Origin of the sequence: Paraburkholderia sp. GAS82 (genome assembly GCF_050436285.1) — a bacterium.
In the GTDB taxonomy this organism is placed as follows: Bacteria; Pseudomonadota; Gammaproteobacteria; order Burkholderiales; family Burkholderiaceae; genus Paraburkholderia; species Paraburkholderia phenazinium_B.
In genome coordinates this window covers 57,672-113,652 of the sequence record NZ_JBNDLX010000008.1, presented here as the reverse complement: position 1 = coordinate 113,652, position 55,981 = coordinate 57,672, and the positions used below count along the sequence as shown (strand labels likewise).

At 61.9% G+C, this 55,981-nt stretch carries 54 protein-coding genes, 4 tRNA genes and 2 pseudogenes (2 of these 60 only partly in view); 26 read left to right on the top strand and 34 right to left on the bottom strand.

The features are described from left to right. The 6 genes from map to P3T17_RS24525 form a co-directional block, all read left to right on the top strand. On the top strand, positions 1-781 hold the 3' portion of the coding sequence (map, locus tag P3T17_RS24550) for a type I methionyl aminopeptidase (RefSeq protein ID WP_429409199.1). The gene continues 5 nt to the left of window position 1, outside the view; the window shows 781 of its 786 coding nt (coding positions 6-786); its start codon lies off the left edge, out of view; it ends in the stop codon at positions 779-781. A 133-nt stretch (positions 782-914) separates the two neighbouring features. Next, on the top strand, positions 915-1,448 hold the full coding sequence (locus P3T17_RS24545) for a GNAT family N-acetyltransferase (protein ID WP_074263649.1): 534 nt from the start codon (positions 915-917) through the stop codon (positions 1,446-1,448). A gap of 157 nt (positions 1,449-1,605) precedes the next feature. Beyond that, positions 1,606-2,493, top strand: coding sequence for a septum site-determining protein MinC (minC, locus tag P3T17_RS24540; RefSeq protein WP_429409198.1), 888 nt, complete (start codon positions 1,606-1,608; stop codon positions 2,491-2,493). Between the two features lie 93 nt (positions 2,494-2,586). After that, the gene (gene minD, locus P3T17_RS24535) at positions 2,587-3,402 is read left to right on the top strand and encodes a septum site-determining protein MinD (RefSeq protein WP_074263651.1); all 816 of its coding nucleotides are present in this window, start codon (positions 2,587-2,589) and stop codon (positions 3,400-3,402) included. Between the two features lie 14 nt (positions 3,403-3,416). After that, positions 3,417-3,671 carry a cell division topological specificity factor MinE gene (gene minE / locus P3T17_RS24530; RefSeq protein ID WP_074263652.1) on the top strand — a complete coding sequence of 85 codons (255 nt, stop codon included), beginning with the start codon at positions 3,417-3,419 and terminating at the stop codon, positions 3,669-3,671. 397 nt (positions 3,672-4,068) lie between these two features. Then, entirely contained in the window at positions 4,069-4,377 is a 309-nt protein-coding gene (locus P3T17_RS24525) for a YXWGXW repeat-containing protein (RefSeq protein ID WP_074263653.1), read from the top strand. 81 nt (positions 4,378-4,458) lie between these two features. On the opposite strand, the gene P3T17_RS24520 is transcribed toward P3T17_RS24525, so the two are convergent. After that, entirely contained in the window at positions 4,459-5,856 is a 1,398-nt protein-coding gene (locus P3T17_RS24520; RefSeq protein WP_429409197.1) for a chloride channel protein, read from the bottom strand. Positions 5,857-6,083: 227 nt separating this feature from the next. On the opposite strand from P3T17_RS24520, the gene waaC reads away from it, so the two are divergent. Next, a complete protein-coding gene (gene waaC / locus P3T17_RS24515; RefSeq protein ID WP_429409196.1) occupies positions 6,084-7,091 on the top strand; it encodes a lipopolysaccharide heptosyltransferase I in 1,008 nt (335 codons plus the stop codon). A gap of 580 nt (positions 7,092-7,671) precedes the next feature. Then, positions 7,672-7,803 carry a hypothetical protein gene (locus P3T17_RS24510; protein WP_302050849.1) on the top strand — a complete coding sequence of 44 codons (132 nt, stop codon included), beginning with the start codon at positions 7,672-7,674 and terminating at the stop codon, positions 7,801-7,803. 148 nt (positions 7,804-7,951) lie between these two features. On the opposite strand, the gene P3T17_RS24505 is transcribed toward P3T17_RS24510, so the two are convergent. The 3 genes from P3T17_RS24505 to P3T17_RS24495 form a co-directional block, all read right to left on the bottom strand. Then, positions 7,952-8,131 (bottom strand): hypothetical protein, encoded by a 180-nt coding sequence (locus P3T17_RS24505; RefSeq protein WP_074263656.1) that lies wholly within the window; start codon positions 8,129-8,131, stop codon positions 7,952-7,954. 118 nt (positions 8,132-8,249) lie between these two features. Beyond that, entirely contained in the window at positions 8,250-9,557 is a 1,308-nt protein-coding gene (locus P3T17_RS24500) for an MFS transporter (protein WP_074263657.1), read from the bottom strand. Between the two features lie 265 nt (positions 9,558-9,822). After that, positions 9,823-10,347 carry an energy transducer TonB family protein gene (locus P3T17_RS24495; protein ID WP_429409195.1) on the bottom strand — a complete coding sequence of 175 codons (525 nt, stop codon included), beginning with the start codon at positions 10,345-10,347 and terminating at the stop codon, positions 9,823-9,825. 227 nt (positions 10,348-10,574) lie between these two features. Here P3T17_RS24495 and P3T17_RS24490 point away from each other — a divergent pair, with 227 nt between their 5' ends. The 3 genes from P3T17_RS24490 (at position 10,575) to P3T17_RS24480 (ending at position 11,885) form a co-directional block, all read left to right on the top strand. Continuing rightward, the gene (locus P3T17_RS24490) at positions 10,575-10,784 is read left to right on the top strand and encodes a hypothetical protein (RefSeq protein WP_074263659.1); all 210 of its coding nucleotides are present in this window, start codon (positions 10,575-10,577) and stop codon (positions 10,782-10,784) included. Between the two features lie 190 nt (positions 10,785-10,974). Continuing rightward, positions 10,975-11,319 carry a hypothetical protein gene (locus tag P3T17_RS24485; RefSeq protein WP_143787470.1) on the top strand — a complete coding sequence of 115 codons (345 nt, stop codon included), beginning with the start codon at positions 10,975-10,977 and terminating at the stop codon, positions 11,317-11,319. Between the two features lie 38 nt (positions 11,320-11,357). Then, entirely contained in the window at positions 11,358-11,885 is a 528-nt protein-coding gene (locus P3T17_RS24480; protein WP_074263660.1) for a YMGG-like glycine zipper-containing protein, read from the top strand. A 98-nt stretch (positions 11,886-11,983) separates the two neighbouring features. Here the strand turns inward: P3T17_RS24480 and P3T17_RS24475 are convergent. The 3 genes and pseudogenes from P3T17_RS24475 to P3T17_RS24465 form a co-directional block, all read right to left on the bottom strand. Then, a pseudogene (locus P3T17_RS24475) lies at positions 11,984-12,892 on the bottom strand (efflux RND transporter permease subunit); the annotation flags it as partial. Between the two features lie 306 nt (positions 12,893-13,198). After that, positions 13,199-15,571, bottom strand: a pseudogene (locus P3T17_RS24470) (efflux RND transporter permease subunit); the annotation flags it as partial. 326 nt (positions 15,572-15,897) lie between these two features. After that, on the bottom strand, positions 15,898-16,098 hold the full coding sequence (locus tag P3T17_RS24465; RefSeq protein WP_074263662.1) for a hypothetical protein: 201 nt from the start codon (positions 16,096-16,098) through the stop codon (positions 15,898-15,900). A 319-nt stretch (positions 16,099-16,417) separates the two neighbouring features. Between P3T17_RS24465 and P3T17_RS24460 the strand changes: the two genes are divergently transcribed. Both P3T17_RS24460 and P3T17_RS24455 read left to right on the top strand, forming a co-directional pair. Continuing rightward, entirely contained in the window at positions 16,418-16,648 is a 231-nt protein-coding gene (locus tag P3T17_RS24460) for a hypothetical protein (RefSeq protein WP_074265952.1), read from the top strand. A gap of 308 nt (positions 16,649-16,956) precedes the next feature. Beyond that, positions 16,957-17,361 (top strand): RidA family protein, encoded by a 405-nt coding sequence (locus tag P3T17_RS24455; protein ID WP_074263663.1) that lies wholly within the window; start codon positions 16,957-16,959, stop codon positions 17,359-17,361. A gap of 48 nt (positions 17,362-17,409) precedes the next feature. Here the strand turns inward: P3T17_RS24455 and P3T17_RS24450 are convergent, their stop codons facing one another. Next, positions 17,410-17,844, bottom strand: coding sequence for a nuclear transport factor 2 family protein (locus P3T17_RS24450; RefSeq protein ID WP_429409194.1), 435 nt, complete (start codon positions 17,842-17,844; stop codon positions 17,410-17,412). Positions 17,845-18,025: 181 nt separating this feature from the next. Continuing rightward, complete coding sequence (locus tag P3T17_RS24445) at positions 18,026-18,475, bottom strand: hypothetical protein (protein WP_429409193.1); 450 nt, start codon at positions 18,473-18,475, stop codon at positions 18,026-18,028. A gap of 243 nt (positions 18,476-18,718) precedes the next feature. On the opposite strand from P3T17_RS24445, the gene P3T17_RS24440 reads away from it, so the two are divergent. After that, positions 18,719-19,039 carry a DUF4148 domain-containing protein gene (locus P3T17_RS24440; RefSeq protein WP_074263666.1) on the top strand — a complete coding sequence of 107 codons (321 nt, stop codon included), beginning with the start codon at positions 18,719-18,721 and terminating at the stop codon, positions 19,037-19,039. 204 nt (positions 19,040-19,243) lie between these two features. Here the strand turns inward: P3T17_RS24440 and P3T17_RS24435 are convergent. The 4 genes from P3T17_RS24435 to rph form a co-directional block, all read right to left on the bottom strand. Continuing rightward, positions 19,244-19,333, bottom strand: a tRNA-Ser gene (locus tag P3T17_RS24435). Between the two features lie 66 nt (positions 19,334-19,399). Further along, positions 19,400-20,617 (bottom strand): radical SAM family heme chaperone HemW, encoded by a 1,218-nt coding sequence (hemW, locus tag P3T17_RS24430; protein ID WP_429409368.1) that lies wholly within the window; start codon positions 20,615-20,617, stop codon positions 19,400-19,402. A 5-nt stretch (positions 20,618-20,622) separates the two neighbouring features. Continuing rightward, the gene (gene rdgB, locus P3T17_RS24425; RefSeq protein ID WP_429409192.1) at positions 20,623-21,234 is read right to left on the bottom strand and encodes an RdgB/HAM1 family non-canonical purine NTP pyrophosphatase; all 612 of its coding nucleotides are present in this window, start codon (positions 21,232-21,234) and stop codon (positions 20,623-20,625) included. 52 nt (positions 21,235-21,286) lie between these two features. After that, entirely contained in the window at positions 21,287-22,039 is a 753-nt protein-coding gene (rph, locus tag P3T17_RS24420; RefSeq protein WP_074263669.1) for a ribonuclease PH, read from the bottom strand. 234 nt (positions 22,040-22,273) lie between these two features. Here rph and P3T17_RS24415 point away from each other — a divergent pair, with 234 nt between their 5' ends. From P3T17_RS24415 to P3T17_RS24395, 5 genes are all read left to right on the top strand, one after another. Continuing rightward, positions 22,274-23,197 carry a YicC/YloC family endoribonuclease gene (locus P3T17_RS24415; protein ID WP_429409367.1) on the top strand — a complete coding sequence of 308 codons (924 nt, stop codon included), beginning with the start codon at positions 22,274-22,276 and terminating at the stop codon, positions 23,195-23,197. Positions 23,198-23,227: 30 nt separating this feature from the next. Then, the gene (gmk, locus tag P3T17_RS24410; protein WP_074263670.1) at positions 23,228-23,908 is read left to right on the top strand and encodes a guanylate kinase; all 681 of its coding nucleotides are present in this window, start codon (positions 23,228-23,230) and stop codon (positions 23,906-23,908) included. A gap of 60 nt (positions 23,909-23,968) precedes the next feature. Beyond that, positions 23,969-24,172: a DNA-directed RNA polymerase subunit omega gene (rpoZ, locus tag P3T17_RS24405; protein ID WP_031359151.1), complete on the top strand. Its 204-nt coding sequence runs from the start codon at positions 23,969-23,971 to the stop codon at positions 24,170-24,172. A gap of 86 nt (positions 24,173-24,258) precedes the next feature. Next, the gene (locus P3T17_RS24400) at positions 24,259-26,631 is read left to right on the top strand and encodes a RelA/SpoT family protein (RefSeq protein WP_074263671.1); all 2,373 of its coding nucleotides are present in this window, start codon (positions 24,259-24,261) and stop codon (positions 26,629-26,631) included. Between the two features lie 85 nt (positions 26,632-26,716). Next, positions 26,717-27,205: a phage protein NinX family protein gene (locus tag P3T17_RS24395; protein ID WP_429409191.1), complete on the top strand. Its 489-nt coding sequence runs from the start codon at positions 26,717-26,719 to the stop codon at positions 27,203-27,205. A gap of 186 nt (positions 27,206-27,391) precedes the next feature. Here the strand turns inward: P3T17_RS24395 and P3T17_RS24390 are convergent. After that, a tRNA-Arg gene (locus tag P3T17_RS24390) sits at positions 27,392-27,468 on the bottom strand. Positions 27,469-27,540: 72 nt separating this feature from the next. After that, a tRNA-Arg gene (locus P3T17_RS24385) sits at positions 27,541-27,617 on the bottom strand. Between the two features lie 119 nt (positions 27,618-27,736). Here P3T17_RS24385 and greB point away from each other — a divergent pair. After that, positions 27,737-28,306: a transcription elongation factor GreB gene (greB, locus tag P3T17_RS24380; RefSeq protein ID WP_429409190.1), complete on the top strand. Its 570-nt coding sequence runs from the start codon at positions 27,737-27,739 to the stop codon at positions 28,304-28,306. Positions 28,307-28,407: 101 nt separating this feature from the next. Here the strand turns inward: greB and P3T17_RS24375 are convergent, their stop codons facing one another. Further along, complete coding sequence (locus P3T17_RS24375; protein ID WP_429286938.1) at positions 28,408-29,553, bottom strand: porin; 1,146 nt, start codon at positions 29,551-29,553, stop codon at positions 28,408-28,410. Between the two features lie 169 nt (positions 29,554-29,722). On the opposite strand from P3T17_RS24375, the gene P3T17_RS24370 reads away from it, so the two are divergent. Then, complete coding sequence (locus P3T17_RS24370; RefSeq protein WP_429409189.1) at positions 29,723-29,923, top strand: hypothetical protein; 201 nt, start codon at positions 29,723-29,725, stop codon at positions 29,921-29,923. Positions 29,924-30,081: 158 nt separating this feature from the next. On the opposite strand, the gene P3T17_RS24365 is transcribed toward P3T17_RS24370, so the two are convergent. Continuing rightward, positions 30,082-30,324, bottom strand: a complete 243-nt coding sequence (locus tag P3T17_RS24365) for a hypothetical protein (protein WP_429409188.1) — start codon at positions 30,322-30,324, stop codon at positions 30,082-30,084. 410 nt (positions 30,325-30,734) lie between these two features. On the opposite strand from P3T17_RS24365, the gene P3T17_RS24360 reads away from it, so the two are divergent. Together P3T17_RS24360 and P3T17_RS24355 are read left to right on the top strand one after the other, a co-directional pair. Next, positions 30,735-30,938 (top strand): cold-shock protein, encoded by a 204-nt coding sequence (locus tag P3T17_RS24360; RefSeq protein ID WP_074263676.1) that lies wholly within the window; start codon positions 30,735-30,737, stop codon positions 30,936-30,938. 433 nt (positions 30,939-31,371) lie between these two features. Further along, the gene (locus P3T17_RS24355; RefSeq protein ID WP_429286939.1) at positions 31,372-32,523 is read left to right on the top strand and encodes an exonuclease domain-containing protein; all 1,152 of its coding nucleotides are present in this window, start codon (positions 31,372-31,374) and stop codon (positions 32,521-32,523) included. Here the strand turns inward: P3T17_RS24355 and P3T17_RS24350 are convergent. Next, a complete protein-coding gene (locus P3T17_RS24350) occupies positions 32,520-33,116 on the bottom strand; it encodes a chorismate mutase (RefSeq protein WP_074263678.1) in 597 nt (198 codons plus the stop codon). The two genes, P3T17_RS24355 and P3T17_RS24350, sit on opposite strands and share 4 nt — an antisense overlap. Before the next feature lie 229 nt (positions 33,117-33,345). After that, positions 33,346-33,495, bottom strand: coding sequence for a hypothetical protein (locus P3T17_RS24345; protein ID WP_166660758.1), 150 nt, complete (start codon positions 33,493-33,495; stop codon positions 33,346-33,348). A gap of 1,139 nt (positions 33,496-34,634) precedes the next feature. On the opposite strand from P3T17_RS24345, the gene P3T17_RS24340 reads away from it, so the two are divergent. Further along, the gene (locus tag P3T17_RS24340) at positions 34,635-34,949 is read left to right on the top strand and encodes a DUF4148 domain-containing protein (RefSeq protein ID WP_074263679.1); all 315 of its coding nucleotides are present in this window, start codon (positions 34,635-34,637) and stop codon (positions 34,947-34,949) included. Positions 34,950-35,215: 266 nt separating this feature from the next. On the opposite strand, the gene P3T17_RS24335 is transcribed toward P3T17_RS24340, so the two are convergent. Next, a complete protein-coding gene (locus P3T17_RS24335) occupies positions 35,216-36,172 on the bottom strand; it encodes a hypothetical protein (protein ID WP_429409187.1) in 957 nt (318 codons plus the stop codon). 210 nt (positions 36,173-36,382) lie between these two features. Here P3T17_RS24335 and P3T17_RS24330 point away from each other — a divergent pair, with 210 nt between their 5' ends. Then, complete coding sequence (locus P3T17_RS24330; RefSeq protein WP_429286942.1) at positions 36,383-37,537, top strand: acyltransferase family protein; 1,155 nt, start codon at positions 36,383-36,385, stop codon at positions 37,535-37,537. A 186-nt stretch (positions 37,538-37,723) separates the two neighbouring features. Here P3T17_RS24330 and P3T17_RS24325 read toward each other — a convergent pair. The 5 genes from P3T17_RS24325 to pepN all read right to left on the bottom strand — a co-directional run bounded on the left by P3T17_RS24325 (position 37,724) and on the right by pepN (position 42,692). After that, positions 37,724-37,799 (bottom strand) — tRNA-Thr (locus P3T17_RS24325). Between the two features lie 55 nt (positions 37,800-37,854). Further along, entirely contained in the window at positions 37,855-38,871 is a 1,017-nt protein-coding gene (locus P3T17_RS24320) for a class 1 fructose-bisphosphatase (RefSeq protein ID WP_074263682.1), read from the bottom strand. A 175-nt stretch (positions 38,872-39,046) separates the two neighbouring features. Then, entirely contained in the window at positions 39,047-39,502 is a 456-nt protein-coding gene (locus tag P3T17_RS24315) for a HigA family addiction module antitoxin (protein ID WP_429409186.1), read from the bottom strand. 17 nt (positions 39,503-39,519) lie between these two features. Further along, positions 39,520-39,801: a type II toxin-antitoxin system RelE/ParE family toxin gene (locus tag P3T17_RS24310; protein WP_429286944.1), complete on the bottom strand. Its 282-nt coding sequence runs from the start codon at positions 39,799-39,801 to the stop codon at positions 39,520-39,522. Between the two features lie 191 nt (positions 39,802-39,992). After that, entirely contained in the window at positions 39,993-42,692 is a 2,700-nt protein-coding gene (gene pepN, locus P3T17_RS24305) for an aminopeptidase N (protein WP_429409185.1), read from the bottom strand. Positions 42,693-42,875: 183 nt separating this feature from the next. On the opposite strand from pepN, the gene P3T17_RS24300 reads away from it, so the two are divergent. Beyond that, positions 42,876-43,565: a DUF4136 domain-containing protein gene (locus tag P3T17_RS24300; protein WP_429286946.1), complete on the top strand. Its 690-nt coding sequence runs from the start codon at positions 42,876-42,878 to the stop codon at positions 43,563-43,565. A gap of 234 nt (positions 43,566-43,799) precedes the next feature. On the opposite strand, the gene guaD is transcribed toward P3T17_RS24300, so the two are convergent. From guaD to P3T17_RS24255, 9 genes are all read right to left on the bottom strand, one after another. Continuing rightward, entirely contained in the window at positions 43,800-45,155 is a 1,356-nt protein-coding gene (gene guaD, locus P3T17_RS24295; protein ID WP_429409184.1) for a guanine deaminase, read from the bottom strand. A 141-nt stretch (positions 45,156-45,296) separates the two neighbouring features. Further along, on the bottom strand, positions 45,297-46,343 hold the full coding sequence (locus P3T17_RS24290) for an adenosine deaminase (RefSeq protein WP_429409183.1): 1,047 nt from the start codon (positions 46,341-46,343) through the stop codon (positions 45,297-45,299). 85 nt (positions 46,344-46,428) lie between these two features. Continuing rightward, on the bottom strand, positions 46,429-47,436 hold the full coding sequence (xdhC, locus tag P3T17_RS24285; protein WP_429409182.1) for a xanthine dehydrogenase accessory protein XdhC: 1,008 nt from the start codon (positions 47,434-47,436) through the stop codon (positions 46,429-46,431). 90 nt (positions 47,437-47,526) lie between these two features. Further along, a complete protein-coding gene (gene xdhB, locus P3T17_RS24280; RefSeq protein WP_429409181.1) occupies positions 47,527-50,013 on the bottom strand; it encodes a xanthine dehydrogenase molybdopterin binding subunit in 2,487 nt (828 codons plus the stop codon). Continuing rightward, on the bottom strand, positions 50,013-51,557 hold the full coding sequence (gene xdhA / locus P3T17_RS24275; RefSeq protein WP_429409180.1) for a xanthine dehydrogenase small subunit: 1,545 nt from the start codon (positions 51,555-51,557) through the stop codon (positions 50,013-50,015). The genes xdhB and xdhA overlap by 1 nt, the downstream gene beginning before the upstream one ends. 416 nt (positions 51,558-51,973) lie before the next feature. Then, a complete protein-coding gene (locus P3T17_RS24270; RefSeq protein WP_074263690.1) occupies positions 51,974-52,483 on the bottom strand; it encodes a disulfide bond formation protein B in 510 nt (169 codons plus the stop codon). An 83-nt stretch (positions 52,484-52,566) separates the two neighbouring features. Continuing rightward, on the bottom strand, positions 52,567-53,946 hold the full coding sequence (locus P3T17_RS24265) for an amidase (RefSeq protein ID WP_429409179.1): 1,380 nt from the start codon (positions 53,944-53,946) through the stop codon (positions 52,567-52,569). Between the two features lie 43 nt (positions 53,947-53,989). Next, positions 53,990-54,667 (bottom strand): GntR family transcriptional regulator, encoded by a 678-nt coding sequence (locus P3T17_RS24260; RefSeq protein WP_429409178.1) that lies wholly within the window; start codon positions 54,665-54,667, stop codon positions 53,990-53,992. Between the two features lie 67 nt (positions 54,668-54,734). Further along, on the bottom strand, positions 54,735-55,981 hold the 3' portion of the coding sequence (locus P3T17_RS24255) for an MFS transporter (protein WP_429409177.1). It continues 115 nt past the right edge of the window; the window shows 1,247 of its 1,362 coding nt (coding positions 116-1,362); the start codon falls outside the window, past its right edge; it ends in the stop codon at positions 54,735-54,737.

The following is a 55,981-nucleotide window of genomic DNA, read 5'->3' as shown; positions in this document are numbered from 1 at the left end:
CATTACCTACAAGACTCCCGAGGACATCGCCGCGCTGCGAATAGCGGGACGCCTCGCGGCCGACGTCCTCGCGATGATCGGCGAACACGTGCAGGCCGGTATCTCGACGGACGAACTTGACGCGCTGTGTAACGACTACATCGTCAATACCCAGAAAGCGGTTCCGGCGAATGTCGGCTACCTGGGATTTCCAAAGACGGTCTGCACCTCCGTGAACCAGGTGGTTTGCCACGGCATCCCTAACCGGACCGAAGTCCTCAAGGACGGCGATATCATCAATATCGACGTGGCCGTGATCAAGGATGGCTATTTCGGCGACACCAGCCGCATGTATTGCGTCGGCAAGCCGAGCACAGTGGCGCGGCAACTGATCGACACCACCTATGAGGCGATGATCGCTGGCATGCGTCAGGTAAAGCCGGGCGCGACGCTCGGCGATGTGGGCCATGCGATCCAGAAGACCGCACAGCGCGACGGTTTTTCGATCGTGCGCGACTACTGTGGGCATGGCATCGGCAAGGTGTATCACGAAGATCCACAGGTGCTGCACTACGGCCAGCCGGGGCAGGGTATCCGTCTGAGGCCGGGCATGGTGTTCACGATCGAGCCGATGATCAACGCGGGACGCGCGGGCACCACGGTCCTGCGCGACGGCTGGACGGTGGTTACCAAAGACCGTTCGTTGTCTGCGCAATGGGAGCACATGGTCGCCGTCACGGAAGACGGTTTCGAGCTGTTGACGCCCTGGCCGGACGGCACGGGCAGCTATCAGGCGCCGTGAAGATCCCCCGAGAGAGAAGAGATAAGCGGTTGTCGTCAAGGGCGCTCGCCCACAGATCCGGAAAATAAGGATTTGACTCCCGCGCCGGTTCGGTTAAAGCTACGCCTTAGTGTTTCAAGGGGTTTTCGTCTGCATGAGTCCGTCATTGACCGTTCGCCGCATCGCCGCTGAGCAGGGCGCAGTATTCCGCGAACTCCGTACTGCGTCGCTGCGGGAGGCACCCTATGCCTTCGGCGAGACGCTCGAGGATGCCCTGTCGGTCGACGCCGCAAGCTTCGATGCTACCGCTGCCAGCCACGCGGTCTCGACGGTGGCTACGTCGTTCATTCTCTATACCGAGGGCCATCCCGCCGGGCTGATCGAAGCGCATTTCGAAGACAGCGCCGCGCGCCGTGCCTTTGTAGGCGAGCTGTGGGTGGCGCCTGCGGTGCGTCATCTCCGCGGCGGCGAGCTGCTCGTCAATACCGCCAGCGAGTGGCTGGCCGCTGAAGGCGCCGAGGAAATCTACGCATGGGTGGCCGACGCCAATCGCACGGCGATGCGCTTTTACGAGCGCCTCGGCTTCGGCCCGACCGGCGAGCATGCCCGCACGGCACGCTGGCCCGACCAGTCGGAAAGCCTGCTGGTGCGCCACGTACAGCGCGCCTCGCAAGCCTCCTCCCAGTGATCCGCCGAGCGGTCCCGCCGGGCGCCGCTCCCTTCCTGCCTACGCTGCTGTTGCGTCCGCCGTCGCCGGTTGGGCAGCGGCATTTATCCCTCTCGCCGAAAATACTGGCTCCACGCGTGGACGCCTGTAAAATACGCAAAATTTTTTGTCGAACGCTATGTCGCCCAAGAAATCGCCATTTTTCGAACTCCGCAGTGGCACTGTCGACACGCTCCTGTTCGTGGTCAAGACGACCGACCTCGACGCCATGCGTGCCGAACTGACCCGGCGCTTCGAAGCGACCCCCGAATTCTTCGCTAACGACGTCGTCGCAATCGACGTGCGCCGCCTTGCCGACGACGAGCGCGTGCCGCTCGCCGAGATCTCGCAACTGCTCGACAGCGTGCGGATGCGCCCGGTGGGCGTGGTAGCGAATCCGCAGCAGGGCTGGGCTGCCGAGTCCGCGTTGCCGCTGCTCGAAGCGCGCGACCGGCGCGGAGCAGCGGGCGCCAGGCCGGGAGCCGAAGAGGGCGCGCAGGGTGCTGAGAGCGGCGCAGCGCCGGAGGGTGGCGAGCGCGGCAACAGTGGCAACAGTGGCGAGAGCACCGCTCCGGTGCAGGGGGAATTGCCGATCGACGCGCCGGCAGCCTCCGTCGAAGTTGTGGCGGCCGGCCCTACCGCGGGCACCCAGGCGGCAGCGCCAGCCGACCCCGCGAAGCTGGTCACCTCGTCGACAACCACGGTGGTCGACAAGCCGCTGCGCTCCGGCCAGCGCATCTACGCGAAGGGCGATCTGGTGGTGCTGGGCCTCGTGAGCTACGGGGCGGAAGTGATCGCCGAAGGCAATATCCATATTTACGCGCCGTTGCGCGGCCGGGCCTTGGCCGGTGTGCAGGGCAACCACGACGCGCGCATTTTCTGCACGTGTCTGGAGCCGGAACTGATCTCGATCGCCGGTATCTACCGTACGACCGAGAACCCGCTGCCGGCCGACGTGCTCGGCAAGCCGGTGCAGATTTGGCTCGATGAAGAAAAGCTGATGATTGAACCGCTGCGTCTCACCTGATCACCGGTTGCGCGCGCCGCGCCCGGCGCGTGCCTGGGATCTGGCTGCCGCCGGACTTATTTGAACGAAATTGACGAACTCAGGGTAAGGGTAATGGCAAAAATCATTGTGGTGACATCGGGCAAGGGTGGCGTGGGCAAGACGACCACGAGCGCGAGTTTTGCATCGGCCCTGGCGTTACGGGGCCACAAAACCGCCGTGATCGACTTCGACGTCGGCCTGCGTAACCTCGACCTCATCATGGGCTGCGAACGTCGTGTGGTGTACGACCTGATCAACGTGATCCAGGGCGAAGCCAACCTGAATCAGGCGCTCATCAAGGACAAGAAATGCGAGAACCTGTTCATCCTGCCGGCCTCGCAGACGCGTGACAAAGACGCGCTGACCATGGAAGGTGTGGAAAAGGTCATCAACGATCTGATCGCGATGGACTTCGAATATATCGTCTGCGATTCGCCGGCCGGTATCGAATCGGGTGCTCTGCTGGCAATGCACTTCGCCGACGAAGCGCTGATCGTGACGAACCCGGAAGTCTCCTCCGTGCGCGACTCGGACCGGATTCTCGGTATCCTGTCGTCGAAGACCAAGCGCGCGATCGAAAGCAAGGAGCCGATCAAGGAACATCTGCTGATCACGCGCTACAACCCGAAGCGTGTGAGCGAAGGCGAAATGCTCTCGCTCACCGATATTCAGGAGATCTTGCGCATCGATCTGATCGGCGTGATTCCGGAATCGGAAGCGGTGCTGCATGCGTCGAACCAGGGGCTGCCGGCCGTGCACCTCGACGGCACCGATGTCGCTGAAGCCTACAAGGATGTTGTGTCGCGTTTCCTCGGCGAGCAGAAATCGCTTCGCTTTACCGATTACCAGAAGCCAGGCCTCCTGCAGCGCCTCTTCGGCACCAAGTAAGGGGAGCGCACGTAATGTCGATTCTTTCGTTTTTGCTGGGCGAGAAGAAGAAGTCCGCGTCAATAGCGAAGGAACGCCTGCAGTTGATCATCGCGCATGAGCGCGCCGGCGGCCATGCGCCTGCCGATTATCTGCCAGCGTTGCAACGCGAACTCGTCGCCGTGATTTCCAAGTACGTGAAGATTTCCGATGAGGATATTCGCGTCAGCCTCGAGCGCCAGGACGACCTCGAAGTACTCGAGGTCAAGATCGAGATTCCGCAGGCCTGATTGCCGCAAGGGCGGTCTGTATGATGTTTTATGCGCTCCCTGTCCGGCATCGTGACGGGCAGGGGGTGTAACGCGGGTCTTGCCACCGTGTTGCGTGATGTCGTACGCTTTCGTGCAGCGGTTCCGCTGCCGGTTTTCGTGTCTCCGTGTGCTCCCCTCGAATGCTCAATGCCGCCCGCTGCGATTCTGTTGCCGCGAGGCGTCGCTACGCGTCCGCACTGGTAGTGCTGGGTGCCTCTTGACACGGCCCTGTCGCGGTTCTTTATCACACTGGCGCCGCCGGAAATATTCGGTTGCACTTGAGGGACAGGCGTTACGTCCGGCATGTCAGCCAAAACGCGGTCTCGCGCATTAAACGGACACCACCACCACCGGTGCTTTTAAGAAAGAGGGGAATATGAACAGGAATCTTCGTTTGCTGGTCGCTCAGATTGTGCTGGTTGCGGCGGGCGCAGCGGCTGTCGGTTCGGCATCCGCACAGGTCGTTGTGGTGGCGCCGTCGGCTCCGCCGCCCGTGCGTTATGAAGCCGTGCCTGCGCCGCGCCATGGCTTTGTATGGGATCAGGGTCACTGGCGTTGGGACCACGGTCGCTACGTGTGGGTGCCGGGCCACTGGCAGCCCGAGCGTGTCGGCTATCACTGGGTGCCTGGCCACTGGGTCGCCCATGGTCCGAACTACCGCTGGGTTGAAGGCCACTGGGGCTAAGCTTTTGGCAGCAGCGCGTTGCGGTTGCGACGCGCCGGCGCTGTCCGGCACAGCGTGAGCGCCGCTTGAGCCAGGCTCGACCTAGCGCGGCGGCGCGTCGGCCTCATCAGCCGTGTTTGCCTCGGGCTCCTCATCCACGAGAGCCTCGGGCACTTCCGGTACCGGCACAGGCGCGGGTTGCGGCAAAGGCGCCATATAGCGCTGCGATAACGCTTCATACAGCGGCGGCGCAAAGAGACGCGATACGCGGCTCGCGATCAGCGCCGTCGCCATCAGCGAGATCACGAGGGCGTGGCCGTTGATCATTTCCATCACGATCACGAACGACGTAATCGGCGCCTGGGTGACGGCGGCCAGGTAGCCCACCATGGCGAGCGCGATCAGCATCTGCAGTTGCATGCTGCCGAACACCATATGCAGCAGATTGCCGAAGCCTGCACCGATCGACAGCGACGGCGCGAAGATGCCGCCCGGAATGCCTGGCAGATACGAGCCGACCATCGAGATGAGCTTCAGAAACGGATAGAACACCGACAGATGCTCGCTGCCGTCGAGCAGACCACGCGCCTCCGCGTAGCCGCTGCCGAAGGTCAAGCCGCCCGAGATCAAACCGACAACAGCGATCACCAGCCCACACAGCGCGGCGAAGAGAACCGGCCGCTCGCTATGGAGCTTGCGCAGCGGCGCGGGAATCCAGCGCGCCGTGTTGAGCAGCAGCCAGCAGAAGAAGCCGCCGGCGATACCGGTGACGACAGCCGTGAGCACCACAGCCACGGCGAGCAGATCCGGGAAATGCGTACCAATCTGGATCGTGCCGAAATAGGTGTAGTTGCCGTTCAGCCCAAGGGCGATCACACCGGCGATGATGATGGCCGTAATCAGCACACCGCTTGCGCGCGCCTCGAAGCTGCGGGTGAGTTCCTCGATGGCGAACACGATCCCTGCCAGCGGCGTGTTAAATGCTGCGGACAAGCCCGCCGCTGCGCCGGCCAGCACGAGCTGCCGCTCGATCAGCGCGTTTGAGCGCGGGTAGAAGCGGCGCAGGTTGAACATCAGCGCGGCGCCCACCTGGACTGTCGGTCCTTCGCGACCAATCGTAAAGCCACCGAGGATAGCGAGGAACGACACGGCGATCTTGCCGAACAGGATCCGGAACGACAGCAGCCGCGAGCCATATTCAGAGGGTTTGGCGTGCAGCGTGGCAATGACTTGCGGAATGCCGCTGCCCTCCGCGCCGCGAAAGAATGTGCGCGTGAGCCATACGCACAAGGCTGAAATCGCGGGAGTCACAATCAGCGGCAGCCACACATGCCGGTGTTGCATGGCGCTGAACTGGTCGAAGCCGAAGTTGATGAGGCGGGCGTAGAACACCGCGATCAGACCGACGGCGATGGCGCCGAGCCAGAACACACCGTATTGGCGCCACAGGCGGCGCGTGCGCCGGATGACGTTGGAGGGAAGAGGTGGGAATGCCCGCATTAGATGAGCGCTCAGGCAAAGCGTGAATTATACCGATCGATCACCTCGCGCGACCGTGAAAGGATATTGAAATAAATGCGACGGATAGTGCCCGAGAGCGCTGCTGCGTGCCATTTCGAGATGTACCTTTGGCTGGCCGCGCTCCGCACAGCGCGCCGCCGGGCGTATGTGACGAAAACGCGGTCGGCTATAATAAGCGCCGCGATCGATACTGTGACGGGCTACTAATGAAGCGAATTCTTATCGTCAAGGTGACTTCCCTGGGCGATATTGTCGAAGCCCTTCCGGTTATTGCCGACATCAAGCGAGCATTTCCGGGGGTGCAGGTGGACTGGGCGGCGGACGAAGCGTTTGCCGAAGTGGTCCACTGGAGCCAGCGTGTGGACCGCGTCCTGTGCGCACCGCTGCGCCGCTTCAAGAAGGCGCGCCGCTGGTCGGACCTCAAGGCTATCGGCGCCTCCATCGGCGAGCTTCGCGCCTACCGCTACGATTGCATCATTGATATCCAGGGCGTCTACAAGACCGCCATCATCGCCTTTCTCGCGCGTTCGTCGCGCCGTGTCGGCTACCGCAACAAGGACCTCGGCGAGGTGGGCGCATCGTTCGCCTATACGGCACGGTTCGGCCCTCGTCCGCCCGTCAGCGCCTGGGAAGGCATGCGTATCAGCGCGGGTGAGGCCCTCGGCTACCAGCCCGAAGGCGAGCCTGTCTTCGATCTGAAATTACCCGAAACCGGTACCACACCGTTCGAGGCAGGTGACGCACCTGTCGCAGCGCTGTTCCATGCCACCTCCAAAGACGACAAGAAATGGCCGGTCGAGCATTGGGGCGAGGTAGGACGCGAACTGACGCGGCGCGGGTTTCGCATCGTGCTGCCGTGGGGTTCGCCGCGCGAGCGTGAGGAAGCCGAAGCAATTGCCAAAGAAGTGCCGGGCGCGACCGTGTTGCCGCAGATGAGCGTCACCGAGATCGCCCGGATGATCGATGCGTGTTCTCTTGTGGTCGGTACGGATACCGGCTTTGTCCACGTCGCTCACGCGCTGCAAAAGCGCACGGTGATGATCTTTGTCGCGACCTCGCGCGACCATTTCGGTATCGAAGCGCCGCATCGCTCGATCTCGATCGGCGATGGCCTGTCGGTGCCGCCCGTCAGCGAAGCGATCCAGGCGATCGACTACGTGCATGGCGAACCGCATCCCACTGGCGCGCAAGCGCATTCCGCCACCGCTGTCTGATCGTCCGTAGGCAGCAGCCTTGCCGCCGCTCCAATGCGCGTGCCACAGCAGGCACTCTTTCCTCGCCCCAAGAAAAAAGGCGTGACGCTCAGTCCGCCCAATCGTATGGACGCTGCCACGGCACGCCTCTAAAAGCGCCCGCGTCGGGGAACGACGGGCGGAGAGGATCCTACATGAACACAACAGAACTACACCCTTAAAGACTGCGCGCGGTGCGTCGAGTTCAATCACCTTTGCGCGATGTGGCCGCGCGTTGCAGACGCAAGCCGATGCAACTGCCACTCGGCTGGCACCCATTTCACGCATTACACGGCTGTTAAAAGTGTCGCATTTGGTAGTTCGCCGACGCGCAGCTTACGCGTTCCATTCATCCACCGAGTTCACACAGAGTGCCTGAATGCAGGCCACACCTCAATGGGTCCTGCTCCGCGCCCTGTATTGAAGCCGCTGCGGGTCGCGAAACCTGTAACGCAACCCTCATCATCGCTTACAAAATGCAACGCCCGCGCACGTGCGCTTCGTGTCCAATCAATCTCATTCGAGGCGAACTCGAATACCACCGAAACGAAGGGAGAACGACGTGAAACGCTTGACGCTGACTTTGATTGCCGGTGCGCTGCTGGCAGCTGCACTGGGAGGCTGTGTGATCGCACCGGCGCCGGGTTATTACGGCGGCGGCTACTACCACCACGACCACGGGTACTACAACTGATAAGCAGGGAAGTCGCGCATACGTTGTGTGCCGCGACATGGGAGGCGAGGGCTGTAAAGCCGGCAGCGGGCAGAACCGTCGCATGGCCGGAACGCACCGGGCATGCGACGGTCGCCTGCATGGCGTTTAGCCAGATCCTCGTTGAGGATCAGCTAAGCATCATCTCGAATGCGACCACCGCGACGATGGCCGCCGCATTGGCAGCGAGTGCTTCCAGCACAATGGCTTTCCAGCTCGAAGGGCGGAAGCGGATGGCCAGCAGCAGCGAGCACAGAAGTGCCAGCGCGATGATCATCACGACGTCTGAGTTCTGGAGATACAGCCTCATGGTTGCCTCCTGGCTCACTGGGGATCTGGCTCGAGTATAAGCACGTCAAAAAGACGTGCAAGAGGGAAACCCACCAGGTGAGACCAGGGGCTGAAGCGGCCCGACGTTAAGAGCGCGCTTACATCAGTTGGGCATCGCGTGTTTCGCGCATACACAGCACACCGAACAGACTGACTGCGGCGGCAATCGATACGTAAGCACCGACCCACGTCAGACCGCCATGCGCCGCGAGCACCTGAGCGATGTACGGCGCCACCGATGCGCCGAGAATCCCGCCCAGGTTATACGACACGCCTGCACCGGTATAGCGCACGTTGGTCGGAAACAGTTCCGGCAGCAGCGCGCCCATCGGCGCGAAAGTCACGCCCATCAGGAACAGCTCGATCACGAGAAACAGCAGCACGAGCGGCATCGAGCCGCTACCGAGCAGCGGCGCCATCGTGAAGCCGGAGAGGATGGCTGCGATGATGCCGACGATCAGCACCGGTTTGCGCCCGTAGCGATCGCTGGCCCATGCGGACAGCGGCGTGGCGAGCGCCATGAACAGCACGGCGACGCACAGCAGGCCGAGGAAGCTCTGACGCGGAATATGCAGTACAGATACACCGTACGACAGCGAAAACGTCGTCGCGTTGTAGAACAGCGTATAGCAGACCACCATCGCCAGGGCACCCAGCAGCGTTGGCCGCCAGTAGCTCGAGCACAGTGTTGCGATCGGCACGCGCACGCGTTCCTGACGCTCGATGGCGGCGCGAAACGCCGGCGTCTCGGTAATCTTCAGGCGTACGTACAGGCCGAGCGCAACCAGCACGGCGCTGACGATGAACGGCACGCGCCAGCCCCAGCTACGGAACTGCTCGTCCGAGAGCGATAGCGCGAGGCCGAAGAACAGGCCATTGGATGCCAGAAAACCGATCGACGGTCCGAGCTGCGGAAACATGCCGAACCAGCCGCGTTTGCCGGCGGGGGCGTTTTCGGTGGCAAGCAGCGCTGCGCCGCCCCATTCGCCACCCAGGCCGATCCCCTGGCCGAAGCGCAGGACACACAGAAGGATCGGCGCGAGGCTGCCGATCGAGTCGTAACCGGGTACGAAACCGATCAGCGTGGTCGAGAGGCCCATCACCAGCAACGAAGCGACGAGGGTCGATTTGCGGCCGATACGGTCGCCAAAGTGACCGAACAGAAACGAGCCGATCGGCCGCGCGACGAACGCGATGCCGAACGTAACGAACGCCGACAGCGCCTGCGCAGTCGCTGAGCCATGCGGGAAGAACACTGGGCCGATGACGAGCGCGGCGGCTGTCGCGTAGACGTAGAAGTCGTAGAACTCGATCGCTGTGCCGATGAAGCTGGCGAAGATGATCCGCGAACTGCTGGTTTGACCGGCGTCGTCGGGGTTGGCCGCTGAAATCGGCGAAGTGGACATTCCAAGGTTCTCCTGTGTCGTGACGCAGCGTGGCGCGCCTCGCGGGCGGCGCGCATACGGCGTCTTTTGTTTGGATTAGTATGCTCCGCGGCCAGACGGCCTGCACCGGCGTAGGCAGCCGGCTGGAGCAATGCAAGGCGCGCGGGTGGCGCGGCAACGCGGGAGGCGGGACGGCTGGTGCCGGCGGGTGAGCGGGCAGCATCGACGATCACGCCCGTGCCGGAAGGCTCCGGCGAGGGATCACGAAATTATAGCGTGCGGCCCGTCAGTCGATGGTCTGCGCTTGTGGCGAGGCGAACTCGCGGAGCTGGAACTTGCCGTTGTCGTTGAATAGCCAGTCTTCGAACAGCTCGACCTGGCCGCGTGTATTGAGCAGTCTGGCAGGCGGCTGCGGCAACGGCGCAGCACGGCGCAGTGTCGCGAGTGCGGTGCTTTCCGCTTCGTCGTCGCCGTTGGTGCGATAGACGGCTGACTGGATCACCTGACCGTCGCGGTCGACGGTGAACGAGACTACCACCAGCGAGCGCAGCATCGGCTGCAACGTACCTTGCAACACGTAAGACGGATTGCGATCGAGGATGCGCCGAGCGACTGCGATGCGGTATTGATCCAGCGTCGCGCTGTTCACGGCAGCGGGCGGAGTAATGAGCAGCGGCCGGTCAGGCGGCGTGAAGGTGCAGCCGGCCGCCATGAGGGCGATGACGAGTGCGAAACCTGCGCCGCGTGCGAGCGGGGACCACGAACGGCGATGCGAAGCCGGGCAACGAAGGTGGCGTGTGCGGGTGAGCATCCAGGCTCCGTTCGATGTCAGGACGTAGTTTCATCCTAGTCAAATCCCGCCAGGTTTCAATTCGAGTTGGCCCTGATTTGGCATGGAAAGAATGGCCATTCATGCGGCACGTTCATTCCCACACAGATGTAACTGCGTAACCTCTCGAAACAAGGCCGTAGCCAAACTGTTGGCGTAGATCACTAGGATGTCGACATCGCCCACGCGTTTTACGAAGGAGAGGTCCGATGCTGAGCCATCACGAACTTGCGACGCTCATGTTGTTCCGGGATACCGGGCGGCATCTGGAAGAGTTTGATCCGGACGTTCTTGCGCTGCGTCGCTATGAGCTGGTCGAAGTGCGCTCGCACGACCGCCATGGCTCGACGCTGCAATTGACCCGGCGTGGTCGCGAATTGTTGCAGCGTCTGCATCTGGACGGCGGCCGGCTGCAATAAAGCGTTGAAAACGCCCTGCAGCCGGATCGCCCCGTCCGTCCCTGCTAAAATTCATGACAGCAACATTGCAGTGTAACGAGCGGAAAAAATTCTTTGCTCTGAAGTAATTGTATTGCGGGTTAGAGTGGAATAGCGTTCAGTAGTACTGTGAGACACCATATCGGTGCCGGTTTACGTCGTGGAGATTGTTGTGAAAAGCTTGAAAATTTTGCTCGGCTTGTCCGCTGCTGCAATGGTCTGTGCGAGCGGCGTAGCCCATGCAGCACACGTAGGGGTGTTCATTGGGGGCGGCGGCTACTACTACCCGTGGGGCGTGCCGTATTACTATCCGTATCCGCCGGCGGTTGCCGTGCCGGTGCCGGTACCCGTGCAGCCGCAGGAGTATGTGGAGCAGGGCCAGACTTCTGCAGCCCCGGCGGCGTCCGGGCAACCGGGTGGCACCTGGTACTACTGTGACGACACGAGGAGCTATTACCCGTATGTGAAGTCATGCTCATCGGGTTGGCGCCCCGTGCCGGCGCAGCAGTCGCAGTAGCCTGCAAACCAAAAACGCATTACCGCAAAGAGAAGGAAATGAAATATTCAAGGCTTGCTCTTATCGCTTCACTGAGCTTTCTAGGCGCGTGTTCGGTCATGCCTGCTGGTCCTAGCGTCATGGCGCTGCCGGGCACCGGTAAAACTTTCGACCAGTTCCGCGTTGACGACAACTCGTGCCGTCAGTTTGCTTTCCAGCAGGTGGGCGGGGTTTCGACCAACCAGGCTGCGACCAACAGCGCGGTGGGTAGCGCGGTGGTCGGCACCGCGCTCGGCGCAGCCGCCGGTGCGGCTTTCAACGGTGGCAGCGGCGCAGCAGTCGGCGCAGGTGCCGGTTTGCTGGCAGGCTCGCTGTTCGGTGCCGGCGCGTCTCAGAATTCGGCTTACGATGTCCAGCGCCGCTACGACTACGCGTATCTGCAATGCATGTATGCGAACGGCAACCGGATTCCGGTGCAGGGCCGCATGCGCACGATGGAGTCGAACGGAGGAGGGGGTGGGTATGTGACCACCACCCCGCCGCCGCCGCCGGGTTCGCCGCCTCCGCCCCCGCCTGGCGCGTATTGAGCGGATCGACTGGCTTCACCTGAACATGGCTGCCGTTTTTAACGGCAGCCATGTTGTTTTTGGGTCGGCGGTTTTCACGCACAGGTCAGGCGGCTAGCTCAGACGGCCGCGCGGCGCTGGCCGCGTGTGCGCATCCACGACTGCAGGCGGTCGATGTAGAGATATACGACCGGCGTCGTATAGAGCGTCAGCATCTGGCTGACGATCAGGCCGCCGACGATCGAAATGCCCAGCGGCCGGCGCAGATCGGCGCCCTCTCCGTGGCCGAAAGCTAGCGGCAAGGCGCCGAGCAGCGCTGCGAAGGTGGTCATCATGATCGGGCGGAAGCGCATCAGACTGGCGTGATAGATCGCGTCGCGCGACGACATGCCCTCGCGTGTGGCATCGATCGCGAAATCCACCATCATGATCGCGTTTTTCTTGACGATGCCGATCAGCAGGATCACGCCGATCAGCGACATCACCGTGAACTCGATATGGAATGCCATCAGCGCGAGCAGCGCACCGACGCCCGCCGACGGCAGCGTCGAGAGAATCGTCAGCGGATGGGCATAGCTCTCGTAGAGGATGCCGAGCACGATATACACGGCCGCGAGCGCCGCCAGAATCAGCAGCGGCTCGTCCGAGAGCGATTGCTGGAAGGTGCGCGCCGTGCCCTGAAAGCCGCCGTGAATTGTGCCCGGCATGCGAATCTCCGCCATGGTCCGGTCGATCGCGGCGACCGCTGTAGAGAGCGGTTCGCCGGGCGGCAGGTTGAACGAGATCGTGGTGGCGACGAAGTCGCCCTGGTGATTGACGCCGAGCGGCGTATGACCCGGATCCCATCGCGCAAACGTGCTGAACGGAATCATGGTCTCCTGCGCGGTGCTGACCGAGGTGCCTGCGGATGCGCTCGAGTGTCCGCTCGCCGCCAGCGAGTTGATGGCGAGGTTGCGTGCCGAGTCGGCCGCGATGGCAGCCGCGCTGGTCGCGCTACTCGAGGTGCTGCTGGAGCTGCCTGAACTGGCCGAGCCGCCGCCGGACGATGCACCTCCACCCCCTGACCCGGCACCGGCCAAAGCGAAGGGCGTGGCCGCGGGTGTCGAAGGCGAGCCGCTGATCGTGGCCGACGTGCTGGCGCTACTGGCAGCCGAAGCCAACGCCGCTGCCGCAGTGGACTGAATACCGACCGCCGGCGTGCTGGACGGCGGAGGCGGTTGGGTCGGCGTGGCGGTGCCACCGGCTGTTGCCGTCGGGCCGATGCCGGTGGCAGTCATCGCCGGATTCGACGAGCCTCCTCCTCCCGAACCGGAACCTGCCGCGCTCGCTGCCGTCGTTACCGTGCCTGCCACCGCATTGGTCGACTGCGTGCCGCTCGGCGTGCCTGCTGAGGTACTTACGTACAGCTCATCGAGCGTTTCCGGGTATTGCCAATAACGCGGCGCCACTTCCATGACGACGTAGTACTGGTTCAGCGGGTTATAGATGGTGGACACGAGCCGTTGACCGTATGCGTCGTAGAGCGTGTTGTCGATCTGCGCGGGGGTGATGCCGAGGCGCGCGGCCGTGCCGCGATCGATATCGACGTTCGCTTCGAGGCCGCCTTGCTGCTGGTCCGAATTGACGTCCTCCAGCTCGGGCACGTTTTGCAGCGCCTGCGTGAGGCGCGGCGCCCATTGATAGAGTTCGGTGGTCGAATCGCCAAGCAGCGTGAACTGATACTGCGCGTTGCTCTGCCGTCCGCCGACACGGATATCCTGCACCGCTTGCAGATAGAGTCTGCCGCCGGGCACGGCATTGAGTTTCGGCCGCAGCCGCGCGATGACCTCGTCCGCCGTTTCGGCGCGTTGCGACAGCGGCTTCAGTGCGACGTAGACGGAACCGGTGTTGGTCTGCCGGCCGCCTGTAAAGCCGACGACGCTATCCACCGCAGGGTCGTCGCCGATAATCTTCATGAGTTGCCGGAGCTTCGGGCCCATGGCCTGGAACGAAGTGTCCTGATCGGCCTGAATGCCACCGATCAGACGCCCCGTGTCCTCCTGCGGAAAGAAGCCCTTGGGAATCACCGTGTAGAGATAGACGTTCAGCACGATCGTCGCCACGAGCGTCATGAGCAGCAGAAACGGACGACGTAGCGACCATTCGAGCGAGCGCCCGTAGCCGTCGTTCAGGCGTTGCAATGGCACGGCAAACAGGCGGCCGATGCGCGTCGGGTTTTTCGGGCCGGCCGTGCGCAGCAGGCGCGAACACATCACCGGCGTCGTCGTGAGCGAGACCATCAGCGAGACGGCGATGGCGAGCGACAGCGTCACGGCGAATTCCCGGAACAGCCGTCCGATGATGCCGCTCATCAGCAGAATCGGGATGAACACGGCCACCAGCGAAATCGAAATCGACAGCACGGTGAAGCCCACTTCGCGCGCGCCGACCAAGGCCGCCTGCATGCGCGGCATGCCGTCCTCCATGTGGCGCGCGATATTTTCGAGCACGACGATCGCGTCGTCGACGACGAAACCGGTTGCGATGGTCAAAGCCATTAGCGAGAGGTTGTCGATCGAATAGCCGAACAGGTACATGAAGCTGAACGTGCCGATGATCGACACCGGTACCGCTGCGCTGGGGATCAGCGCCGCGCGCCCGCTGCCGAGGAAGATAAACACGACGAGGATCACGAGTCCCACCGCGACTATTAGCGTCGCTTCCGTATCGTGCAGCGAAGCGCGGATGGTGGTGGAACGGTCGGACGCTTCGATCACGTCGACGTCGGCGGGCAACGCGGGTTTCAGTTGCTCGATCTGTTTGCGCACGGCGTCGACCGTGCTGATGATGTTCGCGCCCGGCTGGCGGTACAGCATCACCAATACGGCTGGCTGATTGTTGCGGGCGAGGCCGAGATTGCGCAGGTCCTCGACCGAATCGACGATCTCGCCGACGTCCGAGAGCTTGACCCCCGCGCCGTTGCGATACGCGATGATCAGATCCTTGTACTGGTCCGCGATGCGTGCCTGATCGTTGGCGTAGAGCTGATAGCGCTCGCCGTAGCTTTCGATGATGCCTTTGGGGCTATTGGCATTGGCGGACGCGAGCGCAGCCCGTACGTCTTCAAGGCCGATGCCGTAGTGATACAGCGCGGTCGGATTCAGCTCGACGCGCACGGCTGGGTTGGCAGAACCGTTGACATCGACTTCGCCGATGCCGGGTAATTGCGATAGCGACTGCGCGAGGATCGTCGAGGCCAGATCGTAGAGTCTGGCGCGCGGCAGCGTGTGCGAGGTGAGCGCGAGAATCAGGATCGGCGCGTCGGACGGATTGACCTTGTGATACGTGGGGTTGCTGCGCAGGCTCGCCGGCAGATCCGCGCGAGCTGCATTGATGGCGGCCTGCACATCGCGCGCAGCGCCATTAATGTCGCGATCGAGTCCGAACTGCAAGGTGACACGCGACGAACCCACCGTGCTTTGCGAGGTCATTTCGGTGACGTCGGCAATCTGTCCGAGGTGACGCTCAAGCGGACTGGCAACGCTGTTAGCGACCGTATCGGGACTCGCTCCGGGCAGGCTCGCCTGCACTGAGATGGTCGGAAAGTCGACCTGCGGCAACGGAGCGACCGGAAGCTTGACGAATGCAAATATACCGGCGAGCGCCACGCCTATCGAAAGCAGCGTGGTCGCAACGGGGCGTTCGATAAAGGGACGTGAGAGATTCATCGGCAGGACGCGTGTGCTGGCAAGGCAGCGTCTGACGATGTTAGAAGATGGGGATCTTGCAGGCGTTACTTATGTTTTTCAGCCGGTTACGAGGTAACCGCCGAGAAATAATGGCGAGGGACAACGCTCATGTAATTCTACGAAACATTGACGAAATTCCACGAAGAGCAAATCGCTCTACACTGCAATTGCCTCTCCCAAGGAGGCATCGGTGGAAGGTCTTATATTTGCCCGCTTCGTGCGGGCATTTTTTTGGCTCCGCCACCGGATGCCACCAACGTGCAAGGCGGCGCGCCACGCGTCTTTAGAGCGCGACGCGCATGCGCCTAGCGACGCCAGCCACCACCCCAGCCGCCGCCTACTCCGATCCCTACGTCGACCGCTGGGGCCGCGTAGTATCCTGGCGCAGCATAGTATCCGTAGCCCGGTGCCGGCGCATAACCGTACGGCGTCGGTGCGACGATGCAGCCGCTGAGGCTGGCCGCGATTGCTACGAGTGAGGCGAGGGCGATAAGTCTTCTGGTCATGATGAATTCTCCTTTTGGATATTGGAGCACGGCGCAGCTTCATTCGTGCGGCCACGCGTGTGACGGTGCGTTACGACGCGAACGAGGCCGATTCCCGGCGCAAGGCGGCAGCACTGTGTGGGCCGCGTCATAAGGGGCGAGCCCCATTTACAGATGCTTACGTTCGACACATGTCAGAGGAATGGAATGCGGCGAACCTCGACAAACACGTGCTGGTGTCGCAGCAAAGTTGCGGAAAACCCCGGGTGTTGCGCGCGCGCGACCTTATGGCGCGAGCGGCGTTGATATGATGGCGTTACTGTTCCTCGGAGCGGCAATCATGGCGATCAGAGATTTGACGAAAAGCGAGCGGCTGCATGCCGCCATCGCCGAAGCACGCAAGCTGGCAGACAGCGGTGCGTATCACGACTACACCGATATCGAATACGTGTTGCGCTTCGATCACGGGCTATCCGATGTCTCGGCCTTGCTCGATAGTCCGGGTATACATCGCGATCTGAACCTCCGTTGCGCAGACGCGCGAGAACGGCACGTGTTGATTGCTGTGTGAATTCGTCAGCGTGGCGCCGCGGCGGCGCCATAAAAAAGCCCGCCGGGTCGGGGCGGGCTAAAGCTGAGGAGATTCACAACAAAACCTCATGGGGGATGAGGCGTTTCCAGTGTAGGTGCGCGCGACGCGTCCTGGGTTTCATCTGCTCTTACAGCTATTACGCTTCGTGACGAGTGTTATTTTCTTCACGTGGATATCCAGTCTCCGCGAGCGATATTCAACACGCGTTCCCATGAACGAGACACTGTTTCCCCAACTACCTGACGCGCTATCCGACGATGGCGCCATCACCGAATGGAGTCACCTTAATGGCTGGTAACGAACACGACGCGCGCGTGCCGCACACCGCGAACCCCGCTGGTCTCGCTACGCCGGGCGGACACTATAGTCACGTCGCGACGGGCAATGGTCTCGTGTTCGTATCGGGGCAATTGCCGATCGACGCCCAGGGCCGCAAGCTCACGGACGCGTCGTTCGAAGTCCAGGCCGAACAGGTGTTGACGAATCTCAAGACGGCGCTGGAAAGCGCCGGCAGCAGCATCGGGCAACTGCTCCAGGTGCGTGTGTATATCGTGGATGTCGAGCACTGGGCGAGCTTCAACCAGATTTATGCACGCTGGGCCGGCGAGGCAAAGCCGGCTCGCGCCGTTGTGCCGGTGAGTGCGCTTCACTTTGGCCTGCAGATCGAAATCGAGGCAACGGCTTTGGCGTAGGTTGTTCGCTGTGCCGACTTCTCAGATTCTGAAGGGGTGACGGTATCGCTAGTCGTGCTGCTTCGCCGGCAAAGCATGCAGCGATCTGAAGCCGACCCATCCCCAGTAGACCCGGTGATGGACGATCAATCCGCCAGCGATATCCATCATCTCGACCAGATCGACCTGATCGCCGTCCGGAGTCTGCCGCGGATACTCCCACGTGAGTTGGGTGCCGTTGCAGAAGAAGGTGCCGGCGCGGTACCAGCGGCCCAGGTCGTTAGGTGGGGCGCGCAGGCCGGCGGCGAAGAACGATGCGATCGCCGTTTTGCCGGTCAGGATGCCGCTCTGGTTCTCCGGCAAGGTGGCGAGGGTCAGCGGACTTTCGAAGATGGCTTCTTCAGCGTACAGCGCCATTAGCGCGTCCAGGTCGCGGCTCTTGACCGATTCGTGCCATTGCTCGTAGATGTGGCGAATCTCGGCTTGTGTGGCCTCTATGGTCATGATCGGCTTCCGTCGTCGTGGTGGGACTTTGAGTCTAGGGCGTCCCCTGACGGAACGTTTCGATGCGTGACGAACGATGCGACCGGTTCGAACGTGCGGTAGCTTTTGTGGCCGCAGTCGCGGGGTGTGAAGCGTGAGGTATTCAGACGGGGGGCGCGGTTGCGTTTTCTAGACGAGTGCCTTAGTGAATCACAAGCGCGTTCACTTGCGCGTTGCCCGCACCCGACACGATGTTCAACCCAATATTGCCGCTTACATGCGACAACGCGCCTGCTCCCAGCGTTGCACTGCTGCTACCGCTGACCGACGCGGCGGCGCGTGCATCCTGCAGCGTGTTGACATCGGCGGATGGCGAACTGACCAGCGCGATCTGATTGGCCTGCGCATTCAGCGCGCCCGCTGCGACATTGACGCCGACGTTACCGGTCGCCCCACGCAACACGTCTGCGCCGACGGATACGGTCGTCGTTGACGACGTCGCCGTGCCGGCGGTTTGCTGGACGGTCGAAAGCTTCGTGCCGGCGAATAGCGCGGCGGCGTCCGGATCGGTGGAAGCCAGCGCGTTCACCAACGCAGGCGAAGCGCCAATGCCCAGCGAGACCAGCAAGGTGATAACGGGACGAAGGTTCATGTGAGGCTCCCAGACGAGTTTGATAATGCTCGTAGCTGTGCTATCGACCGGCTGGATGCAAAAGTTGAGTAGGGATTGTGCGGGGGCGACAGCCACCTTGCGGACCGATTGTCACGTTTGTGTGAATAGTGATTTCGCAACTTAGGTATTTACCCTAGGTCTCTTGCTTCTTAGACTGTCTTCACCTGCTGCACACAAACCGATGTGCGGCGCTGTGAAAAACAATCTTTGGAGGTAGTGATCATGAAATCGCTCATTAAAGCTGTGGCCGTCGCTGTTGTTCTTGCTGCTCCCGTTGTGTCGTTCGCCCAGACCAGTCAGCCTGTTACGCGGGCTCAGGTTCGCGCTGAACTCGTCCAGCTCGAAAAGGCCGGTTACAACCCGGCCCGCAGCGGCAGAGACCCGTATTACCCGGCGGACATCCAGGCAGCGGAAGCTCGCGTAGCTGCCGAAAATGGTTCTACTAGCGGTGTCGGTGGCGCGGTGAACGGCTCGTCGGAATCGGGCGCGGTTGCAGCTCCGGCATTGGGTGGCCCGCGTTCGGTTGTTGACTCTGGTCACTAATCAGTCAGATCGGCGAGCCGTTGGCAATTTATCCGGTTGCTAACGTCGCTTACTGAGCGCGCAGTATCGTCTGCGCGTCCTCATCTTTTTAAATGGTCCACGACCCTGCTGTGCAGTGGTGGTGGGCCATTTGCCATATGAGGCCAGAAAACAAAAAATCCCGCCCTGCTGCGGAAGCATGAGCGAGATTTTAAGGTGGTGTCCTGGCGGAGGCGGTGAGATTCGAACTCACGGAAGGATCACTCCTTCGCCGGTTTTCAAGACCGGTGCCTTAAACCGCTCGGCCACACCTCCAAGCCCGAAATTGTAACCTGAAATCTCCTCGCTACGGCAACTTCGCACGCAGTCACAGTCGGTTTATCACTGCGGATCTTTCAGAAACAGCGCCTGCAAATCATTCAGAAACGCCTGCCCGAGCGGCGTCGGCGCAATTTTTTCGTGGTCTCGCGCAATCAGGCCGCGTTGTTCCGCTTCCCGCAACGCCGGCTCAATGGACGTCATCGATAAGCCCGTACGCTCGATAAACCGATGCACGGGAAAGCCCTCCACCAGCCGCAACGCATTTAACATGAACTCGAACGGCAGATCGCGCGGCGCGACTTCATGCTCCTCGTGCACCGGAGCGCCCGCCTTCGCCTGCTCAATAAAGGTAGTCGGATGCTTGTAGCGCATCTGCCGCAGGATGCGATTCGGAAATGACAGCTTCGTATGCGCGCCGGCGCCGATCCCAAGGTAGTCGCCAAAGCGCCAATAGTTGAGGTTGTGTTTGCTCTGCCGATGCGGCTGCGCATACGCCGAGACCTCATAGCGTCCATAACCCGCCGCGGTGGTACGTTCGTGAATCCAGTCCTGCATGTCAGCGGATGCATCGTCATCCGGCAGCGACGGCGGAAATTTCGCGAACAGCGTGTTCGGTTCAAGCGTCAGGTGATACAGCGACAAATGCGGCGGCGCAAACGACAACGCCGTTTCAATATCCGCCTGACACTCCGCGAGCGTCTGTTGTGGCAACGCGAACATCAGGTCGAGGTTGAAGTTGTCGAACGTGGTGGCGGCCACTTCCACCGCATGGCGGGCCTGCGCCGAATCGTGAATCCGGCCGAGCGCCTTCAGATGCGCCTCGTTGAAACTCTGGATACCTACCGATAACCGGTTCACGCCACTTGCGCGAAACTGCGCGAACTTGTCAGCTTCGAAGGTGCCGGGGTTGGCTTCGAGAGTGATCTCGGCGTCGGCATCGAGCGGCAGAAGCGCACGCACGTCCGACAGCAGCCGGTCCAGCCCCGCCGCCGACAGCAGGCTGGGCGTGCCGCCGCCGATGAACACCGTATGCACCTGGCGGCCCCAGACGAGCGGCAACGCCAGCTCGAGATCGGCGCGGAGCGCATCGAGATACTCATTCTCGGGGAACGCCTCGCCCTTCCACTCGTGCGAGTTGAAATCGCAGTAAGGGCACTTGCGCACGCACCACGGGAAATGCACATACAGCGCAAGCGGAGGCAGCGACGTCAGATGGATACTGCCCGGCTGCGTGAACGCCTGGATCACCCCGGGGCCACTCTGGCCGGCGACCTTGATGGGAATCACGCTTCCTCCGTCAGGCGCGCGAGCAATTTTCGCAGTGCGATCGCACGATGGCTGCTGGCGTTCTTCACTGCTGGATCGAGCTCGGCCGCCGTCGCATTCAGTTCAGGCAGGAAGAAATGCGGGTCGTAGCCGAAACCATGTGCACCGCGGGGCGCGTCGATGATCTCGCCTGGCCAGCGGCCCTCGGCAATCAGCGGCTCGGGGTCGTCGGCGTGACGTACGAGCGCAAGCACGCAGAAGTAGTAAGCGCGACGGTCGGCCTGGCCCTGCAGTTGCTCGACGAGGTGTGCATTGTTCGCGGCGTCGCTCTTCGGGCCGCCGGCGAGTTGCGCGTAGCGCGCCGAATAGACGCCGGGTGCGCCGCGCAGCGCGCGCACGCACAGTCCGGAATCGTCGGCCAGCGCCGGCAGGCCGGTGATCTTCGTCGCATGACGAGCCTTCGTCAGCGCATTCTCGACGAAAGTCGGATAGGGCTCTTCCGCTTCGGGCACATTGAGCGTGCCCTGCGGGATCAGTTCGATGCCGGCCGCGTCGAGCAACGCCGCAAACTCGCGCAGCTTGCCCGCGTTGTTCGAGGCCAGCACCACTTTTCCGAGCGACGCGGTCATTGCCTTTCCCGCGTCGGAAGCCGGGAGAGCTGCGCCGCCGGCGATGTTACGATCACTCACCCTTCAACCCCAGCGCTTCTTTCTGTTTCGCCACCAGCGTGCTGATGCCGTCGCGAGCGAGATCGAGCAGCGAGTTCATCTCGTCGCGCGAGAACGGCGTGCCTTCAGCCGTGCCCTGGATCTCGACGAACCCGCCCGCGCCCGTCATCACGACATTCATATCGGTGTCGCACTTTGAGTCTTCGTCGTAGTCGAGATCGAGCACCGGCAAGCCGTTGTAGACGCCCACCGAAATCGCCGCCACGAAGTCCGTGATCGGCGAGGTTTCGATGCGGCCGCTGGCCAGCAGCTTTGTCACCGCATCGTGCGCGGCGACAAAGGCGCCCGTGATGCTCGCCGTGCGAGTGCCGCCATCGGCCTGGATCACGTCGCAATCGAGATTCATGGTGCGTTGGCCGAGTTTCTCGAGATCGAACACCGAGCGCAGCGCGCGGCCGATCAGCCTCTGGATTTCCTGGGTGCGGCCGGTCTGTTTGCCGCGTGCGGCTTCGCGGTCGTTGCGGGTGTTGGTGGCGCGCGGCAGCATGCCGTATTCGGCCGTCAGCCAGCCTTGACCGCGATCGCGCAGGAAGCCGGGGACGGTCTCCGCCACGCTCGCCGTGCAGATCACCTTGGTGTCGCCGAATTCGACCAGCACCGAGCCCTCCGCATGCTTCGTATAGTGACGCGTGATGCGCACATCGCGCAGTTGATCGGCGCGGCGGCCGCTGGGGCGGCCTTTGGAAAATGCGGTGGTGTCGTTCATCGTTCGGGGTCTGGGTGGGGTAGGCGGGAGGAAACGCTAATTTTACCGCCGATCGTACGGGGCGGTTCCGTGTCTGCTCCGGCGTGTGTCGCAGAGAGACCAGATCCAGCTATGGCGGGGCGTTCCGCCAAAGATGGGATAATGCCGTTTCCACGCCCCGCGTCTCGTACACGCCGGGCGATTCGACTCTTCCGGCCATCCCGTCAGCGGCATGGCCTCATCGCGAGACAAATGATGATCTACAGCATGACTGGCTATGCGAGCGCCACGCGCGAACTCGCGGCGAATACCGGCAATGGTGGCGTGAGCGTATCGGTCGAACTGCGCACGGTGAACTCGCGCTTTCTCGATCTGAACTTCCGGATGCCGGAAGACGTGCGCGTCTGCGAGCCGGTCCTGCGCGAAATGCTGATGAACAAGCTCTCGCGCGGCAAGGTCGATATTCGTATCAATCTGCAGCGTAGCGAACAGTCGGCCAACGCTGGAGCGATCAATCATGACGCTCTGAGCCAGCTTGCGCTGCTGGAACGCGCGGTCGTCAACGCGTTTCCGGAAGCCGGCCGGCTGCGGACCGGCGAAATCCTGCGCTGGCCGGGTGTGCTCGCCGAAAGCGGTGTCCCCGCTGAAACGCTGCGCGATGCGGTGCTTGGGTGCGGCAAGCAGGCGATTACCGATCTGATCGACGTGCGCGGCCGCGAAGGCGCCCAACTGGGCGCGATGCTGCTCGGCAACGTCACGGAGATGGAAACGATCGTTGCAAAGATCACGCCGCTGGTGCCGGAATTGATCACCAGGCATCAGCAGAAGATTGTCGAGCGCTTGCAGGAAGCCTTGGGCATTGCCGCGCCGGACACGGTGTCGACCAGCATCTCGCGTGAAGAGATCGCCGAGCGTATCCGGCAGGAAGTGACGATGTACGGCATCCGCATCGACATCACGGAAGAGTTGTCGCGGCTGACCGCCCACCTGAACGAAACGCGCCACGTGATCGAGAAGGGCGGCAAGGTCGGCAAGCGCCTCGACTTCATGATGCAGGAGCTCAACCGCGAAGCGAACACGCTCGGTTCGAAGGCTGCTGCGAAAGAACTGGCGGATTCGTCGATGACCTTGAAGCTGCTCATCGAACAGATGCGCGAGCAGGTGCAGAATCTGGAGTAATCCTCGAGCCACTTTCGGATAACGATTGCAATGACCGACCACACACGCGAAAACAGCGCACCGCGCAATCCATACGCTGGGGCTTACCCTGGCAACCTGTTCATGGTGGTTGCGCCCTCGGGCGCGGGCAAATCGACGCTCGTCAATGCGCTGCTCGCGCGCGACGAGGCGATCCGCCTGTCCATCTCCTACACGACGCGCCCGCCGCGTCCGAAGGAGAAGGACGGTGAGCATTACCACTTCACGACGGTCGACGACTTTCTCAAGCGGCACGCCACGGGCGAGTTTCTCGAAAGCGCCGAGGTGCATGGCAACTACTATGCAACCTCGCGTCTGTGGATCGAAGAACAGATGAAAAGCGGCCATGACGTGCTGCTCGAAATCGACTGGCAGGGCGCGCAACAGGTGAAAAAACAGTTTCGCAATGCTGTCGAAATCTTTATTCTGCCGCCCTCGCTCGAAGCGCTGGAAGACCGTTTGAAAAAGCGCGGCCAGGATGAGCCAAACGTGATTACACGGCGGCTGCTGGCCGCCGGTAGCGAGATCGCGCACTCGGCTGAAGCCGAGTTCGTGGTGATCAACGAGAACTTCGACCGTGCGCTGGCGGAGTTGCAGTGTCTCGTAGCCTCAACGCGCTTGCGCTTCGCCTCGCAATACGCACGCCACACGGACCTTTTTGTGCAACTCGGCATCCACCTCCCGCACGCGTGACTGCGGCGAGGTATCGAGCACATAAGGTAGAATAAGCAACATACTGAGAAGGAATCCAACATGGCCCGCATTACCGTCGAAGACTGTCTGAAAATGATCCCGAATCGCTTCGAACTGGCACTTGCCGCAACGTATCGCGCACGCCAGCTCGCTCAAGGCCACACGCCGAAGATCGAAAGCCGCGACAAGCCCACCGTCGTCGCGCTGCGTGAGATCGCGGCTGGCCAGGTCGGCGTCGAAATGCTGAAGAAGGTACCGGTCTAAGGTACGTTCCATCCGTTTTCGATTGCCATGTAATTCACACACGCGTGCAGACCGGCGTCAAACCTGAACCTGATACGGAGGCGAATATGAGCACTACCCCCTCGCCCCCTGTCACGGAAGTGGAGAACGAAGTCCACGAGGGCGACTCACCGGCCTCGGCACGCAAGTACATCGACGCGGTCCTCGAACAATCGTTTCGCCATCTGTTCGGGCCGACCGCCACGCCGGAGCAGCCGCGCCGGCATGACGTCGTTTCGATCGCCAAGCTGACCTCTGCCTTGTCCGGCTATCTGTCGCCGGAAGAGATCAAGGACATCAAGGCGGCGTTCCACTTCAGCGACGAAGCCCACCTCGGGCAGTATCGCCAGAGCGGCGAGCCCTACATCACGCACCCGGTTGCTGTCGCGGAGATCTGCGCCAGCTGGAAGCTCGATGCCCAGTCGATCATGGCGGCGCTGCTGCATGACGTGATGGAAGACCAGGGCGTGACCAAAGCCGAACTCGCCGAGCGTTTCGGCGCCAAGGTCGCGGAACTGGTCGACGGCTTGTCGAAGCTCGACAAAATGGAGTTTCGTAATCGCGAGGAAGCGCAGGCGGAGAATTTCCGCAAGATGCTGCTCGCGATGGCGCGCGATGTGCGCGTGATTCTGGTGAAGCTGGCCGACCGGCTGCACAACATGCGCACCCTCGGCGCGGTGCCGCCGGAAAAGCGCCGCCGCGTGGCGCGCGAAACGCTGGATATCTACGCGCCAATCGCCCACCGGCTTGGCCTGAACAATACCTATCGCGAGCTGCAGGACCTGAGCTTCGCGAACTTCAACCCGCATCGTTACGCCACGCTCGAAAAAGCCGTCAAGGCGGCGCGCGGCAACCGGCGGGAAGTGGTCGGCAAGATTCTGGAGTCGGTGCAGCGCGCCATTGCGGACGCGAAGCTCGACGCCGAAGTCACCGGCCGCGAAAAAACCATCTTCAGCATCTACAAGAAGATGCGCGACAAGCAGTTGTCGTTCTCGCAAGTGCTGGACGTGTACGGCTTCCGCGTGGTGGTCGAGAGCGCGCTGGAGTGCTACACCTGCATCGGCGCGCTGCATGCGCTCTACAAGCCGGTGCCGGGCAAGTTCAAGGACTACATCGCCATTCCGAAGGTGAACGGCTACCAGTCGCTGCATACCACCCTGGTTGGCCCGTTCGGTGCGCCGATCGAGTTCCAGGTGCGTACGCGCAAGATGCACGAGATCGCCGAAGCGGGCGTCGCCGCGCACTGGCTGTACAAGAACGGCGGTGCAGATCTGAACGACGTGCAGAAGCGCGCGCATCAGTGGCTCAAGTCGCTGCTCGATATCCAGAGCGAAGCGGGCGATTCGAGCGAATTCCTCGAGCATGTGAAGATCGATCTGTTCCCGGATGCGGTCTACGTGTTTACGCCGAAGTCGCGGATCATGGCGCTGCCGCGCGGCGCGACCGCGCTCGATTTCGCCTATTCGATCCACAGCGACCTGGGCAACCAGTGCGTCGCGGTGAAGATCAACAATGAACTGCTGCCATTACGCACTGAGTTGAAGAGCGGCGATATCGTCGAGGTGATCACGGCGCCGTATTCAAAGCCGAATCCGGCGTGGCTCGGGTTTGTGCGCAGTGGCAAGGCGCGCTCGGCTATCCGTCACTATCTGAAGACGATGCGTCTGAACGAGTCGGTGCAACTGGGCGAGCGGCTCGTCGATCAGGCGTTGAAGGGCTACGACCTCGCGCTTTCCGAGGTCACACCGGAAGCCTGGGAAAAGCTCGTGCAGTGGACCGGCAACAAGAGCCGTCAGGAAATTTTCGCGGATATCGGCCTTGGCCGGCGCGTGGCGGCGGTCATGGCCAAGCGCATCGAGGTGCTGATGAACGGGCACGATGCCGACGACGACAGCCCGCGCTCTGAGTCCGGCCACACGTCGCATGCGCCGCCGGTGGTGATCACGGGTACCGAAGGTATGTCCGTGCAGCTATCGGCCTGCTGCCGGCCGATTCCGGGCGACGACATCATGGGTTATATCGGCATCGGCCTCGGCATGGCTATTCACACCACCGACTGCCGGGTCGCCCAGCGCATTCACCGGCGCGATCCGGGCCGTTGGATCGACGTGGCTTGGGCGCCGCAGCCAGGCCGTCTGTTCGACGTGGCGGTGAAGGTGCTCGTCAAGAACACCAAGGGCGTGTTCGCCCGCGTGGCGGCGGATATCACGTCCGCAGACGCCAACATCGTCCACATTGCGATGGACGAAGACCTGTCGCAGGAATCCACGGTCTTGCGCTTCGTGATTCAGGTCAGCGACCGGGTGCATCTGGCCAACGTCATGCGCCGGGTTCGCACGAATCCGGACGTCATGCGCATCGCACGCGAACGGCCTAGCGAAGAAGGGCATCACCGCCACGATGGCGGGATGCGAATCGATCGCGAACGCGCCGATTATTGACGGCTTCTCCCGCTGCAATTCTGCAGCGCCGGTCTGAACACTCGGGCCAGATTCGGGTCTCACTCTGTTCTTGAGGGAGAGCGCAATGAACGTAGCTGACCTGAGCGGCATGGACCTCGACTATTGGGTCGCCCGCAGCCTGCACGACTTCGTGCGTGAAATCCACTTTACCGATGGCGGACAGACCGTCTCGATTCGCGGCGAGGAGCGCGGACGTCCATGGGACGGCCGGTTCACGCCCTCCACGTCATGGGAGGCGGCTGCGACCGTACTGGAGCGGACGCAGCGGCTCGAGGTGCGGGAGCACGTGAATCGTCAGCAGGCGCATTGCGTCGCGGACTTCGAAGGCGGCCACAGGACGGCGGAGGGGCGGGGCGACTCATTGCGCGTGGCGGTGCTGCGGGCGTTTGTGACCAGCCGGTTCGGCGATACCGTGGAAGATGTCTTGCAGCAGTCGCAGGCGCTCGACGGCCTCAAGGCGGAACTCATCAGCGAGGTAACGGCGGGTATGTCGCCCGAAGATATTCCGACGCCTGACGGGCAGATCGGCGACATTCAATCAGCGCCGCGGTGAAACGCGAGTTGGGCAGGACAGGGGAGATTGTCACCACTGTTGTCCATCGTGCCAACCTGTGTGAGCGGCCTTAAGGCGCCGGTCCGCGCATGGATGCGAGTGTCACGATGGATGCGGCGTATTTCGATGCCGCTAATCCATCACCGCAAAAACAAAGGGCCTTCCGTATGGAAGGCCCTTCATGAGTGGTGCGGCTGGCAGGATTCGAACCCACGACCCCTTGGTTCGTAGCCAAGTACTCTATCCAACTGAGCTACAGCCGCACGGCAAACTGGATACAACGAAAAACCGGGTGAAACAAAAGGGCCTCCCCGGAGGGAGGCCCTCGAAATAAGTGGTGCGGCTGGCAGGATTCGAACCCACGACCCCTTGGTTCGTAGCCAAGTACTCTATCCAACTGAGCTACAGCCGCACGCAGAAACGAGATTATAGCAAAGGTATCAAAAAAGGGAAGCGTGAAACGGCGATTTGTCTGGTTGCCCTGATCGTGTAACCTTGATGGGCAGGGTTTGCTGCAGTCTATGGAAGATCATGAACAAGGCCTTTGTTAAAGAATCGAGCGAAGAGAGTGACGACGATCTCGACGCCGCGCAACTTGCGATCCCAGCCGGTGCGAAAAACTACATCACCCCCGCCGGTTACCGGCGGCTGCGCGATGAGCTGCTGCATCTGATCGACGAGGAGCGTCCGGAGGTCGTGAAACTGGTCTCGTGGGCGGCCTCGAACGGCGACCGCTCCGAAAACGGCGATTACATCTACGGAAAGCGGCGTTTGCGCGAAATCGACCGGCGCATCCGGTTTCTGACCAAACGCCTTGATCTGGCGGAGATTGTGGATAGCAGCAAGCAGGAAAACATCGACCAGGTGTTTTTCGGTGCGACCGTCGACTATGCGACCGGGGATGGCGAGGTGCACACGGTGACGATCGTCGGTGTCGACGAGGTCGATCTGGACCACGGACGGGTGAGCTGGATTTCGCCCGTGGCGCGGGCGCTGGTGAAGGCCAGGATCGGCGATCAGGTGACGTTGCACACTCCCGCGGGCCCAGAGCCGATCGATATCATCGACGTGGCGTACCCACCGCCGGATGAAGGCGGTTAATCGCTGGGCCAGGCGGTGCGGGCACGTACTACCTTCAAGTCACAGGTGACAAAAAAAGGCGCCGCAAGCGGCGCCTTTCAGTACTTCTACTACCGGATGCTTTAGAAGCGGGTACGCAGACCTGCCGTCACAGCAACCTGGTTGTTGTTGCCCGAAGCGGTCAGACCATTGATGTCTGCGTTCAGGCCCGAGCCGTCCTGGCTCACGTGTTGATATTCGCCTTGCAGGTACACGTCGGTACGCTTCGACAGGGAGTACGAAGCTTGCGCGTTGACCTGGTTCCACTTCGGATTCGCGCCGTCGATGCTCGATTGCGTGAACGTGTAGCCAGCAGCCAGGCTCAGAGCCGGCGTCAGCTGGTAACGGCCGTTCACTTCGAAGTTCTGGAAGTGACCGCTGGTCGCGCCGAGCGGAACCGTTGCCGACGTACCTGCCGAACCCGCAGCGATGCCGGCGAAGTCGTTCAGGTTGGTTTGCGTGTACACGAAGGCTGCCGTTGCCGGGCCGAATGCGTAGCTGATGCCAGCACCGAACGTACGCTGACGACCTGCCAGCAGCGTGTTGTCGCCGTCGACTGCGCCGGCGGTGTTCGTGATTGCGCCGAGAGCACCAACGTTGTTATTCAGTTGCAGGTACGCAGCTGCAACATTCAGGCCGCCGTAGTTATACGAACCGCCCACGCTGTAAGCACGGTTGTTCGAGAACTCGCCAGCTGCGTTCGAGAAGCCATACAGGCCGCCGAACTTGAAGCCGCCGTAGTTCGCGCTCTGGAACTTGACCGAGTTGTCGACGCGGAACGAGTTGTCGAGGTTGTCGTTGTCGAACGGGTGAGCCGTGAACGTGCCACCGTATTGCGTGCCCGTCAGTGCCAGCGGTCCGAGATAGTCCACAACGCTGTCATATTGACGGCCAAGGGTCACGGCGCCGAACTGGTCGCTTGCCAGACCAACGAATGCCTGGCGGCCGAACAGACGACCGTCCTGGCGGAGCGTGCCGTTCATGACGTTAAAGCCGTTTTCCAACGTGAAGATTGCCTTCAGACCGCCACCGAGGTCTTCAGAGCCGCGCAGGCCCCAACGGCTCGTGTTGACCGCGCCGTCCGTTGCTTGCCAGTTGGAATGACCATTCTGGTTGTTCGTGTAGGTGATGCCTGCATCGATCAAACCGTACAGCGTAACGCTGCTTTGCGCGTGCGCTGCAGTAGCAAAAACGCCCGTGAGGGCCGCGACCATGAGTGTCTTTTTCATCTTTGTAAACTCCGAGAACAGGATGGGTTTTGGAAACCCAGGCTTCGAGGAAACGTCACGCGTACGCTGCGAGAGGCGATGGTCTGCGTGAGTGCGCACGATGCAAGCGGCGCGCTTGTTTCCGGACAGGCAGAGTGTAAGGACGTGGTCGCCCAGCGGACCTTCCGATTTGCGCAATAAAGTATTACTTGACGCGCAATTATTGGCGATGTTTGTCAAAGCCTTATTGGAAAAGGCTTTGCGTGGATACAACGGGTGGGGAGAGGGTGTGTCAACAGTCGTGCGTTGTTCAATTGCTACACCAAATGATGCGCAAAAACAACGCGAAAAGAATGAAAATCAAGATTGTTGCGGGACGAGCAATACATGATTGTCCATCGCACCGGCAATGTTTCGAAGCGCGAGCTGTATACTGGCCTTTCTGCTTTTCGAAGCGGACTTTTTCGTTGACGAAAAAGATCTCCAAACCTTTGTCGGCGCGACTTCCCAGTCGCGCTTTTTTTTGCCTATGTTTTCCGTGAGCCGGTCCTAGCGGATATCGGTAGCGAGGACGCCCGGCAGAGATTCGAAATCAGTAACCACGCTCCAGTCTTCCATTACGTAATGGCGGGCATCCATTGGGGAAGACAACAGGTTTTGCCAGTGATCGCCATGCCACATGGGATCAAAGTCGAAGGCCGACTCTGCCGGCTGTCTGGCCCTGTCCGCGGGCGCCTTGTGGAGCGAGCGGCTCACCCAGGCGGTAAAGCGATGGAGTTCGTTCAGCAGCATGACTATCTCCTTTACATACTTCCAAGACCATCATGAGGCGACCGGTTTACTGGAACAACCCGGACAAACACTTACGAAAGACATACTCTGTTACAAATCCCGGGAAAAATTCCCTCTTTATGCGGGGAGGGGAGTTATCAAGTAAAACTGACGTGCTGGATATTCGGTTGTTACTTAATATGCGCGCGTTCGTTGCATCCAGTCAGGTGTCGTTTCGTTATTGTTTCAGCTTATAAGCCTCTATTAAAAATTTTCTTGACGGCTGATCTTTCTTCCCCGTATAACGGCAATGCTGAATTTTCGATTAGAAGACGTGATGGCATATCGCTACCACGTACCTCGATAAGGTCGTATCGTAATCGGCGTGAGGGCATTGCCCGTCTTAATCAAATCTAGAGGGAAATTGGAATATGGAAACTGGTATCGTAAAATGGTTCAACGATGCTAAGGGCTTTGGCTTCATCACATCGGACTCGGGTGGCGACGATCTGTTCGCGCACTTCTCGGAAATTCGCGCCGAAGGTTTCAAATCGCTCAAGGAAAACCAGCGGGTTTCCTTCGAAGTGAAGACGGGCCCGAAGGGTAAGCAGGCAGCGAACATCCAGCCGCTGTAAGCCGTGCGGGCCACGCCAACCGCGCGGCCGCAACACTGCATCGTAGAGCAGGAAAGCCCTCGCATTGCCGGGGGCTTTTTTATTGGTGATGTTTGATACGGGTTTATTCCTATTTTAATTCCTGCTCGGGCGTATCTCGGTGACTGCAGAGGGCTTAAGGCAGTATGTGCGTGGCCGATATTGCCCCTGAGTGAAGCGCATGCGTTCCGTTGCGTCGATTTACCCAGGGTTTTCGAGTATAAAAATGGCCGGCCTTTCCGTGTTCGAGTCATAAAAACATAATGTTGCCACGACGTCCAGATTCGCTAAAGACTGCCACCGCACCGCGTACCGCTCCCTCAGCCCCGCATTAAAGCGGCCAGACCGCGCGCATGCCGGTGCGCCAACTGATGCATACTTGCAGCAAGCCACGTATCGAACCCTATCCTTGCCCATGTCAGAACAGTTTTTGCAGAATCCCGCGATCGATTTGCCGATAGCGTTTGTCGACCTTGAGACCACAGGCGGATCGACCGGGGAACATCGCATCACCGAAGTGGGCGTCGTCGAAGTAGGTCCATTGGGCGTGTCCCGCTGGAGCACGCTGGTCGATCCGCAGCAAAGCATTCCGCCCTTTATCCAGCAACTCACGGGTATCACCGATGCGATGGTGCGCGGCGCTCCCACCTTCGATTCAATTGCTCCCGCCCTGTTCGCGCGCCTCGAGGGAAAGCTGTTTATTGCCCACAACGCGAGTTTCGATCGTGGCTTCCTGCGCAGCGAGTTTCGCCGCGCGGGACTGGCGTTCAATCCGGATGTACTGTGCACCGTGCGTCTGTCGCGCGCACTCTTTCCGGCAGAAAAGCGCCACGGACTCGACGCGCTCGTCGAGCGGCACGCACTGGTACCGTCCGACCGGCACCGTGCGCTGGCCGATGCCGACCTCCTGTGGCAGTTCTGGCAGCGCCTGCATGGGCTGGTCCCGCTCGAGGTGTTGCGCACGCAGATCGACCGCACGTTGCGACGTTACCGGCTGGCGGGCGAAATCACGGAAGACCTGCTCGATACGGCGCCGGCCGGTTGCGGCGTCTATGTGTTCTACGGAGAGGACGATGTGCCGCTCTATGTCGGCCGCAGCGTGCGGGTCCGGCAACGCTTGCGCTCGCATCTGAGCGGCGAGCGCCGCTCGTCGAAGGACATGCGGCTCGCGCAGCAGGTGCGGCGCGTCGAGTGGCTGGCGACCGGCGGCGAGTTGGGGGCGATGCTGGCGGAGGCTCAATGGATCGCGACGCTGCGTCCGGGACAGAACCGCGTGCCGCGGGTCGCGAAAAGCGACCCTGTCGATGCGCCGTGGCCGTTCGACGGACCTATCGTTTTCGAGGAGCGCGACGCGGAGTTGCAAGCCCGCGCCTTTCACGTGGTCGACCGCTGGCGCTACGTCGGTCACGCCCCCTCGCTCGCCCAGGCGGCAAGCCTGCATGCGTCGAGCGTCGCGGGTTCGTTTGAACTTTCGACTTACCGGATCCTGCAGTCGCATCTCGCGCGCGGCCTGCGGGTCATGCCGCTTGGGTTGCCCATCGCGGCAAGTGCAGCGAGCGTCGCCTAGCCCGTCGCGCCAACCCCGCCGGATTCACACACGTGACCGAGCGCGTGGGTGAGTGCGCCCGAGCGGGCGGAGTCATAGCGGGTCAATGAGTTCCAGTTCGCAATACCCTGCGCCACGCGCGACGGGCAGTCTTGGGCCGTACGTAGCGTCTGCACACGTGCGAGCCCGGCGATCATCGACTTGGTCAACCGGTCGAGCTGGGGCCGGGTGCTGGTCGCGAGGTCGGGAGGAGCCCCCTCAGGCGGGCGCGTGCTGCGCCAGGTGGCGAACAGGGCGTTCTGCACTTCCTTGCTGGCGTCAATCTGATCCTGGAAGAATGCTCGTGCAAACTCAGGGTCGACCTGCGCGGCGGCCGCCCGCTTGGCGACATCGTCGAGTAAAGCGGCTTCGCGCGGTGCATCGGTGATGGCCTGATGGTTTGCCCACTTCCAGCGCGCGACAGGCTCAGCAAGAGCCAGTCGTTGAGATACGAGCGAAATCAGATTGGTCAGGGCGGTGTCGTCGCTGTCTGCATGAGCGAGGCGCGGCGATAGAGTCGATGCGGCGCACAGCGCGAGCGCACACAGTACACCGCTACGATACAAACGATTCATGAGAGGGCGACCGGGCAGTCGAGGGAGAAAAGCCTGAAGAATAAACGATGCGGCGGTAAAGCGACGGGTATAAAGCGGGAGACGTGCGCGAACATGGCGCTGAACTGATTGATCCGGCGCGTACCAATGAGTCAATACAACCTGCTGCGGCCCGCAAAATGTGCGCACGTGCGCTCGCCGGTCACGCACGGTGTGCGTGTCCCCGATGCTGCAGCGCGCCAGCTCACTCTTACTTCGGCTCGCACGACTTGCGTTGTTCGTCGAAGAACGCGCGAACATGCTCAGGCAGTTCGGCGCCCAGGAACTCAACGCCAGCAGGTTCCGGATCCGGACTGAAGACTTTATCCGGGGTCGGAATCTTGGGCGGTTTGGCATCCATGATTTTTCTCCTGTACCAACTGATTATCTGCCGCGGTCCCCAATCTGCACTAGTGCTGCAAAGCGTTAACACTGTTTTTCAACGCTTGTCTGTTGCTTTAACGGCACAGCATCACTTTGCTTGAACTCGTTTGAATAAAATTTAAGGCCTGCTCTGCATTTTTACGAACGGTCGCGCTTATTTGAATCTGCCGCCCTGCACGGCCTTGTACCGCCTGCCACTGCTCGCTGGCGACGACGTCGCCCTGCTATGTTCGAGCTTTCTCATTGCTGCATTGCAGCGCCTGCGTGTGTCGTCGTTTTTCGCGTATTTCCGACCGGGCCCTTTAGCGTTACGTAGCCTTTACCGCAGAAGCGGCGTAAAGGTGTCTGTCACACTGAATGGTTATCGAGGCCTTTAAGCAATCAGATTCGCTGCAGTGCACATACACCAGGAAACGTCGCCGCTTGTTTCAACCATCCCTCATTTTTTGTTAACGACGGGTTACGTGATTTCGTTGACGTCTTTGACGTTCTTTTACGTATGCATATGAAATGACGAAAGCACACCGCGTCCCTTTGGAGGCGGTGTGCATGGGTCAGACGTGAAGTCGTGCAATGGGCAATGCCCGGGTGTACGCGACCCGCTCAAGCTGTGCGACGTGAATGACCTTCCTGCTGGCCCGTTGTGTGAGCGAAAGCGGGGCGGATAGACGGAGAGTTTCCGTCGCCCTCTACGTCAGCGGCAGACGTGCACTCGATGGTGGTGATGCCAGACCCAATGACAATGATGGTGATGGTCATAGTCAGCGAACGCCGGCATTGCCGCGCATAGCGTTGTCACTGCAACGAGGATTGTCGCGCCGATCTTCTTCATAGATACATCTCCCGAGAGTTAGAGACGAAAGCATAGCAGTTTGTGTGCCTTAAACGTCCGCGCCATCCGTCGCGTGGCGCACATCTTGTGTTTCGCCGAAGCGTCCGGGGTGAAGCAGTTTGAGCAGCATGTTTTGACACGCGCTCACGATTGTCAGATTTGCGAGAAAAGTGATTTCGAAACTTAGGTATTTACCCTGGGTTTATCGACTCTTAGACTGTATTCACCTGCTGCACACAAACCTGTTTGCGGCGCTGTGTAAAACAAATTCTGGAGGTTTAATCATGAACTCGATCATCAAGGCTGTTGCCATCGCTGTCGTTCTTTCCGCTCCGGTCGCTTCATTCGCTCAATCGAACCAACCTGTGACCCGTGCAGAGGTGCGCAGTCAACTGGTTCAACTTGAAAAGGCCGGCTATAACCCAGCGTCGGCTGACAATGCCACTTACCCGGCTGACCTGCAGGCTGCAGAGGCGCGCGTTGCTGCAGAGAATGGTTCGACGAGCGGTGTTGGTGGTGTGGTTAGCGGTTCGTCGGAATCGGGCGCTGCTGCAGTCTCGACATTCACAGGCCAACGCTCGATTTACGCGGGTCACTAAATCACTGTAGTGACGTTGTTCTGGGGTCTGGGCCGGACGGTGACGTCTGCCCACCCCAGCAGGTTTCGTCGGAAATGGTTCGTAAAACGTGTAAGTGACATCGAAACCTAAAGCGAGGTTGTGCGTCCTACACTGAAGTTGCCTCTAGCGAGAGGTGCTTTCATGGACATATCTCCCTTGTCAAACCCGCCGTTGCACCGGTGGGTTTTTTTGTATCCTGTGACGTCGTGCTGTGGGTCTTGGCAATCGTGGCTGTAGTGAATGACTCAGCGGCGCACGACACTTCCGCCAAACGTATTTCCACCGGGCGAACCTGCGCTGAACGAGCCCGAGCCGGATGTACTCGCGTCGAATGCGCCTGAGTTGACGCTGGTGCCATTGGCATCGATTGAATCCGGATTCGGCAAGCCCCGGGCAGCTCGGCGAGCATAGACGCCGCGCGGATCGGCTGCGACCTTTTTGTAGGTATCCTCATGATCCCAGCGCGGCGTACTGCCGTAGACATAGCCCTGATTCACCTGCACCAGCACGCCGATTGAAGGATTGCAGCCGAGGCCGACGGCGATGGTTTCGTTCGTAAATGCGCCCATGTTGCTGACGCCCATTCCGACCGCTCCTCCCACATGCACTGTGTCGCACTGATTCGCCGCAAACACGACTGTGTCGCTCGGGATCGCAACGTCGACGAGCTCGGTTCCGCCGACTAGCACGGTCACGAGCTTGCCCGCAGCCAAGGTCCCGTTCTGAACCTGGCCCGTCTTGACAAAGTCGACCTGGAGCGCGAAGCCGGTTAAGTGTTTCGCGTCTTGCGGCAGCGAGACTTTGTAAGGGGCCAGGCGCGGGCCGTCGTCTATGCCGGCAAAATTTCCGCCGCTGGCGGTGATACGCATGCCGACGCCAGCGATGTTGGTGCTATATACGCCCGCGTAATCGGCCACAGGAGCCGGCGCCATCGACAACTGGGCCTCGCGCGTGTTCGATGCCCCACTGCAGACAAACGGAATATCTTGTGGCGCCGCGACGCGCACCGACCCGATCGTCGCACCTACTGGCAGGCTTGGCGAGACAGCGATATTCGTCGAAGGAAGCGAGAGATCCAGCGGTTGACTGGCGCTGCTGGAAACGCAATTCGCATGCGCGGATTGGGCGCCACCTAAGGAGATCGCGCCGAGGACCGGCAGGGATAGAAAAAATCGAAAACAAAGCCGGATGTCTGCTCGCATCTCTCTCACCTGGTAGCCGCCCGAGTTCTATTCTGAGGCGATTGTACGGATCTGAAATGCGGTCGACGACGCCGGCTTCTTACTGAATCTGACAGCCGTGCGGGATGGGGAAGCTACCCGAGTGTCACTTTCGCGTCCTCGCCGAGAGGCGTCTCATCGCTATAATTGAGGCTTTCCCTATACAACCCCATGCAAATAGGCGGCCTTTCTTTGGCATCTGGCGCTGCCCTCGTCATCGCCATAGCGTTCGCGGTTGCAGCCTGTTTGGTCCGCTTCGGCTTCTTCAAGTCCGTGGTAGAGGGGGAAATCTCCGCCAACAGATTTCATGCGATCGACGGCCTGCGCGGTTATCTGGCATTGGGCGTTTTGTTGCACCACGTCGTGATTAACGAGCAGTTCTATCGGACGGGAACTTGGGAGTTGACGCCGTCGCGATTAAACACTTTTGTTGGACGCGGTTCCGTCGCCTTCTTCTTCATGATCACAGCGCTCCTTTTCTGGGGGCGAGTTATCGAAGGCGACGGCAGGATCGACACCTTGAAGCTTTATGTGTCTCGTGTCCGTCGTCTCGTGCCGATGTACCTTGCGAGTGCGGGACTTCTCATTGCCACTGCTTTGGCGCTGACACATTTTCGCATTTCAGCGCCGCTTGCCGATCTGGTCTCGCAGATAACGTCCTGGTTGCTATTCACCATACCTGGCATGCCCGACATCAATGGGCTCAAGCAGACCAGTCTGATAAACACGGTCTTTTGGTCGCTCGTATACGAGTGGAGGTTCTATCTGATCCTGCCGTTCGCGGCCGCCATCGCTTCTGTTAGTCGCGCGTGGGCTGTGGCTGTTGGCGCAGGACTGTGCATAGCGCTATTTTCAGCGACCCAGATCGAGTGGTTTTTCATTGGTGGATGCGTCGCGGCCTATTTTGTCCGCGTTAAGGCCGTGCAGGAATTGAGTGTGGGACCAACGGGCTCGTTCGTTGCGCTTGCCTGCATCGCCACTACCGCGCTGTATCAACCGCTCACGTATTCGCCGCTCGCCGCCGCATTGCTCTTTGTTCCTTTTCTTATTTTCGCAGCAGGCAATTCACTATTCGGGTTGCTAACCTGTCGTCCCGCGCGGCTTCTGGGCCTCCTCAGTTACAGCGTCTACCTGCTCCATAACTGGGTGTTGTATCTCGTTTCCCGTATGGTCAACCACTACACGGCGGTCGCGGGCTTGTCGCCCGTACGTTATTGGGCGCTTGCCGTCCCCGTCGTGCTGGCGACCGTCACCTTATCCGCCCTCACATATCGTTTCGTCGAATATCCCTGGATAGGTGGCATAGGGAAGGAAAATCGCCTCCGCCGATGGCGGCGCGTGCATTGAACAGATATTGTCCCAGCGCGAATCAACGACCACGCGAATTTCGACCGGTCAGTTCAATTGTCTATGGGGTAAGGTTGGGCCTGCGTGGCTTGTGCTGGTTGACTGAATCTGGCTGCATGGCGGTTACGTGCGCCCCAGAAAGCAAAAAGCCCAGTCGCAATGACTGGGCTAAGTGCTTGAATCTGTTGGTGCCGGAAAGAGGAATCGAACCCCCGACCTTCGCATTACGAATGCGCTGCTCTACCGTCTGAGCTATTCCGGCATCAGGAGAAACGAGATTATAGGGACTTTATTGACGCCTTGGCAAGCCCCCGGGTTCAACTTTTTGTTTCGAGATGGTAGCGGGTTACGCGGTCTACCTCGTTCTTCGAGCCGAGGAACACGGCCACCCGTTCGTGCAGGCTTTTCGGAACAATATCCAGAATGCGCTTCTCGCCGTTGGTTGCGGCGCCGCCTGCCTGTTCGACGATGAACGCCATCGGATTGGCCTCGTACATCAGGCGCAGCTTGCCTGGCTTGTCCGGGGAGCGCTTGTCCGCCGGGTACATGAAGATGCCGCCGCGATTCAGGATACGGTGCACATCGGCGACCATCGATGCGATCCAGCGCATATTGAAGTCTTCCTGACGCGAGCCGTCCTTGCCGGCCTTCAGTTCATCGATGTACTGATGGACAGCCGGGTACCAGTGGCGCTCGTTCGACGCGTTGATCGCGTATTCGCGCGTTTCGACCGGAATGGTCATGTCGCTTTGCGTGAGTACCCACGAACCCAGCTCGCGGTCGAGCGTGAAGCAGTTCACGCCGTTGCCGGTGGTCAGCACCAGCACGGTTTGCGGACCGTAGACGGCGTAGCCGGCGGCGACCTGCTGCGTGCCTGGTTGCAGGAACGACTGTTCAGTCGGCTGCTGGCCGTCCGGGCAGCGCAACACCGAGAAGATAGTGCCGATCGACACGTTCACGTCGATGTTCGACGAGCCATCCAGCGGATCGAACACCAGCAGATATTCGCCTTTCGGATAGTTGGCCGGAATCGGCGAGAACTTCTCCATTTCTTCGGACGCCATGCCGGCCAGATTGCCGCCCCATTCGTTCGCTTCCAGCAGGATTTCGTTCGACAGAATGTCGAGATTTTTCTGCACCTCGCCCTGGACGTTCTCGCTGCCGGCGGTGCCGAGCGCGTCGCCCAGCGCGCCCTTGCTGACGTGGTAGCTGATCGCCTTGCAAGCCCTTGCGACGACTTCGATCAGCAGGCGCAGATCTGCCGGCAGGTTGTTGGTTTCGCGCTGCTGCTCGATCAGATACTTCGTGAGAGTGGTACGACGTTGCAAAGCCATTGCAGTACTCCGGTAAGGCGAAGGAATCCCGTGATTTTACCCGCTCGCTGTGTCTTTCCTGTGCCACAGAAAAATTTGAGGCGGAATGCGCGTGCTGCACCAGCACACACCACCGCCGTAGCAGGCGCCCAACCCGTCCGGAAAGGCGACGGAGTGCTGGCGTCGACCTCGAATCTCAGGCTTTGCGCGCTGCCTTCACCGCGGCAACGTTGCTGACCATGCTTGCCGCGTGGCTGACCGCGCGTGCGTGGCCACGCGGCATACCCGGCAGTTTCGGCCTCCGTGCGCGGGCGAGCGGTTCGATCTCGTTGGCGATCTGCTCGCCGGCTGCCTCAGTGGCGATGCGCAGGTCGTAGGCGATTTGCAGATTGAGCCAGAACTGCGCGCTTGCGCCGAAATAACGGCCAAGCCGCAGCGCGGTATCTGCCGAGATTGCGCGCTTGCCGAGCACCACGTCGTTGATGCGCGGCGTAGGCACACGCAGCGCTTTTGCCAAAGCGTTGACCGACATGCCGAGCGGATCGAGAAACTCGATGCGCAGGATCTCGCCCGGATGGACGGGCGCAATTTGCTCGCCAGTTTCGATGTCCGAAAAGTCGGTGCTTTCCAGCTCGGAGCGTTTGATGACCATGCTGGTCTCCCAATCAATCAGTGATAATCGACGACCTCGACATTCAGCGCCTCGCCATCCACGAAGTGGAAGCAGATGCGCCACTGCGCGTTGATGCGGATGCTCCATTGCCCGCTACGTAGCCCTTGCAGCGCCTCCAGCCGATTGCCGGGCGGCGTGTACAGGTCTTCAACCGAAACCGCGGCGTCGATCATGAGCAGCTTGCGATGCGCGGCGGACTGAATTTGCGTGGGTAACGAACGGACGAAGCCGCCTCTAAATAACAGTGCTGTAGCCTTGTTGCCGAATGTCGTAATCATAGGGATGATATAACGCCTCACGTTAAACGTAAACCGTTAAATGAACGGGTTTACTTTCACCCCGGCGGCCCAACAAAAACAGTCGTCCGAATGGCCAACGCCTGTGTAGGACCGACTCCTACGGACTTTGCGGACGAAAAAAAGCCGGCCACATGTGCCGGCTTTCTCCTGCCTGAAAGTACCCAGGCAGATCAGGCGAGCGCCTTCTCAACGATCTCGCGCACGTCGCGCGATTTCACCTGTGCCGCTACTTTCTCCAGGGCTGCGCGCATGCCGTCGCGCAACTTCGGCGTGAAGCGACGCCACAGTTCGAGCGAGCGGGCGAGGCGCGCGGCGACCTGCGGATTCAGCGCGTCGAGCGCGATGACCTGCTCGGCCCAGAACGCGTAACCCGACCCGTCTTCGGCGTGGAACTGTGCCGGGTTGGCCGCGCAGAAACTGAAAATCAGCGAGCGGGCGCGGTTCGGATTTTTCAACGTGAACGCCGGATGAGTCATCAGCCTGCGCACGATCTCGATCACCGGACGTTGTGCGTTGCCGCGCTGGGTGGCCTGCAGGGCGAACCACTTGTCGATGACAAGCGGTTCCTTCTCGAAGCGGCGATAGAAGTCGTCGAGCGCTTCCTGCGCCTGCGTGCCGCCGCCGGCCGCTGCAGCGTTGAGCAACGCGGACAGCGCGGCTGAGCGATCGGTCATGTTATTTGCAGCGGCATACTGCGCCGAGGCGAGGCGCACGGCTTCGGCCGGATCGTCCAGTTCGGCGAGATAGGACAGCGCAAGATTCTTCAACGCACGATGTCCGCTTGCCTTCGGCGTGGCTTCGTACTCGCCCGGCGTATGGTGCTGTTCGTACACCGCGAGCCATTCGTTCCTGAGCGCCGTGGCGAGGCGCTTGCGTACGAACTGGCGGGCAGCATGCACTGCAGCCGGATTCGACTCGGACATCTGCTCGGCCAGATACGCTTCGGATGGCAGAATCAGCGCCAGCTCACGGAACGCCGGCGAGAGCGATTCGTCGGTCAGCACGCGTGCAAATGCGGCGACGATCGAATCGTCCAGCTGCAACGGCGCGCCGGTCGCGGCACGCCCGGCTAGTGCGAGCAACTCGCGCGTCGCCAGCCGCTGACCGGCTTCCCAGCGGTTGAAAGGGTCGCTGTCGTGGGCGAGCAGGAAGGCGAGTTCGTCGGCCTTATAGTCGTATTCGACGATCACCGGTGCCGAGAAATTGCGCAGCAGCGAAGGCAGCGGCTTTTCGGCGACATCGACGAACGTGAAGGTCTGCTCGCTCTCGGTAAATTCGAGGACACGCGTAGTGCCCGGCGCCGCGCTCGCTTCGCCCTCAAGCCGCAGCGGCAGATCCGCACCGTCCTTGCCGATCAGGCCGATCGCAAACGGGATCAGCAGCGCACCCTTTTGCGTCTCGCGGGCGGCCGGCGCAGCGTCGCCGTAGCCTTGCGTGAGTGTCACGCGGTAGGCGCGAGCCGCAGCGTCGTACGCAGTCTTGACAGCCACGCGCGGCGTGCCGGCCTGGCTATACCAGCGTTCGAACTGGGCAAGGTCGCGTCCGTTCGCGTCCGCCATCGCATGACGGAAGTCGTCGCAGGTCACGGCCTGGCCGTCGTGGCGCTTGAAGTACAGGTCCATGCCCTTGCGGAAGCCATCGCGGCCGAACAGCGTCTGATACATCCGCACGACTTCCGAGCCCTTCTCGTACACCGTCATCGTGTAGAAGTTGTTGATCTCGACGTAGCTTTCCGGGCGTACCGGATGCGCCATCGGACCCGCGTCTTCGGCGAACTGCATCTGGCGCAGCACGCGCACGTCTTCGATGCGCTTGGTGGCGCGCGCGGCTTCGTCGTGACCGTTGTGACCGCCCGCCATGTCGGCCGAGAACTCCTGGTCGCGGAACACCGTCAGGCCTTCCTTCAGGCTCAACTGGAACCAGTCGCGGCAGGTCACGCGGTTGCCGGTCCAGTTGTGGAAGTACTCGTGGCCCACCACCGCTTCGATGTTGGCGAAGTCGGTATCGCTCGCGGTTTCCGGGTTCGCCAGCACGTACTTCGTGTTGAAGATGTTGAGCCCTTTGTTCTCCATCGCGCCCATGTTGAAGTCGCTCACGGCGACGATCATGAAGCGGTCCAGGTCGAGTTCCAGCCCGAAGCGCTCTTCGTCCCAGCGGATCGAATGGATCAGCGAATCCATGGCGTGACGGGTCTTGTCCAGGTCGTGCGGTTCGACCCACACCTGCAGCAGTTTCTCTGCGCCGGAGCCGCTCTTCACGCGTTCTTCGATGCACACCAGCTTGCCTGCTACCAGTGCGAACAGGTAGCAGGGTTTGCGGAACGGATCTTCCCAGCGGGCGAAATGGCGGCCGTCGGGCAGATCGCCTTCCTCGAGCAGATTGCCGTTCGACAGCAGCACCGGATACGCGGCCTTGTCAGCGCGCAGCGTGACAGTGTAAGTCGCCATCACGTCCGGCCGGTCGAGGAAATAGGTAATGCCGTGAAAGCCCTCTGCCTCGCACTGGGTAAAGAAGTTGCCGCTGGACACGTACAGGCCCGAGAGCGTAGTGTTTTCAACGGGTTTGCAGATGCTCGTGATCGTCAGTTCGAAGCTGTCCGGTACGTTCTCGACGGTCAGCCCGTGTTCCGCCGGACGCACCGCGGTATATGGCGCGCCGTCGATGGCCGCGCTGACGAACTCGAGTCGTTCGCCGATCAGTTCGAGATGTGTCGCGTGCGCGGCGTCCGGATTGCGGCGCAGGCGCATCGTATTTTTGACGACTGTGCGTTCGGGCACGAGATCGAACTCAAGTGCCACGGTATCGATCAGGAAGGCGGGCGGCGCGTAGTCGGCGCGACGGATCACAGGGGGCGTTGCGGTATCAGCCATGGCGGTTTGTAAGAATAAGATATTGAGCCGGCGGCGCATCCAGTACGCACCGGTATGTCAGCCATTGTACAAAGAAAGCTCGGGCCGCTCTGCGGGTCGAACTTTTTGTCTCGGGGCCAGGTCAGCGTATGATCGGGCCGCCGCGCTTGCGTGCGGCGATTACTCGTAAGGATGAGGATGACCATGAAATCAGACCGTTGGACCGGGCGCGTCATGCTGATGCTGGTGGCGCTGACGGCACTGCTCTCTGGCTGCACCAGTTACGTGACCACCCAGGTGACAGCGTTCTCCGACTGGAGCGGCAGCGACGCGAGCCGTACTTATGCGTTCACGCGTGGCCCCGCGCAGCAGAACAGCCTGGAACAGCAGACCTACGAGGTGCTGGTGGCCAATGAGCTGGCCGTGCGCGCGTTCAGGCAGGTCGACGCACAGCAGGCTCATTATCTGGTTGGCCTCTCGTACGGCACCAAGAGCCAGGCCGTCAGCGTGACCGAGCCGGTGTTTTACAGCAGCCCGTGGCCGGGACCTTACTGGGGCCGTCCGATCGACCCGTGGGGTCCGTTCGGAGCGTTTCCTCCCGCCTATGTGACTTCCACTTACCCCGTGTTTACACATACGCTCGGCGTCCGCATCACGGACCGCGCGACTGGCAAGGAGGTCTACAACGTACTGGCGCGCAACGCGGGCGACGAGGCGTCGCTGGTGCGTGCCATGCCGTATCTGGCGCGTAGTGCGCTGGCGGATTTCCCGTTGAGCAATGGCGCGGTGCGCACGGTCAAGTTGCCGGTCGACAAGAATGCTGGGATGTCGAACGAGGCGGCCGGTGCGCCGGCGCCGGGTTCGCCGGTTGCGGCTCCGACGGTCGTGCAGTAAGAGCACGCAGCGAGCAGGAAGCTTGTTGGCCATCGGCTAGCAAGCCGCGACAGACGCGCAAGCAAAACGGCCCGGCAGGGTGAACCTGCCGGGCCGTTTTGCGTCGTAACGTTCGAAACTCGCGGCGCTAACTACCTGGCTTGCAGACTGTGGTGGCTCAGAACGCTAACGTCCGCGAGCCGCGAGCCGCGAGCCGCGAGCCGCGAGCCACGAGCCGAGCGCGTCGAGCCAGGCTTACGCAGCGATCTTCGCCTTGCGCGCCGTATGTTGCCGCGGCGCTTCGCGTTGATGCACGCGCTTGCCGGCAGCGTAGGTTTCAAAGATCGCGCGGTCGTCGCCGAGCAGCGCGAAGGCGAACAGCAGTTCTTCGAGCGACTCGGTGCGCCCGGTGCGGCGCGCCAGCAGCGGCGTCGCCTGCGGATCGAGCACGATGAAATCCGCTTCCGACTTCGGCGCCAGCGTGCCGACCTTGTCCGCCAGGTCAAGCGCTTCGGCGGCACCTGCCGTGGCGAGCCAGAACATCCGCGTGGCGGTCAGATGATGGCCGGTGAGACGCGCCACCTTGTGCGCTTCGTTCATCGTCTGCAGCATCGAGAACGACGTGCCGCCGCCGACGTCGGTCGCGAGTGCGACCGGCATGCCGGCTTCGGCGGCCTTGTCGAAGTCGAACAGACCGCTGCCGAGGAACAGGTTCGAGGTCGGGCAATGCGAAGCGACCGTGCCAGTCTGCGCCATCCGCTTACGGTCTTCCGCGTCGAGGTGGATGCAGTGGCCATACACGGCACGGCGGCGCAGCAGGCCGTAGTGATCGTAAATGTCCAGATAGCTGCGATGGCCGGGGAACAGATCGGCGACCCATTTCACCTCGTCGGTGTTTTCGGCGACGTGGCTCTGGATGAAAATATCCGCATGCTCGCGCGCGAGCACACCGCACGCTTCGAGTTGGGCCTCAGTCGAGGTCGGTGCGAAGCGCGGCGTCAGCGCATACATCTGGCGGCCACGGTTATGCCAGCGGCTAATCAACTCGGCGCTGTCGTCGTAGCCCGACTGCGCGGTGTCACGCAGGAACTCGGGGCAGTTGCGATCCATCAGCACCTTGCCAGCCACCATGCGCAGGTTGCGGGCCTCGCTCTCGGTGAAAAGCGCATCCGCAGATTCCTTATGCACCGTGCAATACACGAGCGCCGTGGTCGTGCCGCAGGCGAGCAGTTCTTCGACGAAGAAACTGGCCGTGTCCTGAGCGTAGGCCGGATCCGCGAAGCGGCGCTCGGTCGGGAAGGTATAGGTATCGAGCCACGGCAGAAGGCCGGGCGCGGGCGAGGCGATCATGTCCGTCTGCGGATAGTGAATGTGCGTGTCGATAAAGCCAGGCACGATAAGCTTGTCGCGCATGTCCTGCACCTGCGTGCCGGGGGCGAGCTGGGACGACAGCGCTGCATACGCGCCCGCTGCGACGACGTGGCCGTCTTCCACGATCAGCAGGCCGTCTTCGTTGAAGACCGCTGCGTTGGACGATTGCGCAGGGTCGCCGTTGAAGGTCAGCAGTTGCGCGCGGAATGCGGTTTGGGCCGCTTGAGCCGAGTGATTCATGGGGAAAGCCGTCTCCGTTGTATGGAATATGAAGCGATAAATTGGCGGTAAATGACGCCGCAAACAAAGCGGAAGAGGCGAGTCGCAGGTGCGGCGCGCTCGCGCCGCTTCTCCTGCTGTTCGCGCTCCAGACCGCGCTGGTCAGTCCGCGTCAGCGGCGTGCCAGTGCGCGTCGAGTTTCGCGATCAACGCATCGCGTTCCGCGGGCGCGACGAACGCCGCCTCGAAGCTGTTGCGGATGATCGTGTAGACCTCGGCATCGGTGAGCTTGAGCGCCTCGATGGTGGCGAGGTAGTTCGCATTGACGTAGCCGCCGAAGTAAGCCGGATCGTCGGAATTCACGGTGACGGCGACGCCCTTGTCGAGCAGCGCCTTCAGCGTGTGTTTGGTCAGATCGTCGAACACGCACAGCTTGAGGTTCGACAGCGGGCACACCGTCAGTGCGACGCGCGTGTCGGCCAGCCGCGTGACGAGCGCCGGGTCTTCGATGCTGCGCACGCCATGGTCGACGCGGTCCACCTTGAGCAGATCCAGCGCTTCATAGATATACGACGGCGGCCCTTCCTCGCCTGCATGCGCTACGAGCTTCAGACCCTTGGCCCGCGCCTTCGCAAACACACGCTCGAACTTCGACGGCGGATGGCCGCGCTCGGACGAATCGAGACCGACGCCGATCAGCCGATGCTTGTACTGGTCAAACAACGGCAACGCTTCGTCGAAGGTGGCAAGCGCGTCTTCCTCGGAGAGGTGGCGCAGGAAACACAGGATCAGCTTGCTCGTGAGGCCGCGCTTCTCCGCGTCGGCGAGCGCACGCTCGATGCCGGCCACGACGGTGGCGATCGACACGCCCCGTTCGGTGTGCGTCTGCGGGTCGAAGAAAATCTCGGTGTGGATGACGTTGTCGGCGAGCGAGCGCTCGACGTAGGCCATCGTCATGTCGTAGAAATCCTGCTCGTGCAGCAGTACGCTCGCACCGGCGTAGTAGATGTCGAGGAACGATTGCAGATCGGTAAACGCATACGCTTTGCGCAATGCTTCGATCGAATCGTAGGCGAGCGTCACGCCGTTGCGTTCGGCGAGCTTGAAAATCAGCTCGGGTTCCAGTGAGCCTTCGATATGTATATGCAGTTCGGCCTTCGGCGCGGCGGCCACTTTGTCGGCGAGAGTGAGAGCGGTGGGCGTATTCATACTGGTTTCTTTAGTGGTTCGATTTAATGGTCTGGTGTGCGAGAAGTTGGGCTTTACCGGATGTGTACCGCAAGGCGCTGAGCGGTCACGCCGCCTGGGTAGCGTGCGCGTTCGCTTCGACTGCCTGCAATACTTGCGCGGCCGCGGAAATTGCGATGATCTCCGGCGACTTGTCGTCGATGCCATCCACGCCGAGCGGGCATTTCATCCGCGCAATCTGCGCAGGATCGATGCCGCGGGCGGCGAGCCGGTGTTCGAACTGCTTGCGCTTGGAGTGCGAGCCGATCATGCCGAAGAACGCGAAGTCACCGCGCCGCAAGATGCGCTCGGCGAGCTCGAGGTCGAGCGTATGGTTGTGCGTCATCACAATAAAGTACGTCTGCGGTGCGGCCTGGTCGATCGCTTCGTCGGGCGCATCGTTCGGATCGATCGTCACATTCGACGCCTGCAGCAACTCGGGCGGCGGAAACTGGGCGTCGCGCTCGTCCACCCAGCGCACGTGGCACTGCAGCGTTCCAAGCACGCGCACGAGCGCGGCGCCGACGTGTCCGGCGCCGAACAGCACCACCGCGAAGTCGCGCGGCGCGATGGTCTCGGTGAGCAGCGAACTGCTTTCCTCGAAGCCGGCGCCGTCCCACAGCAGACAGTCGGTGCTTTCGACGCCGGGCTCAGGTTCGGACAGCATCACCGCATCCGGCGCGGGGCCGAATGATACGCTACGCACCGTCGACTGGCCGGCCGCCACGCGCTTGGCGAGCGAGCTGATCCAGCCGAGATCGGCCACGTCCAGACGCTCGAATGCGAGCACCACCGCGCCGCCGCAGCATTGGCCGAGACTCGGACCGAGCGCGAAGCGTTCGAGCCGGCGCATATGCGACATGCGCATGCCTTCCTTGAGGACCTGGCGCGCGGACTCGATGGCTTTCCATTCGAGGTGGCCGCCGCCGATCGTATGGCGTGCCGAATCGCGCGTGACAATCATCTTGGTGCCGGCTTCGCGCGGCGCCGATCCTTCGACGCGCGCGACCGTCACCAGCACGGCGGCGTCGCCGTGTGCGAGCAGTTGTTGCAGATCGGTTAGCCAGGGTTGCATCCGGCGGTTCTCCATCCATGGCTGCAAGGGGTGTCCGTGCAGCCGGTTAAGCGTAACGCTGTGCGTTCGTGTCGCGCGGCGCGGGAAAATTCATGTTGCGGTGTCGACGCTGGCCGGTGTCTTTGGCGCTGCGCCGGCTGTTGTATTGCCCACCGAAGTTGCTGCTGTTTCGGGCTCCTTTGGATCGCTTGAACCTGCCGCCGGCATGCTCACAACGGACGCTGCCTGCTGCATCGCCTCCAGCGCATCGAGAATCGCCTCGGGCGTCGCCGGCGCGCGCAGCGGCGGGGCATGATTCGCTTGCGGCGCCGTCGCTGCAATCGCATCGCGGATCGCAAGAAACACCGAGAACGGCAGCAAGAGCGGTGGCTCGCCGACCGCCTTCGAGCGGAACACGGTCGGCTCCGCATTCTCGTTGCGATAGAGCTGCACGTGGAAAGCGGCGGGCGTATCGCTGACCGCCGGAATCTTGTACGTCGACGGCGCGTGCGTCATGAGTCGACCGTCGCGGTTCCACCAGAGTTCCTCGGTGGTCAGCCAGCCCATGCCCTGGATGAAGCCGCCTTCGACCTGGCCGATGTCGATGGCCGGATTGATCGACTGCCCGGCATCGTGCAGCACGTCGGCTCGCACGAGCTTCCATTCGCCCGTCAGCGTATCCACCACGACTTCCGATACCGCCGCACCATACGCGAAATAGTAGAACGGATGACCGGTCAGTGTCTTCGCGTCCCAGTGCACCTTGGGTGTCGTGTAGAAGCCATCGGACCACAACTGCACACGCGCCAGATACGCCGTGTTGACGAGTTGTGCGAACGGCATTGTCACGCCGTTGGCGTGGACCATGCTGTCCTTGAACTGCACGGCGTCGGGTTCGCCGCCGAGTTCTCTGGCAGCCAGCGCGGCCAGCCGCTCGCGAATCGTGCGCGCCGCAGCTTCGGCTGCCTTGCCGTTCAGATCGCTGCCGGTGGAGGCGGCCGTGGCCGAGGTGTTGGCCACCTTGGACGTGTCGGTCGCCGTCGCGCGTACCCGCGAGAGCGGCACGCCGAGCTCGTTGGCGACCACCTGGGCCACCTTCGTGTTGAGCCCCTGGCCCATTTCGGTGCCGCCGTGATTGACGAGGATTGAACCGTCCTTGTAGACGTGCACCAATGCGCCGGCCTGATTGAGAAAAGGCACGTTGAACGAGATGCCGAATTTCACCGGCGAGAAGGCGATGCCGCGTTTGAGCACGGGACTCGTTGCGTTGTAGGCAGCGAGCGCGGCGCGGCGTGCCCGGTAGTCGCTGCTCGCGAGCAGTTCCTCGGTGAGCGGCGCAATCACGTTATCTTCGACACGTTGTCCGTATGGCGTGACATCGCGCTGGCCGACACCGTAGTAATTGGCAAGCCGCACATCGAGCGGATCGAGTTTCAGCTGCCGGGCGATGCTGTCGAGCATCACTTCCATCACCAACGCGCCCTGCGGGCCGCCGAAGCCGCGAAACGCGGTGTTCGACTGCGTGTTGGTCTTGCAGCACAGCGCCACGATGTCCACGTCGGACAGGTAGTACGCGTTGTCGAAGTGGCACACTGCGCGCGTTGCGACGGCGCCGGAAAGGTCCGCAGAATAACCTGCGCGCAGGGCAATTTCGACCCGTGCGCCGAGAATGCGGCCAGTGTCGTCGAAGCCGGTTTCGTATTCGTAGACAGCATCGTGGCGCTTGCCGGTGATCATGAAGTCGTCGTCGCGGTCGGCGCGTAGTTTGACCGGACGTTGCAGCAACTTTGCGGCGAGCGCCGCGACGCAGGCAAACAATGCCGATTGCGATTCCTTCCCGCCGAAGCCACCACCCATACGCCGGCATTCGCAGACGACGCTATGCGCCGGCCAGTCGAGCATATGCGCGACCACCTGTTGCATTTCGCTCGGATGCTGTGTCGAACTGTAGACCAGCATGCTGTCCATCTCTTTGGGGACGGCATACGCGACCTGGCCTTCGAGATAAAACTGCTCCTGCCCACCAACTTCGAAACTGCCCAGGATCTGGTGCGGTGCGGCGGCGATTTTCGCCGCGGGCTCGCCGCGCGTCAGATGCAAGGGCGGCAGGACGAACTGCTTTTTCGCTTTGGCTTCGGCAGGGGTGAGCACGACGTCCAACGGTTCATAGCGGACCACGTCATCGCTTTTCGCCAGCGCCGCGGCGCGGCGCGCGAGTTCGTGGTTTTCGGCAATGACTGCGAATACCGGTTGACCGAGATACAGCACCTCGCCGTCGGCCAGGATCGGATCGTCGTGCAGCACCGGGCCGCAGTTGTTCTCACCAGGAATGTCGGCGGCGCTCAACACCGCGATTACGCCCGGGGCGCTGCGCACGGCGCTCAGATCGAGCGAGGCGATCCGCGCGTGCGCATGGCGTGACAGTCCGAGCGCTGCGTGCAACGTGCCTTGGAGTTCGGGGATGTCGTCCGTATAGGTGGCTTCGCCGCTGACATGCAACGCGGCGGACTCGTGCGGCAAGGATGTGCCGATCGAAGCCGTCTCGCTTTCGGCCCGGTCCGCGGCATGGTGGATGAATGCGTCGGTCTGCTTGTTCATCACAGCGGCTCCTGCGCGGGCGCCACTTCCGCAGCGCCCGTTTCGAATGCGAAGGCGTTGACGTCGAACAGGGTGAGCGGTGCGTGATCGCGCGTTTCCAGTTGGAAGCGCAGCAGCAGGTTGCGCGCCACCTTCAACCGATAGGCGCTCGACGCACGCATGTCGGAGAGCGGCTGATAGTCGGCGGCGAGCGCATCCATGGCACGTTGGGTTGCCGTGTCGTCCCAGGCCGCGCCTGTCAGCGCGGCTTCAGCGTGGGCGGCGCGCTTCGGTGTCGCCGCCATGCCGCCGAAGGCGAGGCGCGCCTCGACAATGACGTCGTCCTCGATGCGCAGTGCAAACGCGGCGCAGACCGCCGAGATGTCCTGGTCGTAACGCTTCGAGACCTTGTAGGTGCGAAAGCGCAGATTCCGTGCCGGTCGCGGCACGCGGATCGCGGCGACGAATTCGCCGGTGGCCAGCGCCGTCTTCTGATAGCCGAGGTAGAAAGCGTCGAGCGGGAGCGTGCGGGTTTTGGCACCGTTACGCAGCACGACTTCGGCGCCGAGTGCGAGCAGTGCCGGCATCGAGTCGCCGATCGGCGAGCCGTTCGCGACATTGCCGCCGAGCGTGCCCGCATTACGGATCGGCAGCGACGCGAAGCGAGTCCAGAGTTCGGCGAGTTCAGGGTAATCGACAGCCAGCGCGGCGTACGCGTCTTCCAGTGTTACGGCCGCGCCGATTGTCAGCGTCTGCGCGTCGCGCTCGATGGTCTTCAGTTCCGCCACATTGCCGAGATACAGGATGTCGCCGAGGTCGCGGAACTGCTTGGTGACCCATAGCCCGACATCCGTGCTGCCGGCGAGGAGACGTGCGTCCGGATGCCCGGCGCGCAAGGCAGCGAAGGCATCGAGCGTGACCGGGGCGTAGAAGAGTGGCGTACCGAAAGCGTCGCCGCGTACATCGGCGGCACGATATTCGAAAGTATCGCGGCGTTGCAGCGGCTTTAGCGCCTCGGCAACCGCCGCGCGATCGAACGGGACGCGCGGATATTGCGCATAATCGAACATCTTCTGCGTAGCGTCGACGATCGGCCGGTAGCCAGTACAGCGGCACAGATTGCCCGACAGTGCGGTATTGATCTCGTCGCGCGTCGGCAGGCCGGCGGCTGCCGGCTGGTTTTCGTATAGCGCCCACATCGACATCACGAAGCCGGGCGTGCAAAAACCGCACTGCGAGCCGTGACAATCGACCATTGCCTGCTGAACCGGATGCAGAGTGCCGTCCGCTGTGGGCAGGTCTTCGACGCTGAAGAGTGCCCGGCCATCGAGCGTGGGCAGAAACTGGATGCAGGCGTTGACCGCCTTGAGCGTGAGGTGCCGGTTGGCGTCGAGTTCGCCGACCACGACTGTGCAGGCGCCGCAGTCGCCTTCCGCGCAACCTTCCTTGGTGCCCGTGCAATGCAGGTCTTCGCGCAGGTGCTGAAGCACGGTGCGCGTCGCTGGCACGCCATGAACCTCACGGACGGCGCCACGGTAAAAGAAGCGGATGGTTTGCGTTGTCATGGCGAATCCGAAAGACATTGCGGACCGGGCGCGCGTTACGCAGGGGGTCGCGCCGTAGCCGGCCTCGCGCACGTAGATCGCCATCCATATCCGAAGATAGCACTACCTCGTCTCGAAAATATTTCCCCACGGTGATGCGGGTTATTCGCGGACGGTCATGAGCGTGGGAGGCGGCGTGGCCCGTGAGACAGCGGCCGCCGCGGCGGAATAGCCGCAAAGCCACGCGGAGCTGGGCGCAGCGGGCGGTGCGGTGAGCACCAAAAAGGGGGGAATGGGACCGGACGCGAGCAAAAAGGCGCTTTTCCGGCTTCCAGGTGTTTACGACGAGGTATGCAGTTCTTCGCGGGAGCGGAGCGTTCGGGCCCAGCAGGGAGCCGGGCCATCGCAGGGGCTAACGTCCGTCACGCCCCGTTTTCTCAGGCGATCCGGCGGCGATTCCGGATGAGGCTCAACACCAGCGGCACATACGCGACAAAAAAGGCGAGCAGCGACCACTCCGGCAGCGAAAGGCCGAGGATCGGCGGATACGCCGTCTCGCACAACCCGGCTACCTTGAACACGCCCGGCAGCCAGTGAGCCGGCGGCAGGCTGTCGACCAGCGGTTGCAGTGCGTCGAAGCCGCAGCTAAAACCCGGATTCGCCAGCACATACACATGGCGTGCCGCGGTTGCGATGCCGGCCAGCGCCGACAGCGCAGCCAGCGCTTCGAGTAACCGTACGCCGCGCCAGCTGTCGAAGCGCGCGCCGAGGAACGCAAAGATCGCGATCAGGAGAAAGAAGTAGCGCTGCAGAATGCACAGTGGGCAAGGGTCTTCGTGCAGGCCGTACTGCATGTACAGCGCGCCGCCGACCAGGGCAACGCAGATCAGGCCAAGCAGAACCAGCAGGGAGCGCTCGCGGCGCAGCATTGCATTGTCGTTATTCATGGATCGTGTGGCTGTCGAAAGTCGAAAACTCAAAAGAGCGGGTGCCCGCGATTCTAGCGCGAACACCGCCCTTCGGTTTCCGGCTACCTGATCGTCTTGAGCACGGCTTCGGCGGCGCGGCCAATGGCAAGCAGCGCGTCGTCGCCGTGCGGGGCGCCCGCCAGCATGAGGCCGACCGGCGCGTCGCCGCGCGGATGGCAGGGCAGCGAGAGAGCGCAGGCGTCGAGGAAATTAAATGCGCTCGGATTGCGCAGGATCAAGGCGTTGGTGCGGGCAAAGGCATCGTCGTCATGCACGAGGTCGGCCACGCGCGGCGGCACGACTGGCACCGTGGGCGCGACGATCGCGTCGAAGCGTTGCCACAGCGTGCTGCGGGCGGCTTCCAGCAACGCGCTGCGCTCGGCCACCAGATCGAGATAGTCGGCTGCGCTGGCCGGCTGGCCTTTCATGATGCGGGTCAGCACGCGCGGGTCGTATTGCTGGCGGTGCTTTTCCAGCAGCGGCCGGTGCCACGCGTACGCTTCGATCGACGGAAAGCCGAAGCGGTTGATCTCCGGCAAACGGTCGAGCGGCGCAAAACGCACTTCGCTGACAATCGCCCCGGCGGCTTCCAGATGTTTGAGCGCCGTGTCGATGGCAGCGGCCACGGCCGGTTCTACGCCGTCCGTCACATAGTTGGTGAGCACGCCGAGTCGCACGCCTTCGAGCGGGCGAGCCGCCGGAATGCGCGGCTCGAGCCCCGCCAGCATGCGATCCACCAGTGCGCAGCAGGCAACCGAGACGCCGATCGGCCCGAATGAATCGAGCGTCGGCGAAAGCGGTACGCCGCCTTGCTTGGGAATGCGGTCGGCGGTGGGCTTGAAGCCGGTCAGCCCGCACAGCGCGGCGGGGATGCGGATCGACCCGCCGGTGTCGGTGCCGAGCGCGATAGCGGCCATGCCGTCCGCCACCGACGCTGCGGCCCCAGAGGACGAGCCGCCCGAAACCCGCTCGTCGCCTTTCACATCACGCCGGTACGGGGACAGCGGATGCCCGTAGTGCGGATTCAGCCCGAGCCCGGAGAACGCGAACTCGCTCATGTTGGTGCGTCCGACTATCACAGCGCCCGCCCGCTTCAGGCGAGCAACCGCGACGGCATCGGCGGTGGCGGGCGGCGCATCGGCGAGTGCGCTCGAACCGGCGCGGGTCACCTGGCCTTCGATGTCGAACAGGTCCTTGATCGACACCGGAATCCCCGCGAGCGGCGACATCACCGAGCCTGCGGCGCGCAGACGATCGTGTCCATCGGCGGCGGCGCGGGCGCGGTCGGCATCGACATGCATGAAAACGGCCGAACCCTGGCCGGCTGGGTCGGCGATGCGTTCGAGCGCGGTTTCGACGAGTTTGCGGCTGGTGGTGCGGCCCGCGGCGAGATCGGCGGCGAGCTGGGCGAGCGGCGGGAAGGGCGTGAATTCAGTGGGCATGGTCGTTCCGGTCCAGTTGGATGCAATCAGATGCGGTTGACGGTTAAATCCGGTTGAAGAGGGTCGCGCGAAACGCTTCGATGTGGCGCTGCACCGACTGGCGCGCGCCGTCGGCATCACGCTCGCGCAGCAAGCGAAACAGTTCGAGATGTTCCTCGTGGACATCCTCGAGATGGTGCGGTTCGGACAGCGAGATAAACCAGAAACGCAGCGATCGCTCATGCAGCCCACGCAGGATATCGGCGAGCACCGGATTACGCGACGCCGCCGAAATCGCCAGGTGGAATTCGCGGTCGATATCCATCATGCCTTCCACGTCGTGTGCAGCAACGCACACCTTGGAGCGCTCGAGTAACGCTTCCATCACTTCGTAATCGTGCGCCTGAGCGTGGCGCGCCGCCAGTTCGACACAATGGCCTTCGTTGATCAGGCGCACGTCGATGATCGCGAGCACGTCGTCGAGCGAGACCGGACGCACCATGATGCCCTTGCGCGGCATGATCGTCAGCATGCCCTCGTGCACGAGCCGGTGCAGCGCCTGATGAACGGGTGTGCGGCCAATGCCGGTCAGCGTCATCAGCTCGGCCTCGTTGAGCACCTCGCTTGGGCGCAAACGCATGGTGATGATTTCGCGCTTGACGAATTCATAGGCCTGTTCGGCGAGGCTCGCACCGTTTTGGCGGGCGGTCACGGGAGTGCGGGAAGTCTGCAAAAGCGTCATGAATAAAGGGTGCAGGCGAGGTCAGGTGCAAGGGTGAAGCTCATTCGCCCGCATTGTAGTCGAGCCTTCACGCGAGCTCCGCCACGCCGTGCGGCACCTTGACCCGCGGCATCAGCAGCGTGACGAGTCCGCCGACGATCAGCGCTCCCGCGATCAGCACGAGTCCGAAGGTCACGCTATGCGTCGCATCCTTAACGACGCCGAGCACATACGGGCTGACGTAGCCGGCCAGATTGGCGATCGAGTTGATCACGGCGATGCCGGCCACAGCGGCGCTGCCTTGCAGGAACGTGGTCGACATCGACCAGAAAATGCCGAAGCCCGCGAGGATGCCGATATAGGCGATCGACAGGCCGGTCACCGCCAGCGGAATCGAGTTCGTCACCGACGCGCTGCCGAGCAGTCCGGCCGCGCCGATGAAGCAGCACACCGCATAGTGCCAGCGCCGCTCGCCGGTGACGTCCGACGAACGTCCGATCAGGATCATGCCGATCCCTGCCGCCAGATAGGGGATCGCTGTAACAAATCCATTGCTCACCAGGTTGGTGACGCCGAGATCCTTGACGATCTGCGGCAACCAGAACGAGAAGCCGGCGTTGCCCGTGACCAGACAGAAGTAGATCAGTGTCAGCAGCCAGAAGCGCCCGGAGCACAGCGCGGCGCGCAGGTTGTGTTCGGCGCCGGCGGACGCCGCTGCGCTGTTTTCGCGTGCTAGCCGGGCGAGGACGACGCGTTTTTCCTCGTCATCGAGCCAGGCTGCTTCAGCGGGCGTATTGCGCAGCACGGCCAGCGCCCAGAAGCCGGCGAGGATCGAGGGAATGCCTTCGATCAGGAACATCCACTGCCAGCCGCGCAGCCCGTGGGCCTCGTGCAACGCTGACATCAGGAAACCCGAAAGCGGCGCGCCGATGATCCCGGCCATCGGAATCGCCGCCATGAAGACGGCCACCATCCGGGCGCGCCGGTCCGATGGAAACCAGAACGTCAGGTACAGCACGACGCCCGGGACGAGCCCGGCTTCCGCCACGCCGAGCAGGAAGCGCAACACGTAGAACATGGTCTCCGAGCGCACGAACATCATCACGCACGACAGCGCGCCCCACAGCATCGTGATGCGGGCGATCGTCGCGCGGGCGCCGAATTTCTTCAGCAGGAGGTTGCTCGGCACTTCGAAGACGAAATAGCCGAAGAAGAAGATCCCTGCGCCGAGTCCGTAAGCGGTGTTCGACAAGCCGAGGTCGCCTGTGAACTGCAGTTTCGCGTAGCCGATGTTGACACGATCGAGATACGACAGCACGTAGACCAGAAACAGGA

Bases quoted from the DNA above. Each gene is read 5' to 3' on its own strand.
- P3T17_RS24265 (WP_429409179.1), bottom strand. From the start codon at position 53,946: ATGCCCACTGAATTCACGCCCTTCCCGCCGCTCGCCCAGCTCGCCGCC.
- P3T17_RS24340 (WP_074263679.1), top strand. From the start codon at position 34,635: ATGAACTCGATCATCAAGGCTGTTGCCATCGCTGTCGTTCTTTCCGCT.
- rdgB (WP_429409192.1), bottom strand. From the start codon at position 21,234: ATGACCGCGTCGCTCGGAAAAGTGGTGCTGGCCTCGAACAACGCGGGC.
- P3T17_RS24440 (WP_074263666.1), top strand. From the start codon at position 18,719: ATGAAATCGCTCATTAAAGCTGTGGCCGTCGCTGTTGTTCTTGCTGCT.
- P3T17_RS24335 (WP_429409187.1), bottom strand. From the start codon at position 36,172: ATGCGAGCAGACATCCGGCTTTGTTTTCGATTTTTTCTATCCCTGCCG.
- rpoZ (WP_031359151.1), top strand. From the start codon at position 23,969: ATGGCCCGCATTACCGTCGAAGACTGTCTGAAAATGATCCCGAATCGC.
- waaC (WP_429409196.1), top strand. From the start codon at position 6,084: ATGAAGCGAATTCTTATCGTCAAGGTGACTTCCCTGGGCGATATTGTC.
- xdhB (WP_429409181.1), bottom strand. From the start codon at position 50,013: ATGAACAAGCAGACCGACGCATTCATCCACCATGCCGCGGACCGGGCC.
- P3T17_RS24355 (WP_429286939.1), top strand. From the start codon at position 31,372: ATGTCAGAACAGTTTTTGCAGAATCCCGCGATCGATTTGCCGATAGCG.
- P3T17_RS24375 (WP_429286938.1), bottom strand. From the start codon at position 29,553: ATGAAAAAGACACTCATGGTCGCGGCCCTCACGGGCGTTTTTGCTACT.
- P3T17_RS24400 (WP_074263671.1), top strand. From the start codon at position 24,259: ATGAGCACTACCCCCTCGCCCCCTGTCACGGAAGTGGAGAACGAAGTC.
- P3T17_RS24350 (WP_074263678.1), bottom strand. From the start codon at position 33,116: ATGAATCGTTTGTATCGTAGCGGTGTACTGTGTGCGCTCGCGCTGTGC.
- pepN (WP_429409185.1), bottom strand. From the start codon at position 42,692: ATGGCTGATACCGCAACGCCCCCTGTGATCCGTCGCGCCGACTACGCG.
- P3T17_RS24460 (WP_074265952.1), top strand. From the start codon at position 16,418: ATGGCGATCAGAGATTTGACGAAAAGCGAGCGGCTGCATGCCGCCATC.
- gmk (WP_074263670.1), top strand. From the start codon at position 23,228: ATGACCGACCACACACGCGAAAACAGCGCACCGCGCAATCCATACGCT.
- P3T17_RS24315 (WP_429409186.1), bottom strand. From the start codon at position 39,502: ATGGTCATCAAACGCTCCGAGCTGGAAAGCACCGACTTTTCGGACATC.
- P3T17_RS24450 (WP_429409194.1), bottom strand. From the start codon at position 17,844: ATGACCATAGAGGCCACACAAGCCGAGATTCGCCACATCTACGAGCAA.
- P3T17_RS24415 (WP_429409367.1), top strand. From the start codon at position 22,274: ATGATCTACAGCATGACTGGCTATGCGAGCGCCACGCGCGAACTCGCG.
- P3T17_RS24320 (WP_074263682.1), bottom strand. From the start codon at position 38,871: ATGGCTTTGCAACGTCGTACCACTCTCACGAAGTATCTGATCGAGCAG.
- P3T17_RS24505 (WP_074263656.1), bottom strand. From the start codon at position 8,131: ATGAGGCTGTATCTCCAGAACTCAGACGTCGTGATGATCATCGCGCTG.
- P3T17_RS24310 (WP_429286944.1), bottom strand. From the start codon at position 39,801: ATGATTACGACATTCGGCAACAAGGCTACAGCACTGTTATTTAGAGGC.
- P3T17_RS24490 (WP_074263659.1), top strand. From the start codon at position 10,575: ATGCTGAGCCATCACGAACTTGCGACGCTCATGTTGTTCCGGGATACC.
- xdhA (WP_429409180.1), bottom strand. From the start codon at position 51,557: ATGACAACGCAAACCATCCGCTTCTTTTACCGTGGCGCCGTCCGTGAG.
- P3T17_RS24455 (WP_074263663.1), top strand. From the start codon at position 16,957: ATGGCTGGTAACGAACACGACGCGCGCGTGCCGCACACCGCGAACCCC.
- P3T17_RS24500 (WP_074263657.1), bottom strand. From the start codon at position 9,557: ATGTCCACTTCGCCGATTTCAGCGGCCAACCCCGACGACGCCGGTCAA.
- P3T17_RS24290 (WP_429409183.1), bottom strand. From the start codon at position 46,343: ATGAATACGCCCACCGCTCTCACTCTCGCCGACAAAGTGGCCGCCGCG.
- P3T17_RS24520 (WP_429409197.1), bottom strand. From the start codon at position 5,856: ATGCGGGCATTCCCACCTCTTCCCTCCAACGTCATCCGGCGCACGCGC.
- P3T17_RS24260 (WP_429409178.1), bottom strand. From the start codon at position 54,667: ATGACGCTTTTGCAGACTTCCCGCACTCCCGTGACCGCCCGCCAAAAC.
- P3T17_RS24545 (WP_074263649.1), top strand. From the start codon at position 915: ATGAGTCCGTCATTGACCGTTCGCCGCATCGCCGCTGAGCAGGGCGCA.
- P3T17_RS24445 (WP_429409193.1), bottom strand. From the start codon at position 18,475: ATGAACCTTCGTCCCGTTATCACCTTGCTGGTCTCGCTGGGCATTGGC.
- P3T17_RS24395 (WP_429409191.1), top strand. From the start codon at position 26,717: ATGAACGTAGCTGACCTGAGCGGCATGGACCTCGACTATTGGGTCGCC.
- P3T17_RS24300 (WP_429286946.1), top strand. From the start codon at position 42,876: ATGAAATCAGACCGTTGGACCGGGCGCGTCATGCTGATGCTGGTGGCG.
- greB (WP_429409190.1), top strand. From the start codon at position 27,737: ATGAACAAGGCCTTTGTTAAAGAATCGAGCGAAGAGAGTGACGACGAT.
- P3T17_RS24270 (WP_074263690.1), bottom strand. From the start codon at position 52,483: ATGAATAACGACAATGCAATGCTGCGCCGCGAGCGCTCCCTGCTGGTT.
- P3T17_RS24465 (WP_074263662.1), bottom strand. From the start codon at position 16,098: ATGACCAGAAGACTTATCGCCCTCGCCTCACTCGTAGCAATCGCGGCC.
- minD (WP_074263651.1), top strand. From the start codon at position 2,587: ATGGCAAAAATCATTGTGGTGACATCGGGCAAGGGTGGCGTGGGCAAG.
- P3T17_RS24360 (WP_074263676.1), top strand. From the start codon at position 30,735: ATGGAAACTGGTATCGTAAAATGGTTCAACGATGCTAAGGGCTTTGGC.
- minC (WP_429409198.1), top strand. From the start codon at position 1,606: ATGTCGCCCAAGAAATCGCCATTTTTCGAACTCCGCAGTGGCACTGTC.
- P3T17_RS24480 (WP_074263660.1), top strand. From the start codon at position 11,358: ATGAAATATTCAAGGCTTGCTCTTATCGCTTCACTGAGCTTTCTAGGC.
- xdhC (WP_429409182.1), bottom strand. From the start codon at position 47,436: ATGCAACCCTGGCTAACCGATCTGCAACAACTGCTCGCACACGGCGAC.
- P3T17_RS24365 (WP_429409188.1), bottom strand. From the start codon at position 30,324: ATGCTGCTGAACGAACTCCATCGCTTTACCGCCTGGGTGAGCCGCTCG.
- minE (WP_074263652.1), top strand. From the start codon at position 3,417: ATGTCGATTCTTTCGTTTTTGCTGGGCGAGAAGAAGAAGTCCGCGTCA.
- guaD (WP_429409184.1), bottom strand. From the start codon at position 45,155: ATGAATCACTCGGCTCAAGCGGCCCAAACCGCATTCCGCGCGCAACTG.
- P3T17_RS24495 (WP_429409195.1), bottom strand. From the start codon at position 10,347: ATGCTCACCCGCACACGCCACCTTCGTTGCCCGGCTTCGCATCGCCGT.
- P3T17_RS24525 (WP_074263653.1), top strand. From the start codon at position 4,069: ATGAACAGGAATCTTCGTTTGCTGGTCGCTCAGATTGTGCTGGTTGCG.
- P3T17_RS24345 (WP_166660758.1), bottom strand. From the start codon at position 33,495: ATGGATGCCAAACCGCCCAAGATTCCGACCCCGGATAAAGTCTTCAGT.
- rph (WP_074263669.1), bottom strand. From the start codon at position 22,039: ATGAACGACACCACCGCATTTTCCAAAGGCCGCCCCAGCGGCCGCCGC.